Origin of the sequence: Salinibacter sp. 10B, assembly GCF_002954405.1 — a bacterium.
Taxonomy (GTDB): Bacteria; Bacteroidota; Rhodothermia; order Rhodothermales; family Salinibacteraceae; genus Salinibacter.
Window position 1 is genome coordinate 403,701 of record NZ_MQWC01000004.1, and the last position, 57,273, is coordinate 460,973.

The window sequence follows — 57,273 nt, forward strand, 5'->3', positions numbered from 1 at the left end:
TCCTGCTGAAGGTCGCCGAGAATCTCGTCGGTGGCCTCGCCGTCCTTGCTCGAGAGGTCTTCGACGTACGGCACCACGCGTTCAAAGAAGTCGATTCCTGTCCCCAGCGTCTTCAGGAAGCTCTCCTCCTCCGACCGGATGGCCTGCTCAATGAAGTCCTGTTGATCGACGAGATCGTCGAACTGGCCGCCCATCTTGTCCACGAGCGGATCCATGAGTCGGTGCAGGAATGGCTCATCCAGATCGAGGGTCTGGTACCCATAGCGCACGGCCCGGCGCAGGATGCGACGGATGACGTATCCCGCCCCGGTGTTGCTCGGCATCACGCCGTCCGAGATGGCGAAAGCAATCGCCCGAATGTGGTCGGCAACGACGCGGAGGGCAATGCGAGCCTTCTCGCGTTCCTCCTCGTCGTCAATGGCGAGATCGTCGTAGCCGCGCACCTCGTCTCGCGGTGAAAGATCGCAGGTCGCCTGCAGGAGCGGGGCGAAGAGGTCCGTATCGTAGGTCGACTCCTTCCCCTGCAGCACGGCCACGAGGCGTTCGAAGCCCATCCCAGTGTCCACGTGCTGGTCGTCCAGGCGCTCCAGGCTCCCGTCCGGCTGCGCATTGTACTGGATGAAGACGAGATTCCAGATCTCCATCACCTGTGGGTGATCCTCGTTCACCAGCTCCACACCCGGCGTCTCCTTCCGTGCGGCTTCGGGGCGCAGATCCACGTGTACTTCGGAGCACGGACCGCAGGGCCCCGTGTCGCCCATCATCCAGAAATTCTCCTTGGAGGGCTCGTAAAGCACATGATCCTCTGGAATCGGCGTCTCTTCGAGCCAGAGGTCGTAGGCCTCCTCGTCGGCGTCCAGGCCGAAACCCTCGTCGCCCTCGTGGACGGTGGCGTAGAGGCGCTCCGGCGCCAAGCCCCACTGATCGACCAGCAGCTCCCATGCCCAGCGGATGGCCTCGGCCTTAAAGTAGTCGCCGAAGCTCCAGTTGCCCAGCATCTCAAAGAAGGTGTGGTGGTAGGTGTCGTGCCCCACCTCCTCCAGGTCGTTGTGCTTCCCGGACACGCGCAGGCATTTCTGCGTGTCGACGGCACGGGTATACGGACGCTGTCCCGTACCCAGGAAGACATCCTTGAATTGGTTCATCCCCGCGTTGGTGAAGAGCAGGGTGCTGTCGCCCTCCGGAACCAGCGACGCACTAGGAACGATTTCATGATCGCGCTGGGCAAAGAACTCCAGGAATTCCTCCCGGATCTCTTCCGAAGTGCGGGCGGTGTCGACCGAGTCTTGCAGGTGTGGCTCCATGAGGCGTAGGGATGATCGTGCCAGTCAGTGTACCCAGAGAATACAAAGACGCGCCCCCAAACGAGGTCTATCCGTCGTCAAAAATTGCTGAGATCTCGACCTCGATGTCCGTGGCCGGATCCTGGATCGTATCCGTCGACACGGTGTGCGGCTTGTTGCCGGGCGTAAAGATCGTCACCGTTTCCGTCGTCGGCTGGACGAGCCAGCAGGATTGAACGCCCGCGTCCAGCATCGCGGTAATCTTGTCCACCACGTCCTGCGTGCTCTGCGACGGACTCACAATCTCGACGGCGAGGAGGGGCGGCTCTGTTTTTCGGACCGTATCCTCCTGGTAATTCACCTCCAGGGGCGGATATACGCAGAGATCCGGCGTGAACCGGTTCCCATCGAGTTCGAGTGCCAGCTCACTCAAGACCGTGTACTCCGGTTCGTACTCAAAAAGGGCAACGGAGAGACGAATCTGGAGACGACTGTGATTGACACTCGGCAAGGGCTTTCCACGCTCTTGTTCGTAGTCTGTGCGCTCTTGGGTGGTCTCCATGATAGAATCACGGGTGTGAGGCCAGAGGGAGAATGCGTCTTTTCCTGTTGTACGGACGGACGAGCCGAGGATTCCGAACGTCACGTCGTCTGATCACTCGGCGTGGCGGGCGACACGTAAGGATGGCCGTCGATAAAGAAGCGCCACTCCCGCTCCACGGCCTTCGAAATACCGATGCGGGAAGACGTGGCGACCGTTTCGTCCTTTTCGAGCTCTCCGGAGGTAAAGTAGAGCGGCGCCTGCGTGAGGTCGGCCTGATGAAATGCGTCGTCAATGCCAAACGCCTCGCTCAGCTTGCCCGGCCCGTTCGTGAGATCCACGGTCCGATGCTTCTCGCCCCGATTCGCCCGAATCACGTTCTGTCCCTCCACCGGTTCCACCGCCCGGATGAGCACCGCTCCTCCCGTCCCCTCCGGCTCCGTCACGACATTCAGGAGCCAGTGCATCCCGTAGATGAGGTAGACGTATCCGAGGCCGGGGGATGTAAACAAGTCGGCCCCACGCCCTTCGCGCCGGACCGATTCCGTCTCCGGGTCGTACAGGTTCCATCCATGAAAGGCGGGATCATTCTGCGTGTACGCTTCCGTTTCTACGATCCGTCCGACGAGCGGCCCCCGGCCTCGGCCCGGAAATTCGCGAACGAGACGATATCCAAGAAGCTCTCGCGCAACGTCGAGCGTATCTCGACGAAAAAAAGACGACGGACAGGGATCCATTGCCACGTTGACGATTGGTATTGGGAAGCGGTTCCTGCTATATTGCCCGTACGCTCAACCGTTTCTACGCGTCACACTTCAGCATGCCCGACTCGGCCCCACCGCAGGACGCGGTGTCTGTCATCGCTCAGGAATTCCTCGTCGACGAGCCGTGTTCAATCGCCGTGGATGTCCCCGGTGCCCATGTACGTATGCGACCCGGTCCGGCAAAGGATCGGGTAGAAGTCGACATTTCCGTCTCCGGCTGTCCCCCAGACACCGCGGAGGATATCCTCGACCGCATGCAGGTGGGCACCCAACAAATGAAAGACACGGTGCGGGTGTACGGCGACGGGGACCAATCCGACGCCGAGTGGTGGCGCTGGGTCCGTACACTCGATGTTACGGTACATGTGGACCTTCGGCTCCCCTCCCGTGTGGAGGCGGACCTCCGCGTGCCGGGTGGAGAAATCGACATCGCCGACCTCCAAGGCCACCTGGACCTCAAGGTGATGGGAGGTCCCTGCCGTGCAGAAAACCTGGAGGGCACCCTCGACATTCGAGCCGAGAGCAGCGACGTCGCGATCAGTGGCTTCTCGGGCGACCAGGTGATTGCTCGTATCGCGGTGGGCTCCCTCACGATTACGGACGTGCAGGCCGATACGCTTACCCTTCGCTCGGTGGCCGCTCCCGTGTCGCTTACGGACGTGGACGGCGCGACCGATGTCACGGCCAACAGTACGTCGGTCGAAATTCAATCACTGAATGGTCCCCTCACTGCTCGCTCTCAGGGCGGTGATCTCTCCTACACAGGCGCCCCGACACACGAAACCGAACTAACGGTGGTTGGCTCCTCCCTGTCCCTGCGTGTGCCCTCCGACCACCCCGCCGACCTTACCATGGTTGGGGATACCCTCACCCTGGACGAGGCCTTCGCGTTCGGGGGCGACCACACTCCTCATGAAATCAGCGGTCCCCTCAATGACGGTGGGCCCCCGCTCGTCCTGCGGGCCATCGGGGGCTCGGCCCACTGCCATCCCTCCTAATGGAACCAAATGGGCAGACGGCGGCTCCGGTCGGGGGAGGCGGCCGTTCCGGGCATGTGCCAGACCCGAACGTGCTATTGCCACACGGGCCTACGCAGACCGCTCAATGGGAAGCGCAACCCCACCCCCTGTACCATGACAAATGGCCGCGAGGCCACGCGTCCCCTCATGCTCGCGCAGGGCATGGAGGAGCGTCACGACAATGCGTGTGCCAGACGCCCCGATGGGATGCCCCAGTGCAATGGCCCCGCCGTGGACGTTGAGTTTGTCGTACGGCACGCCCAGTTCGCGATGAAATAGGACGTTATTGAGCGCGAACGCTTCGTTGTTCTCGAAGAGGTCGAAGTCCTCAATCGTCGTGTTGGTGTCCTCCAGCACCTGCTGAACGGCCGGAATGGGGGCCTCTGGAAAACGGTAGGGCGCGCCCGCCGACCACTGTCCGGTGCCGACCTTTGCCAGCGGCGTAAGGCCGTGCGTCTCCACCGCCTCAGCACTCGCCAGCAGCATTGCCGCCGCTCCATCGGAAATCTGACTGCTATTGCCGGCCGTAAGCACTCCGTCCTCCTGGAACACGGGACTGAGATTCGCAAGTCCGTCCGCCGTTGTGTCGGGCCGAATGCCTTCGTCTGTAGTGAGGGTTTCGGTCCCGCCGCGGGTCTCGTACTCTACTGGTGTAATCTCGTCGTCGAAGCCCCCGTCCTCGGTCGCCTGGGCCGCCCGTTGCTGCGACATCGCAGCCACCTCATCAAGCGTGTCGCGGGCCACGTCCAGCTCTGCACAGAGCCGTTCCGTCTGCACGCCCATGGCCTCTCCACTCATCGGATCGGTGAGTCCATCGCGGTGCATGATGTCCTGCACAGTCTCGCCTCGCGGAGCCATGGTGTATCCCCATCGCGCCCCCGAATCGAGATAAAACCCGGCATCCGACATTGACTCGGTGCCCCCCGTCAAGATTAGATCTGCTTCTCCGGCCTTGATCTTCGTGGCCGCGTTCATAATCGACATCATGCTGGACGCACACACCATGTCGACGGCGTATCCGTCAATGCTCTCCGGGATGCCGGCCTGCAGTGCCGCCTGCCGGGGCACCAGCTGGCCGTGCCCGGCGCGGAGCACATTGCCAAAGATGTAGAGGTCAAGGGCCTCTCCCTCCACATCGGCGCGGTCGAGCGCGGCCTCCATTACCGGAGCGGCAAGATCGACGGGCGAATGGTCTTTCAGGGCGCCTCCGAAGCGGCCGATGGGAGAACGAACGGCACTGGCGATATAGACATCACGCATGGAAACGGAAAAGGGACTCGTGCAACGAAACGCGAATGGAGACGGATCTCCGGATACATTCAGAATAGTGGGAGCGCTTCCATAACACAAGCGAATTTTGCGTTGGAGGAAGACAACATCCGACTCACAATGCCGGAATCCCGGAGCGGGTCTCGCATCAGACTGACGTGAAATGTCATTTTCGAAGATGTTAGACTGTCATCACCCGTCGGATGTCGCATCACACCGAAAGCACGTCAACGATCGCTCCCCCAGCGTACGTCACGGTCCGCTCAGCTGTCAAATGAGAGAGCTTGGGAGATGCGCCAAAGGAGGAGTCTCCCTTCCATCGGGAGTCCTATTCTACATCGTCCCTCGTAGTGAGATATGGACCCCAATGGGGGCTGCCTGTCCTCTTATGCTGCCCTCTCCCCTTGTACTTCCCTGGTCGAGCCCCTCCACTCCAAGAGAAGCACCGGATGTGCAACATACCGCGCAAATCATCGATGAGCACACTGTCCTCTCGCCCCCTCTCCCCACAGCAGAACGATGAGGCAACGCCCCAGAGTCGAATCTGGAACCCAACCCCTCTCGGTCGACTGTACCTTGGACTCGAGTGTGCGGCGTTATATGTGGGACTCCCGATTTTTCTCTACCTGGAACGCCAACTCCTCGACACCTGGCTGACATTTATCCTCCTCCTGCTCGCTGCTGGCTGCACGGCTCTACTCCTGCGGGACGGCAGCTTCCAGCGCCGTCATCTGTGGAACCGGGCGTCCTTCCGAACCCACCTGCGTCGAACTCTGTGCTGGTTCCTTCCTGGTGCTCTCGTGGTGGGGACAGTCTTTGCTCTCGCGCGCCCCGATCTCTGGTTCACCTTTCCCCGGGTCCACCCCGAAGCGTGGCTCTTAATTGTCGTTACGTACCCCATCTTGTCGGCCTATCCCCAGGAAATTATCTTTCGGGCCTTCTTCTTTCACCGATACCATGCTCTTTTCCCAAGCCGGTGGGGAAAAATCACCGCGAGTGCCCTCACCTTTGGCTTCGCCCACATCGTGTTCGCAAACTGGCTCGCCCCGGCGATGACAGTCATCATGGGACTTCAATTTTCCCTCACCTACGCCCGGACTGAATCGACGCTCCAAGTCGCGGTCGAGCACGGGCTCTGGGGCCTCTACGCCTTTACCGTGGGGCTGGGATGGTTTGTCTACAGCGGCGCACTCTGACATCTCGCTCTATGACCAGCTTGCGCTATCGTGCATAGGATATACATCGCTTCAGACGTAAGCTCCTCCCAAGCCCCCCTTCGTCGCTTCAGGCCATCTAGAGGGCCAGCATCTGGATGGCCTATATGCTAAGTCTGGAGTGACGGTTGAAGGGGATTTTTCGGTGTCATCATCAGAGTGTTCGGTCGGTTCAGTAAGGGCCTCTATTCTAACGACAGTTGCTCACGGAGCTGGCCCGGATCGGTCGTGGGCGCCTCGCACTGAAAATCCCGGCAGACGTACGCTGCCGCCTGCCCGTCTCGGGGCGTTTGGTCTTCCGTAAAAGGAGCGAGGTCCGTGATAGCCGGACGGTCGCCCGGCGGTCGATGTACGATCACGGAAAAGGGATCGTAGGTGGAGCGCAGGACCTCAACCAGCGCCTGCATATCGTCGCCGTCCACCTCGCCTGCAACGACGACTTCGCGGGATGAAGCAAGGGCAAACTGAAGTCCGGCCAGCAGGGCGGTAAAGCCGGTCGGGCGCGATCGGGACTGTCGGCCCGCCCAGCGGGCAAGCGCATCGGCGCGCTCCTCCAGTTGCGTTCGTCCCGTGAGACGCGCCAGCCTTATCAGATTGGAAAAGTGCACTGAGTTGCCGGACGGCTTGGCGCCATCGGACAGCTCTTTGGGGCGCACGATCAGTTCCTCTCCATCCGTGGATGTCAAAAAGAAGCCACCGTCTTCTTCATCCCAGAACTGGGCAATAGATTCGTCCATGAGATCGATTGCCGCCTCCAGCCACTCCACCTCAAAGGTCGTTTCGTAGAGCTCGATGAGGCCCCAGACGAGAAAGGCGTAGTCGTCGAGGTGAGCCTGCACCCCGGCCTCCCCCTCCCGGTAGCGATGCAGTAACGTGCCGTCCTCGTCTCGCAGCGTATCGAGAACGAACGCCGCCGCGTCGGTCGCCGCCTGCTCGTACTCCGGCTCATCGAAGACGCGAGCGGCCGTGGCCAGGGCTGCAATCATAAGGCCGTTCCAGTCTGTGAGAACCTTATCATCTAATCCAGGGCGCGGCCGTTTATCCCTGTGCGCCACAAGAGTAGCACGGGCCTCCTCAAGCGTAGACCGAAGTTCAGGAAGCACCATTTCCCGCTTCTTCGCCTCCTCCTCCAGCGAGCGATTCAGATAAAGAACATTCTTCCCCGTCCGCTTCCCGGTGGCCTCTTCCTGGTAATTGCCCTCGGGCGTCATGTTGTAGAGGTCGATCAGGAGCTCGGACGTCTCTTCGTCGAGCAACTCACGCACCTCTTCAACACTCCAGACGTAGAATGCGCCCTCCTCCATCTCTCCTTCCTCATTCGGACTGTCTGCATCCTCGGCCGAATAGAAGCCGCCCTCCGGTGCCTGTAGATCGCGGAGGACATAGGTGAGCACCTCACGAGCCGTCTGCTCGTAGCGCTTCTCGCCCGTCGCCTGGGCCGCCTCCGTATACGCCAGCACGTGCATCGCCTGGTCGTACAGCATCTTCTCGAAGTGGGGAAGCACCCACCGCTCGTCGGTCGAGTAACGGTGAAAGCCGTACCCCACCTGATCGAAGATCCCGCCCAATCGCATCTGGTCGAGGGTCTCGGTCACCACTTCAAGCGCTCGATCCTCCCCGGTCCGGTGCCACTGACGAAGGAGAAAAAGCAGATTGTGTGGTGCCGGGAATTTCGGGGCCGATCCGAACCCGCCGTGCGTGTCGTCGAACTCGCGGGAAAGCTGTTGAAACGCCTCATCCAACACCTCCTCGTCCGGCGCCTCCGTCCCGCCGCTCTCGTCCACCGACCGCTGAAGGAGCGAAGTGACCTCGTCGGCGTCCTCCAACAATCGGTCGCGTTCATTTTCCCACATCTGCTGAATGCGCGGCACGAGGTCCATCATCCCCATCTGCTGAAAGCGTCCCTCCTTGGGCAGATAGGTTGCCGCATAAAATGGCTTTCGATCCGGCGTGAGGAGCACCGTGAGCGGCCATCCGCCCTGTCCACGCATCATCTGGCAGACGTTCATGTAGATGGTGTCGACGTCGGGCCGCTCCTCCCGGTCCACCTTGATGGACACGAACGTCTCGTTCATCATCTCGGCCACATCCTCGTCCTCGAAGGACTCGTGGGCCATGACGTGGCACCAGTGGCAGGTGGAATAGCCGATCGACAGGAAGATGGGCTTGTCCTCCTCCTCCGCCTTCTGAAAGGCCTCCTCGCCCCACGGGTACCAGTCGACGGGATTGTCCTTGTGCTGGCGGAGGTAGGGACTCTGCTCGTCGGCAAGACGGTTGGGCATGTACGGACTGTACGGACGGTGGATAAAGAGAACGACTTGAGGTGAACGGCAGGCCCGGCGTTCAGTTCAGGCGTTGTCCTTCTCCTCCGATGGTTTCACGAGTCCGACGTGCACGTCCATTACGTTCGTATGCGTCGGGCCGGGTCGCAGCAGCTGGTCGATGCGATTGAAGAGCGTGTACGAGTCATTGTCCCGCAGGTGCGCCTCCGGATCACAGCCATTAGAGCGAGCCCCCTCCACCGTCTCCGGCGTCGCCCAGGCCCCCGCCGCGTCCGTCGGCCCGTCGATGCCGTCCGTGCCCCCACTTAAGAGCACCGCGTCCACGTCCGCGTCGTTCAGAGCAATCGCCCCCGCCAATGCGAGCTCCTGATTGCGCCCGCCTTTCCCGTCGCCCGTCACCGTGACGGTCGTCTCCCCGCCCCAGAGCCAGCACGTCGGCTTTTCTGGGTCTGCCTCCATCATCGTCTCAACGTGCTGGTGCGCCACGTCACGCGCCTCGCCCTCCACGCCCGACTCGACACGCACCTGATACCCTCGCTCCTCGGCGGCCGTACGAGCCGCATCCAGCGCCATCTGATTGGTGCCCAGCAGCGTCGTCTTCGTCGTGTCAAAACAGGGATCATCCTCCGAAGGGGTTTCGGAGCGCTTGCCGCGGGCCCCGGCCGCCAGATGCTCGCGAACCGATGCCGGCACGTCGTGCCAGAGCTGGTGCTGATATAGGACCTGCATCGCCTCGTCGTAGGTGGAGGGATCGGGGACGGTGGGCCCACTTGCAATAACGGAAGGGTCATCGCCCACAACATCCGAAACCACCAATGCTCCTACGTGCGTCGGATGGGCCGCCCGGGCCAATTGCCCGCCCCCCACCTGCGTGAGGTGTTTACGAACGACGTTCGCCGGCTCAATGGATACCCCCGCCGTGAGCAACCGATGATAGGTCGTTTTGAGGTCGGCCAAATCGATGAACTCGACGGGCAGTGACGACAAGGCCGTACCGCCCCCCGACACAAGGACGAGCAGCAGATCGCCTTCGTCCAGCCCTCGGGCGTGCTCCAGCATCCGCCGGGCTGCGCGGACGCTCTTCTCGGTCGGGAGCGGATGTCCGCCCTCCATCACGCGAATCGCGTCGGGCGCCGGGAGCCGATTCGGGTACGTCTCCGGATAGCTCTCAGGCACCACCACGATTCCGTCATCCACCAGCCCCTCATGCCGTTCCTCCAGCACGCCGGCCATCGCCATCGCAGCCTTGCCCATGCCAACCACCTGCACCGTATCGTAGTCGATTGGCTTCCGCGCGGCCCAGGCCTCAAGTGGGGAAGATTCAAATAGACGGTCCGCCTGGACCCGACGGATGGCGGCCCGAAAAATGGCGTGTGCATCCGAAACGAGTGTAGAGGAGATTGATGCGTTCGACATTGGTGTGGGGGTCGATGACCAAAAATACTCACTGCAAGTACATGACGTACAAAAAATGGTTGAGGGGCGCCGGCCGTACGACCTCTAAAGCGTGACCGACCCAATCGACATCGACACCCTTCGTTTGTCGTTTATTTTCCAGAGAGCGCATACGTATCATTAAACATCGCCCCAATCGTCCTGAGCGGCGTTCGACCGCGCGTATATAAATTTTCCCAGGATGCGCTTGCGAAGGTGGTGCCTCAGGTCTACGTTGTGCACGCGTCGATTTGGGCATACCCTCCGGCGCCGTCTCGCTGTCCATCGCGAACGCCTGGCCCGTCTTTCTCTCTATGGTTCCGTCCGCTCCCAACGCTTGGCGCGATGCCCTTCATGACCTGCGTGATGCCCTTCCTGAACGGACGGTTCAGAATTGGCTTGATCCCATTGAGCCACTTTCCCTCGACACTGAGGGAGGCACCCCGACCCTCACGCTTCAGGTGCCGACCCCGTTCGGGATTCAGTACCTGCGCAGTCGATTCAATAAGGAGATCAATCAGGCCGTAACGCAGGCCGTGGGAGAACCAACGGACGTTGAATACGAAGTCACGCCGGAGTCCGAACGGCCGGACGAGATTGTGACGGACGGGGACGAGCCCGACTCCTCTTCGCCTCCATCCCCGGACGCCGCTTCTGAGCAGTCGTCCTCGTCTCCTCCTCCCTCTCGTCCCGAGGGCCCTTCCACTTCTGACGACCGGTCGGCGGCGTCCTCTTCGTCCCCGCGCTCTCCCCAGCGATCTCAAAAAACCGCCTCCCCATCCTCCTCGCCCTCCGGCCCCAGCAACACCGAGCGCTCGTCGGCCGCTCAGCCGTCCTCACCGTCCAGCGCAGACGAAACGCCCGACGTGGCGGGGGAAGCTGCCCCAACGCCGGAAGAGTTGGCAAGCATTGAGCGGGCCGGTGCCGGGTCCGCCGACGAGCGCTCGGCCCTCTACGAGAAAGCCCATGAGCATCTGCGGCCGGAATACACGTTCGACGAGTTTATTGAGGGCGACGGCAACCGACTGGCACGCAGCGCGGCGTTTGCGGTGGCCGAAGAGCCAGGCAGTACAAACTATAATCCGCTCCTCGTGTACGGAGGCGTGGGGCTCGGCAAGACCCACCTCGCACAGGCAGTCGCCAACTACGCCCTCGAACACAACACCGCCGAGCACGTCCTGTACGTCTCTAGCGACCGCTTTACGAGCCAGTTCGTTCAGTCGGTCCGAGAAAACCGAATTGCGGCCTTCTCCAGTTACTACCGGCAGGCCGATCTCCTCATCGTCGACGACGTGCAGTTTTTCGGGGAAAAAGAAAAGACCCAAGAGGAGTTCTTCCACATCTTCAACGACTTGCACCAAAACGGCAAGCAGATCTTTCTCTGCGCCGATCGCCCCCCAGCTAAGATTCCCGGCATTGAGGAACGTCTGCTCTCCCGCTTCCAGTGGGGCCTGAGTGCCGATATCCAGCGCCCCGACCTGGAGACTCGTATTGCCATTCTCCAGCGCAAGGCGGCTCGTCAGGATATCGACGTGGAGCCGAAAGTGCTGGAACTCATTGCCCAGCGCATCGACTCCAACGTCCGGCAGCTCGAAGGGACGCTCACCCGGCTCACGGCACTCGTACAACTGGACAACGGCACTCTTGACCTCGAAACGGCTCGCAAATATCTCCGCGAACATACCGACGAGGAGCCGACCGCTCTCGATGCCGCCGAAATCATTGAGCAGGTCTCCGATTATTTCCGGCTGTCGGAAGACGACATCCTCTCCCGGTCCCGCAAGCAAGCCGTAGCCCGAGCCCGCCAAATCGCGATGTACCTCTGTCGTGAACTGACGGACGAGTCCTACTCCCATATTGGCACCCGCTTCGGTGGGCGCGACCACTCCACCGTGATCCACGCCTACCGGAAGATCGAGGAAAACCTGGAGTCGGACCCCGACCTGCAGGACGACATTTCCTCCCTTGAATCCCGCTTGCGCAATCGGTCGCTCTCATCTCCGATGTAGTCCTCGATCTCTTTTTGGGAAAATACGCCCCCCGATCTACTTGCGTGGGGTGCCAATCCTTTTTCCTTCCCTCAGTTGTGATTGGAAAAACCCGAGAGTCCCAGACTCCTAGTGTCGTCGAATGACACGTTCCGAGTGAAGCGACACGTCAACCGCATCGGTGCGTCTGGAATCGGAGGAACTGTGAGGGCACGGTGGTCTCATAATCGACGCGCAACTTCCTGAAGGCGTTGGGCACAACGTTTCTCCCCACCCTTCCGCTTCAAAGGCGACTTTCGTGATTGCGGTTCCCCTCGCGCACAAGGCTTATCGATTTGCTGTCGAATGGCCTCTCCGCCTCCCCCCAGCAACGGTCCCACCTTTAGAACCTGGTTTGCGAGCGGATTCGTCGCCGAGATACAGTGGGCGAAGAGTCCTGGAGCCCCCAAATAGAGGTCGGCAAGCTAGCTTCCCCGTAGTGGAACCACCATGCGATTGCGCAAGCCTATAGACCCAAAACGGAAGACTCGATGTCGAGGCGCACCACCGCAGACCGGAGCGGGTTCGGTCTGGGAGTCGTCTTTCCTTTTCGTATCAAAGGCCTAGGGATGCTTCTTTGCAATAACGGAAACATCATTCGATCCTGCTCATCTCCGCCATCGCTCATTCCTCCTCGAAGACTCCGCGCGCAATGTCCTCCGGGATCAATGCGTTCAACAACCGTCCGGTGGCATCGCACAAGTCAAACGGGGCCTTGATTTCTCCATCTCTCCTAACTCCCCTCGCAACGATACAATTTGAGATGAGTCATTCAGGATCGAGGAAGGTCTTTTTCAATCCCCCACTCTTCGCAAAGAAGATCAAAGAGCTCATACTCTTCGGCCGCCACGTTTGCATCTGCCACAATGAGCCCCTTTAGAAAGTCCAGATAATGCTGTGCCAGCACTTCCGCACGATCGCCCGCCTGCTCTGCTAGCTCAGCCGCCAACGCCTGCACCCGTTCACGAACGGCCTCAGGTCCCTTCTCCAAAAGAGGAGCCAGCTCGTCCGCCCGTGCCTCCGCATTCACACTTCCCTCCTGCTCCATCCGTCGTTCGAGCTTCTGCACCAGCATCCGTTCGGAGATGTGCTCCGTCCCGTCCGCATTCATGATCAAATAGGACAGATCAAAGAGCGCCCGCTTCAGCACCTGCACCCGATCGGCATCGGCAGGGGACGCTCCATCAGCGGCCATGTCGAAAAGACTTACGTTGGTCTCCTGTTCGTCGGAGGGGGAAGCGGTCATTGGATCGTAGTCGTGATAATGAAAAGACATCTCGATACGAAGTGCAGCGGCCCAATCGCACGAATCGGGACGGCCTGAAGGTGCGTTCCCTGTCCCCGCAAACGCCTCAACGGAGGTAGTCCCGTTGCAGTCCCCGAAGGACAATCGGCACATTAAGCATCGTCGTACACGGCGTCGGGATCAAACACCTTCTCCCCATCCGCCACGAGCTCTTCCCCCTCGACCCGTCGATAGAAGCAAGACTCATATCCCGTGTGACAGGCCCCGCCCTCCTGTTCCACTTTAAACAGAAGCGTGTCGCCGTCACAGTCCAATCGTACCTCCTGTACCATCTGGGTGTGGCCACTCGTCTGCCCCTTCACCCACCGTTCCTGCCGCGACCGACTCCAGTACACCATGCGGCCCGAATCAAGGGTATCGCGGAGTGTCTCGGCAGTCATGTACGCCATCATAAGCACTTGGTCTGTGCTCGCATCCTGAACGATGGCAGGTACGAGACCGGCCTCATCGAAGGACACGGCCTCTAAAAGGGCACTATCGGTCATAAAAACGGGAGCATCGGGGGAAAACCAGAATTCGAGAGTTGAAAGGCCGTCTCCGACAATGGTTCACCAGACGATCGGGAGATTCCCTCCACTCCATGCATCGCCCCAACCCCGGAACTACGCCTCCGCTTCTGTTCACTGTGGTCCGGGCGAACCATCGGACCCACGCCGTCATTCTCTTCCGAAGCACTGAACTGGACGTCACCCTATCGAACTCCGAGATGTGCGCAACGTTCTAGAAATGAGTTTTTAGTCTTAAAGCTAAATGGTGCCATGCGGCGTGTTGGGGCCTTTTTATTGCGACTTCCCCGTCTTCTGCTCATTGGACTCGTGCGGGCCTATCAGCTAATTCTTTCTCCGCACCTGCCCAGGACGTGCCGCTACCAGCCCACCTGCTCCCAGTACTCGATTCAGGCCTTCCGGAAATATGGGGCAATTCGCGGGCTTATCCTCACAGTCTATCGACTGGGACGTTGTCATCCCTGGGGCGGACACGGCTACGATCCGCCCCGCTGGTTCGACGAACCGCCCCCCAAACCTGCATCTGGAAAGGAGTCTAACGTCCCACCACCGTCCGAGCTGCAGCACTAAGAGACTGTTTTCCTTTCATACGCTGTGAGACTCTGCGGACCCGTTTCTTCCAGCCGGGGATGCAGACGTACACGCTCCGACTTGCTAGCTATCTGCAAACCATCGGCCTTGAGGGTAGAGTCGGGCGTACATTAACACAGGCTCCACACACTATCGCATGTGTTTTCGGCGGTTGCGCACGTAGTCCTCAAACAGGAAGGATCCAAGATCGTCGAGCTCCGCGTAGTACGCTCGGCCCCGGTTCACCTCGGTAAGCTTCCGCACGAAGTCCTGAAGCCCCGGATCCCGAGCAATCATGAAGGTGGTGATTGTGATGTTCTGGCGCCGGCAAATGACCCCTTCGTCTAGCACCTTGTTCACAATCTTCGGGTCTAGCCCGTAAGGGTTGCGGTACATCTGCCCATCTTCGATATGACAGCTGGGCTTGCCGTCGGTGATCATGAAGATCTGCTTGTTGCGGTTGTTGCGACGGTGCAGAATCCCACGCGCCCGCCGCAGCCCTGCTCGCGTATTCGTGTGATAGGGTCCAACATCGAGGTACGGTAGGTCCTCCATTTCAATCTCCCAGGCGTCGTTGCCGAAGGCTACGATGTCGAGCGTGTCCTTCGGATACTTGCTGGTGATGAGCTCGGCCAGCCCCATGGCAACCCGGCGAGCAGGCGTGATGCGATCCTCCCCGTACAGCACCATTGAGTGGGAGAGATCGATCATCAGCACCGTGGCCATCGTGGCGTGATGGTCGGTCTGGTGAACCTGAAAGTCGTCCTCGGACAGATTCCAGTCGTCCCCGAGCCCCGACCGGCGGAAGGAGTTGGAGAGCGTGCCCGTCGCGTCGAGGCGAGAAATGTCATCTCCAAACGTCCAATCGCGAGTTTCGGGCAAGCGCTCGTCGCCCTGACCCGTATGCGGCGTCTGATGGTCCCCTTGCCCGTGCTTGCGAAGCTCACTGAAGATTTCCTCGAGCGCCGATCGGCGGAGGGACCGCTCCGCCTTTGCCGTAATCTCGACCGTGCCGTCCTCTTCGTTCTCCGTGAGGTAGCCCCGCTTCTTGAGCTCCTCAATGAAGTCTTCGATCGACTGATCGGAGCCCTCCGTGAGGTCGTACTCCTCGTCGAGCTGTCGGAGCCAGCGCAGCGCTTCCTCTGCATCCCCCGCCGTGTGCTCCAACAGCTCCTCAAAGAGGTCAAAGAGCTCCTCAAAAAGCGGCTTTTGGCTGCCGTGTCGCTCGGGATCCCACTCGGTGTATCGAAGACGCATGGGCCTGTACCAGATCGCTGGGGGTGACATCGCTTTGGGGATACGCCCCCCCAGAGACGTTTGTTTTCGGGTGACGCCCCATACGCTCCCGGAAGCGGATCACGGCAGCCGTCGAGCAGACACGTGTGCAGGACGTTACATTTCCGACTCACGTACTGGATCGGATGCCGAGAAGGACTCCTCCGCTGCATTATGCGAGGGCGCTTCGCCCAACTGGGTCTCCCGTTCCACAAAATAGTAGCCGAGCAGAGCCATGCCGGTGGCGAGAAGCAGAATCGCGTAGGCCAACGGCGATTCAAATCCAATCGTCAACAGATCAACGAGAAGCACGCCGATCCCGAGTGCGACGACGATGAGCCCCCATTTCAAAGCGGATCGCGTACTGGGCTCTTTCCACCTCCGGTTCAGAATCGCCTCCGCTACGTCGGCCGACGCATGAGAGTCGAGGGCCTTTCGTCGGATGCGGGTATCCCCGATTAGTTTGGCGATGTAAGCAATCATGCCGAAAAATCCGAGGGGAACAAGAATATCTTCCATTGCAGTGTAGGGCCTTGTAAACAAATGCCGAATGCAACGATCGTCATTCAACCGTGCACCAAAAGCAGACAGGGCTATCTGAGAATCGGTTGCACCCTTTCTCATCCTCTCCCTACTTTCACAAAACTCTTCAACAGAACCTTCACACGACTCCCTGCAACCGATCTCCGCTCTCTCCTGTCTACTGGCAATAGCGTTGCTCGATCGCCGTTCTCGCTCTCCAAATCCTACCCTCGAATTGAGACGCGTCCTGTTGGTATACGTGGAAATGACCCATTCGAGTAACGGTATATGAGCACCGAAACTGAGACACGTTCTGAGCGCGAACTGGTCGAGCAGGTCCTGCAGGGGGACCGTGACGCCTTTCTCTCGTTTATTGACCGCTACGAGCGGCTCGTAAAGCATGTGGTCTTCCGAATGGTAGATGACGACCGGGACCGCGAGGAGCTCTGTCAGGACGTGTTTATGCGGGCGTATCGTTATCTCGACGACTTTCGGTTTGAATCGAAACTGTCGACGTGGCTGGCGCGCATCGCCCGCAACACGTGCCTCAACCACCTGGAGAAAAAGGAAATGCCGTTGTATGCGGACCATGCTCCTGAGTCTCACGACGACTCTCCGGATGCCCGTGCCGCTCTCAACCGAATCGAGGACCCGGACGAAGACGTGTCCGACGCGGCATCTGACCGGGAGCGCCGCGCCCTGGTGCGAGAGGGTATCAAGACGCTCTCGGAACACTACCGGACGGCCCTCACCTTGTATCATTTGGAGGGCATGAGCGTATCTCAAATTAGTGACATTATGAACAACCCTGAGGGGACGGTGAAAAGTCACCTGTATCGGGGCCGTAAAAAACTCAAAGACTGGCTGCTTGACCGCTACAGTCCGGAGGAATTGACCCTATGACCGATCGTGACCACTCTCTTCAAGACGAGTTTGATCGCCACTTCCGTGGGGACGGTCCGCCGCCCGACACGGACGATCCGGAGGCTGCCGCCTATGAGGCCGTGTTTGCCGCCCTGCACGAGGAGCCCGACGGCGACCTGTCGGACAATTTTGCGGAGCAGGTGGCCGATCGGGTGGGCCTAGCCAGCAACGTGGGTCGCGAGCCCTCCCCTGCTCTCGTGTGGAGTGATGTGCTCCTCGTCTTTCTGGCGGTTGCGGCCCTGGGCGCAACCCTCGTGCTCATGCCGTCCGTGCCGACACTCCTGCAGGAAACGCTGTGGGTCGTCGTCCGCTCGCTCAACGACATCTCCGCGTACGTCCGCCTTGACGTTGTGGGCTCCATCGGACTCGCCCTCCTCCTCACTCTCGGCCTCGATCGCTTCCTGCGCCGCTGGCATCCCCTTCGACGCGCCCCGAGCCCGTCTTGATTTCGGGGATTGCGGATTTTGGATTGGGGAATTCGGGCAATGTCATCTTCCTTCACTGGAACGTTCCCCTTCGCCTCCCTCCTAAAAACGACATTTGCGCAGCGTCTCTATGACATTTATCCTTTCGGGGTGACTTCGACTCCTCGAATTATTGCCTTTGAGACGTCATGGAACGGCGCGATTTTGCGAAGAAAGCCCTGCTCGGCGCGGCAGGCGCGAGTGTGCTTGGTGGTTGTGCGGACGACAATTCCTCCGCGAGTGGTAGTGGGGCAGCCAACGTGCAGCCGAACAAGCAAGTGCGTTGGAAGCTTGCCTCCAGCTTCAGCCGCTCCCTCGATACCATCTACGGCGCGGCCGAGGTGCTGTCGGACCGCCTCGCCAGCCTTACCGACGGTAATTTTCAGATTCGCACCTATCCTGGGGGCGAACTCGTCCCGCCCCTCGAAGTGCTGGGCAGCGTCCAGAACGGAACCGTGGAGATGGGCCACTCGGCCAGCTACTACTTCATCGGGAAAAATCCGGCGCTGGCGTTCGACTGCACCGTCCCGTTCGGGCTCACGGCGCGCCAGTATCGCGCCTGGATGTATTACGGCGGCGGGTTGGAGCTGATGCGCGACCTCTTCTCCGACTTCAACATTCTCAACTTGCCCGGTGGCAATACGGGGGCCCAGATGGGCGGCTGGTTCAACGTCGAGGTGAACTCGCTCGCCGATATGAATGGCCTCAAGATGCGGATTCCCGGCCTTGGGGGCCAGGTGATGACGGAAATGGGGGTCAACACGCAGGTGCTGCCCAGCGGCGAGATCTATCCCTCTCTGGAGCGCGGCGCGATCGATGCCGCCGAGTGGGTGGGTCCCTACGACGACGAGAAGCTCGGCTTCCACGAGGTGGCGCAGTACTACTACTATCCCGGCTGGTGGGAGCCCGGCCCCGCTCTTACCTTCTACGTCAACCGGGACGCTTACGACCGGCTTCCGACACAGTATCAGGAGGCGCTCAAAACCGCCGCCGCCGAAGCCGACATGCGAATGCTCGCGCAGTACGACCACAAGAATCCCGCGGCTCTCGACCGCCTGCTCGACAAGGGCACCACCCTCCGCCGCTTCCCGGACGAGGTGATGACGGAGGCCCAAACGGTGACGCAACAGCTGCTCGAAGACAACGCGGCGAACAACAAGCAGTACCGGAAGATCTACGAGGCCTACAAATCGGCCCGCGAAGACGCCTATCGCTGGTTTGGAACCGCCGAGATGGGCTACGCTGACTTCGCCTTCCCCCGCATGGGCGAGAATGCTCCCGATTCGGCTTGATCTCCCAATGCCGAAGAGCTATTCTTTTCTTGACATTAACTTATACAAAATATTTTTTATGGCTGAAGCCTTCCTAAACATTTGATATAGTCCCATGTCCCTTCGCTTTCTTCGCCTAGCCGTCCTTCTGCCGTTCCTCATTCTCGGCCTCTCGCCCGGCTCCGTCTCGGCCCAAGCCGTCAAGGCTGACTCCCCCACCCAATTACGGGGAGCGCCCGTTTCGGTCATTGGGGAGGTGGGAGGCCCCGCGGGCGGATATACCCTCGGCGTGGAGCATCTCTTCGTTCGCACGTCTGCGTTCCAGCTTGGCATGTACGCGGGCGGCTCGTACGGACGACGGCTCATCTGGGACGGAACGGCTCGGGCCGTCACGGCGGGAATCGTTAGCATTCACCAGATTGGGACGATTGGCGCGCAGCCCCTCGCCCTGGAAGGCGGACTGGGGGCCACTCGCGTTCACTCTGAGTTCGACTCCGGAAACACCGACTGGACCACCAGCTACCGCCCCTACCTCTCAGGTGCGCTCCGTGTGGAATCAGAGGAGGGACGCTTCGCGTATCGGGTCGGAGTGGTGGCATTTGGCGGAGAGCACGACCCCGTCTTCCTTCTTCCCGTCCTCGGACTTCGAGTCGGCCTCTAATCGACGATCACTGTTGAGCCTCGCATGCATCAAAACGTTTGGTCCCTCTTTCAGAAACACGTCTTCTCCACTCCGTCCACCGACGAGGCCTTCAATCCGTACCGCGACCGGCGGGACGACCTCGACGTGGCGGACGCCCCCGACATCCGACGGGAGAACCTGCGCGCCTACCTCGCCGCGTACGATGCCGCTCCGCCTCTTTTCCTCCTGCTCGAAGCCCCCGGCCCGTGGGGCTGCCGCTTCTCCGGGGTGCCCATTACGAGCGAGGCGCAACTGACCGACCCGTCATTCCCGGTTGATGGACAACAGACCAGCCGTGAGGACGAGCCCCACACCGAATACAGCGCCTCCATCTTCTGGCGCGTGCTGCAGCCCTACTTTCCGCACTTCTTCGTCTGGAACAGTCTGCCCCTTCACCCACACGACCCGGGTGAGCCGCTCACGATCCGAACCCCACGTCGGACGGAGGTCCGGGAGTGGCAGCCGCTCCTAACCGGCCTGCTCGACGCACTGAATCCGGAACGCATCGTCGGAGTGGGCCGCAAGGCTGAACGGGCCCTCACCGAAGTGGACGCCGACCCGACCTACGTGCGCCACCCGTCGCAGGGCGGGGCGAAGAAGTTTGAGGCGGGCATCAACGAGATCGTCGAAGAGATGGGACTGTAGATTTCTCCACAGTCAAACAGGGGTTGAACAGCGGAGATCGAGCCGAGGTTGCTCCCCATCGTGCCGAGCCAGCCCCCCTTAAATGCCCCTCCCCTGACGTCAGGCGCACCTGAGTTGAGACGCCCCCACTAGAAGAAAGGAGACAACTCTCCTCAGTGCGACGCCACCCGGTCCATCTCCGTCCAGAAGCCCGGAAAGGAGACCTTCGCGCACTCTGCGTCGTTGATGGTGGTGGAACCATGTGCCACGAGCCCCGCCACTCCCATCGCCATCGCAATCCGATGATCGTCGAAACTGCGAACGGTGGTGCCTAGCAGATTGGGCCCGTTGCCCTCAATGATAAGACCGTCTTCGCGCTCCTGTACCTCCGCCCCAAGCGCGTTCAGATTCTCCGCCATCGCGTGGAGGCGATCCGTTTCCTTCACCCGCAGTTCCTCAGCGTCGCGGATCTCCGTAGTCCCTTCGGCACAGGCCGCCGCCACGGCCAGCACCGGAATCTCGTCGATGAGATTCGGCACGAGCCGTCCGCCCACGTCCACCCCCGAAAGGACTGCGCTCCGGACCGTGATGTCGCCGACCGGCTCGGCCCCCTTCACGCGCTCATTTTCGACCGTAATGTTGGCCCCCATGCCGTCGAGCACCTCCAACAGCGCCGTACGGGAGGGATTAAGGCCCACTCCCTTTAGACGGAGTTCACTGTCTGGCACCAGAGAGCCGGCCACCAAAAAGAAGGCCGCCCCAGAAAAATCCCCCGGTACGGTCCACTCGGTCGACGGGATGGTATGTCCCTGCTCCACAATGAGGTGCCGCACTCCTCCGACCTCCTCAACCGGAAGGCCCAGCATCCGCTCCGTATGATCGCGCGACGGCGTCGGCTCAATGACGACGGTTTTCCCTTCCGCAAAGAGCCCTGCCAGCAGTACACAGGATTTCACCTGTGCTGAAGCGACTGGCAGCCGATATTCGATCGGATCGAGACCAGACTGAGTGGCACGAATGCGAATCGGGGCATGCCCGTCCTGCAGCGAGATGCGGGCCCCCATGGCCGTCAACGGGTCGGCAATACGCTCCATGGGCCGCTGCTGAAGCGAGTCGTCTCCCGAAAGAACGGAACCGAACCGCTGGCCCGCTAGGATGCCGGAAAGCAGGCGCATCGTGGTGCCGGAGTTGCCACAGTCGAGCGGCGCGGACGGCGGACGGAGACCGTTGAGTCCGCGGCCCTCTACTTCGAGCACCCCCTCCTCGTCCCGCTCGGCCGCGATGCCCAATCCTCGCACACAGTCGAGTGTCGACTGCGGATCAGCAGAATCTGGAAAATTCTGGATACGTGAGGTTCCCTCCCCAAGGGCCGAGAGAAGCGCGGATCGATGCGAGATGGATTTGTCGGCGGGAAGTGAAACCGTGCCGCGGAGGGAAGAGGCCTGTCGGACAGTCTGAATCATGAGATCGGGCTGAGGGCAGAAACTCGAAAAAGCACAGAGACATCATCCATGATAGCAAATAGCCCGCTCATGATCCATCCCGCATAGAATATGAAGTGCCCCGAACGGCATCGTTTATTACTCAACGGATTCTGCCGGGCTTGAGGTTGAGGATTTTTCAACGGAGCGACCGTCGACTGCTGCCTTGTTCGCCTTGCTCACAAGGCCGTTGTAAATGGATCCGTATCGAGTCAGACGATCTTCCACCTCCTCGATGAGCTGGCCGTACTGCTCGGCCGCCGTGGACTGCGGCGCGTATTGAAAGATGTCTTGATTTCGACTTGGGGCCTCTTCCAGCGCCGGATCGGGCTCAATTTCGGTGTCGAACACTTTTCCTCCGTAGTGCCCCCGGAGGTGATCGATGGCCTGCAGGGTACCATCCTGGCTCCGATCAACCATTGTGAGAAGCACGCCAAGAATGGGAGCCGCCTCGCCAATCCCCTCCCGCACGCGGCGCACGGTTTCCCCAAGACTCACGACTCCTTCCAAGGAGAGGTACGACGGCGTGACCGGCACGAGAAAGGCATCGGCTGCCACAAGTGCATTTACCGAGAGGATGGACGTGGAAGGCGCGCAGTCCACGATAATCTGATCGTAACGATGCGCAACTGGGCTCAACACATCTTCGAGTCGACGATGTCCCTCCTCCTGTTGCTTCAAACGCACGTCTGCATTCGCCAAATCGAGCGCGCCAGTAAGAAGGTCCAAGTCGTCTCGCTCGGTCGCCCGGATCGCCTCCGCCATCGACGCGTCTCCGAATAGGACGTCGGCCGAGGACGGGGCCAGCTCCCGTTGATTCACGCCCAGCGAGATTGAGGCGGACCCTTGACTATCGAGGTCGACCAGAAGAACCGATCGGCCCTTCCGGGCCAATCCCGCCGCTACATTGACGGCCGTCGTCGTTTTACCGACGCCGCCCTTACTATTGATAATTGGGATCGTCTTAAGCATCGAAACGAAGAGTAATTCGGAATTAAAAACAGACCTCAGTAACCCACCTCTCTAAGCCTCCCATCCAACCTGTTCAGGCCGTCAGAGATCACCGTGAGGTCGCTCCTTCACAACAAGATTGCCAAGAAGATAGGGAAATGTAACGCTCCTTCCGGTTGTACGAATTTTCCGTAACGGGAAGCACGGATGCTATGCTCGTCCATCCCGAAGAGTGTGTCTATGGCGTCGGATTCCTCATTCGTCACGTCGCACTGGACATCTGCGTGGCATTAAGAGATTGTTCGCAGGACAAGGCTCTCCTGAAACGACGCACAAGTCGCCGAACGTGAACTCGTTCCGGTCATGAAGAGTCAGACGAGCGTGATTGATTGTAGCGTAGCCGGAGCCGGAGTCAGGCCGGGGCCTCGCAGCATCTTTTTGTACATTTTTGGACCCAGCCAACAATGCCCCCATTCTGGAACGGAGCAGGCACTCACAAGCGAGCACAAGCGGGCTTCGATTCACTTCATAACTCTTCAAGGAGCCAAAGGCCGTTGAGCGCGCAATCTACAGAGAGATCGTGATACCATTCTTTCTCGCTGCTGCAGCTACACAGCGGAACTGCCTTTGGCTTCAGATGTGAAGAGGAACGCGTCATTATCGTCCACGAATTTGACTTCTCATGGAGGAGCCTGTCCCGAACGGCGACCCCACGGTCTCGCCCCCCGACATTGGCCGCCTGCACGTTCTCACCGACTTTCACCTTCAGCAGCAACACGCTCACGCCGAGCTAGCCCGAATGGCCGTGCGCGGCGGCGCCGACACGATCCAGTTCCGCCAGAAGCACGGCGGCATCCAGAACATCTTAGTTGAGGCCCAAAAGGTGGCACAGGTCTGCCAAGATGCGTCCATCCCTCTCCTCGTGGACGACCGAGTCGACGTCGCCCAGGCCGTCGGGGCAAACGGCGTGCACCTTGGGCAGAACGACTTTCCGATCGACGCGGCCCGCTCGATCTTGGGCCCCGACGCCACCATCGGAGCCACCGCAACGAAAACGGAACAGGTCGTGGCGGCCTATGAGATGGGGGCCGATTACATCGGATTCGGTCCCGTCTTTCCCACGACCTCCAAGCGAAACCCAAAATCGGTGAAGGGACCGGAAGGCGTCCGCGACGCAAGTGAGGCCGTGCCCATTCCGATCATAGCCATCGGTGGCATTACACACGATCGGGTCCGGCCCACCCTCGAAGCCGGAGCTCACGGAGTAGCGGTCCTCTCCGCCATCTGCACAGCCAAGAACCCCGAGCGCGCCACCGCCCGCTTCCGAGCCGCCATCGACGGCGCAAAACCAGAATCGTGACGACTATTCCTCCGCGGCCCGAATCGCATTCAACAGTCCCTTCGGCGAGGGGGTGCTCGCCACGGCATCGACCGTGAGCCCCTCCGTCCGAAGAGCGCCGGCCGTCGTCGGCCCAATCGCAGCGCACCGGTAAGTGTCGAGGTTGACATCAGCAGCTCGAACGGCCTCGAGCCCCGAGGGACTGAAAAAGACGAGCCAGGTCCCGGTCGTGGCCCCGGACAGCGATAAATCGTTTCGAGTATGGGTTTCGTACACGACCTGCTCCTCGAAGGCAATGTCCTCCGCCCGGAGCCCGTCCGGCAAAACGTCACGACGCCGATTCCCAGACAGAAAGAGAAGCGGGGTTTCCGGGGGATGTACAGCCATCCAGTCCACCAGGGCACGGGCACTGCCCGTCTCCTCTCCTCGAACATCAAAGCCCAGCGCCCGAAGCCGCTCGGCCGTCTTGGGTCCCACCACGTAGGCCGGTGCCGTCTTCCAGGCGGCGTGAATGGTCCCGTGTGCGTCGAAGACCCGGCGCAGAGCACGTCCTACTCGGGGCGACGTGGCCACAATGCCGTCGTAGCGTTCACGTTGACGAAGGTGGGCTCGAAGCTGATCGTCGTTCGGAAACGCAAACGCAAGTACCGGACGGCACACCGCCTGCGCCCCCGCGTCCTGAAAAACGCGAACATACGGGTCCGGATCATCGGCGGCGCGGAGAAGGATGACATCCGGAGAGACGGTTTCAGTCATACCAGTCGTGATACGGTCGGGGGCGAGATCAAACGAACGGAGACCCCAGTCGTCCCTCAGCGATCTATGCCCGGAGCACGGAAGAGCGTCGTTTCACACGTACCGACCAACTAGGGACGAAAGTGAGCGCCTTGCTCGGCCTCCTCCGTTAAGATGCGCTCGACGATGGCCGCTCCGCCGGCCTCGAGCAAGTCGGTTGCCAGTTGCCGCCCAACGTCTTCCCCATCCTCCGGGGCACAGAGGCGTCGGTCCCGATACTGCTCTTCTCCGTCCAGAGCGGCGATGCAGGCCTCAACTACGAGCATTCCCTCATCGTTGAGGTGCGCCCAGGCGCCCAGTGGGACCTGACACCCCCCTCCCACCGTGCGCAGGAAGGCTCGCTCGGCAGCGGTGGCCACCTCAACGGCCTCATCGTTCAAAACGTCGCGGAGACGGTCGGCAAGCGCTTGGTCGTCGGCAGTGCAGGCAACCCCAAGCGCCCCCTGCCCCACAGCCGGCACCATGATTTCGGGATCGATTCGGTCCCGGATGTGGGCCGAAAGTCCCATTCGCAAGAGTCCCGCCACAGCCAGAACCATTCCGTCCCAGTCGCTGGCCACCAGCTTTTCGATCCGGGAGTCCACGTTGCCCCGGACGGGTACGACCTGAAGATCCGAGCGCCAGGTCTGGAGTTGCGCCGTACGACGAAGGGACGCCGTCGCCACCGTGGCCTTCATGGGGAGGTCTGCGAGGTGCCCCTCAAAAGAGGGATGAGCCACGAAAGCATCGAACGGATCCTCCCGCTGTCCGACGGCCGCCAACACGATGCCCTCTGGCAGGGTCGAAGGAATGTCTTTCAGGGAGTGGACGGCAAAATGAATGTCCCCCGCTAGAAGTGCTCGATCCAACTCTTTGGTAAAGACCGCTTCGTCTCCAATTTCGGAAATGGGGACATCCTGCGACTCGTCGCCTCGGGTGGTCACTGTACGAAGCGTTACCCGGTGCCCTACGGCTTCGAGGCGGGACTTCACGGCATTGGCCTGCCGAAGCGCGAGTTCGCTACTCCGCGTACCAAGAACAAGCGGGTCGGGAATGTCCATAGATGCACGTCTCGGTTCTAAAAAACCGCCCCGACGAACCCCATCGGAGGCGTCCCTCGCCGACCGGAATCCCCGGTCCTCAAATTACTCATCAGAGGACGCCTTCGAAGCCTCGGCCAGCCGGAGCGCCTGGTGAACGGACTTGGCCTCGGCACTCCCCTCCTCGGAATTGTGGGTCAGATACGGACACCGGGAGGGCGCATCGGAAAGCGTTGGCTTCTCATCCTCAGAGGCCCTCGGCAGCGACCGGCCGCCCGAATCGTCGGAAGGAGCAAAAAGGGCGTGGAGAAGCTCGATGCCCTGCACAAAGTCAATGCTGTCCGGATCGACGTTCTTCAACCGAACGATGGGCACGGCGAGCAGCTTTTGCATGATGGACTGGGTCAACCGGTCGACCTCCTCCCGGTCCATGTCGGTACGATGTGCATGTCGGTCGACCTCCTGCTCCCGAATGGAGTCGAAGGTGTCCCGAATGGCCTGAATGGCAGGCTGTAGGGCCTGCTGGTGAAACACCCAAGTGACGAAGTCACTGAGGAGATCTTCACAAATGGCTTCCGCATCGGGCACCGCAGAGCTACGGCGATCCTGCACCTTTTCGGTCCAGGCCTTCAGGTCGTCAAGATCGAAAACCGTATACCCCGACCGAGCATCCATCGCCGGATCCACATTGCGGGGCCGGGCAATGTCGACAAGAAGAGGAGAGGCCGTCGGTGCATCCGGTTCCGGAACGTGTGGCGCCTGGAGAATCGGTTCCGGTGCCCCCGTGGCCACAATCACGAGATCAACCTCGGCAACCGCCTGATGGCGTTCAGCCCATCCCACAACCGTGCCGTTGTGTGTCTCCGCCACCTCACGGGCCCGGTCGATTGACCGGTTCGTTATCTGCACAGAGACAGGCGCGTCCTCCCGGAGGGACTTGAGGGCGAGACGTCCCATCTTTCCCGCCCCCACGAGCAAGACCCGAATCTCGGACAGCGACCGGTCCGCCTGATCCGCAAAGTGCTGCCGCGCCATTTCGACGGAGGCCGTCGACACCGATGCCGCCCCGCGAGAGAGAGTCGTTTCATTTGAGACACGTTTGGCCGCCCGGAACGCGGTGTGAAAAAGCCGGTGCATCACCGAATGCACGTGCCCGGCGTCCACGGCGCGTTGATACGCGTCCTTCATCTGCGCCAGAATCTGCTGGTCGCCCAGCACCATAGAGTTCAGGCCCGACGTTACGTGAAGGAGGTGCCGAACTGCGGCCTCATTCGTTCGTCGAAAGGCGGCCTCCTCCGGCCAGGGCGTCTCCGCTATCCGTGCAAGAGCAGCTTCTACCCGCTGCACGTCCGGGTCCCGCCCATACAGATAGGCCTCCGTCCGATTGCAGGTGGAAAGCAACACGACCTCGGCGTCCTCACTGAGAATGAGGGCGTCGTACAGCGCCTGCTGCTCGTCAACACTTAGGGCAAAGGCATCCGTCTGGGCCACGGACGCATGCTCATGATTAAGTCCGAAGGCGTAAAACGTCATGAAGGGCTGTCGGCCTACGAAAACTGCGTCTGACTTCCTACAATCGAAAAAAGGCCCTGTTCATTGTTCGACGTTGAATAAGAAATGAGTTCCGCCCCCTCCCTTCGTGACCGATCCACAGGGACCAGCAGCGGAAGCCTCATTTCGTCAATACGCCTCCCGAAGCAGAGCCCCACAACATGAAGATACGTAGAACTGATTGATTTGGATAGGAGTGGAATCTACGTTTCCAGATAGTTTTTCCGGGGCAATTCTATTCTCGGGGTCCCATATACGATACTGGATTGGTCCCTCGCCTGCGCCGGATCGAAATGTCGGTGGCTTCCTTACCCTCCACTGTAGCCGTCATGAAACGATTGTTCAACTCGCTAGCAGTCCTCGTCGGACTCTGGCTTCTCGCCAGCTTTCTCGGCGTGATGTTCGATGCAACCCACAAAGATCTTTGGACGCAAAGTTTAATGTGGGCCCTTCTGTCGAGCGTCGTGTTGGCTCCGGTCTTTATGTTCGTCACTACTGCCAGCTCCGACTCCTCCGAGCCCCCCGCTGCTGAGACGAAGACCTTTGAGGTTGATCAGTCGATGGAGATGAACAACCAAGAATCGACACCGCAACCGAAAGACGAGTGGCCCCACACCTCCGAACAACATGGGGACCCGGGCTCCAGTGATCCGGGTCCCATTCCATCGAGCAACTAACAGTCTGGCTTATGGAATGTGGGGTGGAATCATCCCTTACGCGTCCTGCTGCTCCTCATCCGGATCCGTTGGAATCGTGAGGACGGGACAGGGCGCCACCCGTACGATGCGCTCGGTATTGCTGCCGAGAAGAAACCGGCTCACGCCCGTCAGCCCTCGGGTGGCCATGACAATCAGATCGACCCCGCGCGTCTCTGAAAAGTCTACCACGTCCCGAGAGACGTTTCCCTCACGAACGTGATAGGCGCTTTCCACCTCTGGGCCTCCGACATTTTTGTCGAGCTGTTCGAGTGCCCGTTCGGCATTCTTTACAATCTCCGGATCCATCTCAACGACCCCAACTCCGGGAATTCCAGTATCGCTGAAGGTAGGTACGGTGCGCTGCTCCGCCACGAAAAGGAGATGTAGACGCGCCTGATACGCACTGGCAAACGTCTTCGCCGCCTGGAGGGCATCCTTAGAGTGATCGGAGAAATCGGTTGGGGCCAGAATGTCCTGGTACGTCACCTCCTCCTCTTCGTCCGTCCAGGGCACCTCTTCACGCACCGTCATGACCGGGCAGGGCGCGTGACGGACGATCTTGTTGGCGACATTGCCCAACATTAGCCGATCAAGCCCCTTCCGGCCATGGGTGCCCATCACCACGAGGTCGATGTTTCGCTCCTCCACGTACTCGTGAATCGAGTCCGCTACGTCGAAACTAAGCTGAAGCGAGACCGTCGTGTCGAAGTCGTGGTCCTTCTCCGGTGCCAATTTCTGCAACCGCTCTTCAGCCTCGGCCCGAATCTGTTCACGCAACTTTACGGCCCGATCCTGGGCATCGGTGATGCCGTACCAGTCCGGATCCAATTCATTCACGACATGGAGAAGATGCAACCGTGCCCCAAACCGATCGGCCGCTTCCACAGCGTGGGTGAGGGCGTGATCGGCACAGGCCGAAAAGTCGGTCGGGAGAAGAATGTTGTCGAGAGTCATAGACAAGTGCGTCAGCGTGGTCAGAATCGAATGGGAATCCAATTGTTAAGCGTTGGCCTCTGACGAGGCGGCTGGCAAAAGGGATTTTCCAAAGGATTTGACGATGAACACGGGCACGGAGGAACGTCGGACAATGCGTTCGGTCACGCTTCCGAGCAGGAGCCGTTCGAGCCCGCTGCGCCCATGGGTAGCAATAACGATGAGATCTACGTCGTTCTCTTTTTCGTAGTCGAGGATGACGGAGGGAGCATAGCCAATGGTCGTTTCCGCAACCACGTGCTCATACCCAATTTCCTCTCGGGCCATGTTGGCGAGAGAGCGCTCCACCCGCTCCACAACCTCCGGGCCGGGGACATCGGCCATCTCCATACCGTAGGCCGACGGATACATTACCTCTTCTACTGCGTGAAGGAGCGTGATCTGGGCCCCGTACGTCAGAGCCAGTTCCTTGGCGTGCCGCACCGCCGTGGTCGACTCGTCAGAAAAGTCGACCGGGGCCAGAATATTCCGGACGTTCCAGGCCGATGCCGGCTCTTCACCGGCCCGAACCGTAAGGACTGGGCACGAGGCCGTACGGAGCACCTCCTCCGCCACGCTGCCAATCAGCATGCGCTGGAGTCCCCGCCGCCCGTGCGTGCCGGTCACCACGAGATCCACGTTGTGCTCATCCGCATACGACACGATGGCCTCCGCTGGAGATGGTGCATCCACCTGCTCCTGCTGAAGAGACAGGGCCTCAAGATCGATGGGCTGTGAGGGCGGATCGCCGCTATGCAGGAGGTTGCCGAGCGTTCCACTGGAAAGCGGAAACTGCTCTGCCATATCCTGTCGAACCTCCGTCTCTCCCTCCCGCACGTTCAATATGTGGAGTTCCGCGTCATGCCAGTGGGCAAGAGCAGCAGCGTGGGGAAAAGCATGCTCGGCTCCCTGTGAGAAGTCCGTCGGCCAAAGAATGCGCTGGATTGAAAGCATAGTGCGGTCAGGGTTGATGTAGAATGCCCCTTCGGTTTTGCCGGGGATGGAAAAGCCTGGGATGACCGGGGCCGCCCCAATCATTTTTGGATGTTCACAACTGTGAATTCGCCCATCCTTAGAGTGGCAAATTTGACGCGGATCTGCAACCCGTGCCCTTGTGTTTCGGGGACGGGCCCTGCCCCCCAACGTTGTGGGGACTCTCCCCACCCCACAACGAGACTGACCGTAGAAATGCTGAGGATAGAGTGCCAGGCTTCTGGATGAAGCGACCGGGGCGCGCCTTGCGACAGTTCCCCCCGCTCTGCCCCCACGGGCATCCCCATTCTCAATCACCGGTATTAGGTCATCTCCCGTACCCCGCGACGCAATTCATAGGCCCCGAATGCCAGTACGGCAAGAAGAAGGGGAAGCAGATGAAAGATGCCCCGATAGGCCAACAGGGTGCCCAACACGATCGGCGCCGGCACTTCAGGCGTCAACAACAACAGCATAATGCCCTCGAACACGCCAAGCCCTCCGGGAACGTGACTCACCAAGCCTGCGATCAAAGCAATTAGGTAGACCACAACGAGATATGGCAGGGAGAGCCCAATCTCCGGAGGCAGCAACACATACACGACCGACGACGCCAGGGTTAGGTCTCCCGCCGCAAGCCCCACCTGCACCGGGAGCATCCACTGCGGCGGAATGTCAAAGGACCAGCCCCAAAAGATGAATGCGTCGGTCCGGAGCACGGTCATCGTCGCATACCCTCCGACTGGCACAAGGCACAGAATCCCTAATATCGCGGGGGAAAAGGGAAGATTGAACGCCGCGGCCAGTTCGAGAGGCACCACGAGCAACACGACTCCCCCAAGCGTGAAGAATCCGAGCCAAAACGAGACCCCAGCGAAAAGGATCGCTTTGGCCACCTGGGCAGGCGATAGCCCCCACGAGGAGTACAGCCGATAGCGTACCGACCCGCCCGTCAGAATGGGGTTCCCGATTGCTTGGCTCACGGCGTATCCAATGAACGCCGAAAATATAACCCGACGCGTGGAAAGGTGCCCATCTACATAGCGCAGAGCTAGGGCATCGTACCCCGTAAGGACAACGAAGGTGAGAGCCGTCAGCCCAAGGGCCGTGACCACATACGAAAGCGGAAGATCGCGCAAGTACCCCCACACTTCAGCGTACTCGAACCCCTGCAACTCTCGCCCAATGACCCATAGGGACCCGACAAACACGAGACATGCGAGGGCCATTGCCACCACGTGCCCGTTTGTCCACCAGCGGAGCCGCATTCGAAGCAGGCGCCCCCAGGCACGCCAGGTCTGCGTCGAAGACCATCGAGACCTTGCCGAATCGATCTCCCCCGAATGCCCCCACGATTCTGCAGCTCCCCAATCGGTCTGTCGCGCGTCAGGATTCGACATTCAGAATACGGTATACGATCTGATGGTGGTGGACTCCCCTCAAACCGGTGGACGGCGCCAGCGATTCATGCCTACAGAGCTCCTTAATGCCTCCCGGTTCGGCCTAACCTGTACGGAGATGCTCTGAACGACCCTCCTTTCCACCCGTATTGGGAAACTTTGCAGAGCCGCATCGATTGAGTAGTATGGAGTAGCGGTTCCGCCTATGTTCTGCCAGACGAACCCAACCCAACCCATATGCGAGGAGTTAGCTTCAAGCCCCAGGACGCCGAAGATTTTTCCACTGGTGAAATCAAATCGTACGGTGGCATTTATGCCGCCACAGCCGAGGACTTTGCTGGTGCGTTCGAGATGGAGCCGGACCGGTTCATCGAGATCGTGCAATCGTCGGATGTCGAGCCGCTCACGGAAGTGGGTGACGACGAGGAGCCCGGCAAGTACAGCCTCTCCTTCGAGCGTGAGGAATTTGAGAAGCTGAAGGACATCCTGCTGGACGAGAACGACGCATAGCCTCGTTTCCCCCCTCTTTCCCGCCCCAACCTCCGCTCCCCCGCAGAGGTTGGGGTTTTTTCTTGGCTGTCCCTTCCTTCGTGTCCGTGTTCACCCGGCACTGGTCTCCGCCGAGGGCTCTCCGTGTCGATCGTGCACCTGCGTGAGCACCAGGACCACGGCCCCCGCAGCACAGCCGGCCCCTACCGCAAAGGGAACCGCAAATCCATACTGCACGAAAAAGCCTGCCAAGAGCTGTCCGGCTGCAATGCCCAACCCGAAGGCCACCGTGAGCACGGAAAGCTGCGCCCCCGACTGGCCCTTCGTGGTATAGTCTCCCGCCAGCGCAAGGGCCGGTGCAAACACCATTGCCCCAGCCCCTCCCTGCAACACGCGAAGAACGATCATCTCCCAGGGGGCGGTTACAAACCCCTGGAGCACGGTCGTGGGCACAAGACCGATGAGTCCCATAATGATGAACGGACGGCGGCCCACACTGTCACTGGCTCGCCCCACAAAGGGCTGAAGGGCCGCGAGGGCTGCAATCAGCGCCACAAACTCCACGGAAAACAAGATCGGCCCTTGATCCAAGCGGTGATTCACTTCCGGCTCAATGGCTGAGAGCATTGCAATGCAGGCCGCCATGACCAGCGTCGCGAGCCCGAGTGCAAAAATCGGGTCGAGCCCCCGTCCGTGGCGCGCCCAGACGCGAACGGCAAGACTGCGGGGCGCGGGCGACGTCTCGTCCGGATCTTCCACGAGAAGCATAACCAGCCCCACACTCACGATGGCCGTGAGCGCCGCAAGTCCGAAAGTCGCCTCGAAGCCGGTGACCGAAAGGCCAAAAAGCTGAAACGGCCCCATCTCCAACAACACACTCGCCAGTAGCGGCCCACTGCCAAAGCCGACGAGCCGAAACGAGTTGTAAATGCCCATGTGACCGCCGCGGTTGTCGGCCCGGCTGCCTTCATTCACGAGGGCTATACTGGCCGTGATGGTGAACGCCGCTGCCATCCCCTGCACAATGCGGAGCAGAAAAAGCTCCCAGTAGTGCGTCCCCCCCACAAACGACAGATTCACGACGGCAAAGACCAGTAATCCGCCGAGCACGAACGACTTTCGTTGCCCCATTCGATCCGAGAGGCGACCGGCGAGAGGCTGGGTAATACTGCTGGCAATACCAAACAGAGCGAGTACGACTCCTGCTATGAGGGAAGTCGGCACGCCGAAGGTCCCCCCACCCACAAGATCACTGGCCACGTAGAGCGGCAGCACAATCACGAGAAAGGAGTTGCCCATTGCATCGGCCATCCGAGCAATGGCCAAGGCAAGAATTCGGCGGTCAACGCCCAACCACGCAGAGAGGCCACTCGACATCAGGGTCCAGGGTGCAGTTAAGAACGGAAGACAATCCGCCCCCTGCAACTGGTTATGCGACGAAAAGGTCGTCCGGAACGAGAAACACGGCCCTCAACCACCGACGTTCAGGGACTCTTCGTCGTATTCATCGAACGAGCAACCTGAAGAGACGCGTTCCCCCCCTCCGCCTCCCCCGGCGGGGTCTCCAAAAGCGGGGTCAGATGCGGACCGATGAGTTGAAGAATGGAGGTGGTAAGGGAGCTGGTAAACTGGTAATTGTCCGCTTCGGGCCCTTCGACATACGCCACGACCGTCCCGAAAAAGCGCTCTCCGGCATTAAAGACAAAGGTGGAGGTTCGACTCATCGCCACCGACGTACGCGTCCCGTCCGCCCCGGTCGAGTACACCCGATTGTCGCCCGTGCCCGTTTTCCCCCCGATCGCCATTTCGGTCCCGTCCGGCATCGTGATAGCCCCACGAGCCCGTACGGCCGTCCCGCGTTCTACAACGTCCTGGAGCACGTCCAAGACCACCTGGGAAAGTTCTGGAGACAACACCTGCGTCGGCGCAGGGACCTCATGCTCCAATTTGGTTTCAAAGGGTGTATTGGCGGCAAAATGGAGGGAATCGATCCGAACTGTCGGATAACGCTTCCCTTCTCGTACAAGAATGCCCATCAACTCGGCAAGGGCAGCCGGGCGATCGGCCGAACTGCCAAGCGCGGTGGCGAGAGTGGGAATGAGCCGCTCAAACGGATAGCCCAAGCGGGTCCACATCTTGTGAATCTCTCCAAAGGCTTCCTGTTCGAGGATCGTGCGTATTCGGGGATCTTGCGTGCGCTTTCGGTTCTCGTAGAGCCACTGGTATACGCTCTGCCGAACGTCCACGCTGGCCGACATAACCTCACTGTAGCCAGCAGCGGGATGCGTGTAGAGGTATCCCACCAACCAAAGTTCCAGCGGGTGAATCCCAGAGAGGTATCCTCGATCTTGCCACGAGATGCCATCTGGATTGGAATCGTGGTACCACTGCTCAACCTGTTCGGAGGTAATGGATTCGGCATCCGCCGCGTAGGTGCGGAGAAACTGGCCGAAGGCCTCGCGCCCTCCTTCCGGAAAGACCGACCGAAAGGCCCAGGCCAACCGGCGAGCGGACGTGGTATGACGTTGACCGAGCGCCGCCAGCACTTCTCCGCGCGGCGCCTTCGACTTGTACGCTCGAAGATACCGACTCAAGAACAAACTGCCTTCGTGTACGGCAAAGCGCTCCAAGTACTCCGTCCGTCGCTGATCGCTCGGGTCCTCTAGCATGGAATATGCCTGTCCCGGCAACCGAGCGATGTGGTAATTCACCACGTCCTCCATCATGCGGACGAATACGAGATTGGCCGACTGCTGCACCGCCGTCCGGATGGTCATCGTCCGGTCCGACTCGTGACTGTAGTTCTGAAAAACATGGATGCCTCCCCCGGTAAAGAACCGTTCGGCCGGATCACCCGAGATCGGCCGTTCGACGGCCGCTGCAAGCACCTGCGCCCGGTCGGCCGTAGGCGTCTCAATGAGGTAGTCGAGGGTCCACCGCGTAATACTGTCCTCCTCGGCGACCGGCACGGCCCGTAGCATCTCGGGGGACTTCCCTGCATGCGCCTGATAGACCTGCTCTACGAGTTCGAGGTAGGTCACGAGCACGCGCACCTTGGCCGTGGACCCCAACTCCAGCATCGATCCCTGGTTGACGTCGAACGGACCGTCGACATTATCCGCCTGCATCCGAAGCACGTTGGCGTGAGGGCGGCGCTCAAAAAGCACGACGGAGTAGTTGATGTTCTCCGGCGCCCCGTCACCAATCATGGAGTGAAGCCCCTTCTCCCGAAGATAAACCGAATCTTCCAGCTGGCTCAGCACGTCTGCTACCGCCTGTTGGACGTTGCGGTCAAACGTTGTATGGACGGTAAGATCCAGCCGATTCAGGGCCGGCAGGTTCGTGATGCGAAGCTTGCGCAGCAGTTCCATCCGGACGCTATTGGCCGCCTTCTGGGTCACGTACGAGGCCTCAGGACGACTGGGGGCACGCGACAGCACCGTCACGTCCGTTTTCAGGGCCTTCTGGCAGAGTCGGTCCGTAATGATGCCGGCCCTCGCCATCAACGGCAGGTAGCGATCCGTCAGACGAGCCAAGTCGTCGGGCCCCTCCGGGCGAACGAGATACCACGAGGGGCTTCGCGTCGAGAGAATGAGGCTAAGGACCTGCCGGTAGGCAATGGCACGCCGTTCCAGCTTCTCGGCCGTAATTGCCGAGTCGCTGGGCACCTGCGTCAGCACGTCGTTCACCGCATCAAAGTCGCTCCCGTACCAGGCCCGGAGGCCATCGCCCAGGCCGTTTACCTCCCCGTGATTTGCGGTGGCCGCCAGCGGAAGCTGGTTGATGTACTCCTTCACAATGTGCTTCCGCTCGTTCAGCGTCTCCATCCCATTGCGGTACGCCATCAAGGAGGCCGACGCCATCTGCTGAAGCTTCTCCGGGACCGAGTTCGTGCGGCCACCGACCGAGTGCCGAACTTTTGTGAGCTGGGTCGCGAGCGTGCTCCCACCCGGCCCCTCACCGCCCGACACTACACGCTGGAAGGCCGCCAGCGCAAACCGATCCCATTCCACTGCCGGATTCTTGTATTCCTGAGACCGATCGAGCAACTCCCGATTTTCGATGTAGAGAAGCGACCGCCACACCATGTCAGGAATGGAGTCCGGGTCCGTATACGCCTTGCCGGGATACGGGCTCTCGAACAATTTCCGAGTCCGGTGATCCTGAATTTCCAGCCCCGCCTGGTCCTTGTGACGATAGATGGGATACAACCCGAGGTCCATCGTCCACGCCATCGGCAAAGACATCTTCGACTGTTCCGTAACCTCGTACTGACGTTCGGTCAGTCCCTCAATCATGGCGGGCAGGCTGCTGTAGCCCATCCGCTCATTGTACGGCCCGTGCTCTGGATAGCGGATGCGGGAGCTGGGACCGGCCTGCACCTCGTACGTCATCGCTCCGGCCCAATTGGACAAAATCACGGCCTGGCCCACCGACGTCCGCATCTCAATGGCCGCCAGCGCAATAATTACGATTGGAAGCACGACGTACTTCAGTACCGCCGCGTGGTGGTAAACCCACTGTCGGAGACGACTCCAAACAGAAATGGGAGGAGTAGCAACTTCTTTTTCGGGGGCAATGTACCACCCGGCCGTCGCTTCGTATTCAGTATCGTCCGCCATCGACGAGAGGAAGTAAGAGCTCATTCGTTGCGTAGGTATAATGAGAGAGATTCTCCCGACGTGGCCCAATCGATTTGGAAGGGGCAAATCGACCGATGGGGCAACGATACCACAAAGTCGGAAACTCTCTCATTCTACGGTCATCCTCTACGTCTCGTGCAGAGGGGAGTTCAGGAGCATGCCGGTCAAGCGTCGTGGATTCCCTTCTACCCTCGATTCGGCACAGGTCACCGCCTCATACTCTCTCCGAACGATCAATGTGCACTGAAAGCCATTGTCGGAACGGACGGTCCGTCGCGAAGCACGCCTCGGGACGCGTCGTTCCGAAGCCCCTCGTAGCGAAGTGCACAGTCCTCCCTATCCATTGGTATAACGCCCCGAACCCGCCCCTCGTGGTCGCCGTTGCAGTTTCGCTTTTGCTCTATTGCCGAAGTTCTTATGCCCCACCCTGCCCCTTGGATTGGCTTCGAAAGCCTGACCCGTCTTTTTCGGAATCGATCCGTGGCCGTACTGAGCGGAGCGGGCGTCAGCACCGAATCCGGCATTCCTGATTATCGCGGGCCCGAAACGAAGAACACCGACCATACGCCCATCCAGTACCGCGAATTTCTAGAGGAGCCGGAGACACGGCGTCACTACTGGGCGCGCAGTGCCGTGGGCTGGCCCACCTTCGACGCCGCTTCTCCAAATGAGGGTCACCGAGCCCTTGCCGCCCTTGAGGCAGCCGGGCTCGTCACCGGCATCATCACCCAAAACGTCGACCGTCTGCATCAAGCCGCCGGCAGTGAACGGGTCGTGGAATTGCACGGCGCCTTGGCGGAGGTCCGGTGTCTCAACTGCGGGGCCCTCAGCTCTCGACGCACGCTCCAAGAGCGGTTAACCCAACTCAACCCCGGCTGGTCGGCACGGGCTGCTGACCTTGCTCCCGACGGTGATGCGAACCTTCCCCGATCGGCGACCCGCTCGTTCCGCGTGCCCGACTGTCGCTCCTGTGGCGGAATTCTCAAACCCCACGTCGTGTTTTTTGGAGAAAATGCCGCTTCCGATCGCGTGGAGGAGGCCTGGTCCCTCCTGGCAGCGTCGGACGCCTTGTTGGTCGCAGGCTCCTCCCTCACGGTCTACTCGGGCTTTCGCTTCGTCCGGCAAGCGGCGCAGACCGACCGGCCTGTGGGCATCGTCAATCTGGGTGAAACTCGAGGTACGCCTCTTGCATCAGTACACGTGGACGGCAAGACGGGCGAGGTGCTGCCGCAACTTGTAAATGCCCTCGGGCTTTCTCCGGAGTCCTCTCCTTCGTCGTCCTCAGCGTAGTTCCCCCTCGACAATAAAATGGTCACTCCGGACACCTTGACGGCCGAACAACGGACCGTCGTCCGGCATGGCACGGGACCAGCGGTCGTCCTTGCCGTCCCGGGTGCCGGCAAGACGACAGCCCTCGTTCACCGTCTCCGACACCTTGTGCGAGAGCGCGACGTAGCCCCGAATCGTCTTCTGGCCTGTTCCTTCAATCGAGACACAACCCGAGACCTCTCCGCCGCCCTTGAGGCGCACGGACTCCGTGGGATCGATGTGCGCACGCTCCATAGCCTCGGCTATGCCATCCTTCGGCAGGCGAACAGCGCCTCCGCTACTTCAGTCGATCGTCCAGACGCAACGGCGTACGACCTTGCCCGTCAGGCCCTTCGAGATCTTGCAGTCAAGCGAAACCAGAACAGGGACGATCTGGGCATCTCGCCCCCCGACCTCGTGGATCAAATCGCTGCCTGGAAACAACAGCTCGCCTATCCGGATCTCGACGCTGCCGATCTTCCCCCTGACGGACGCGACTGTGCACAGCAGGCTGCACACGACAACGAGGACTATCTCATGCTCTATCGTCGCTTCGAACACCATCGGCGAGCGGCGGGCACCTTAACGTACCCCGACATGGTTCGGGACGGATGGGCAACAGTATTACGTGAGGATGCCCTCCGGGCGGGTCTTCAGCAGGCCTACGACTACGTGCTGGTGGACGAGTTTCAAGACGTGAGCCGTGCCCAGTTTCAGCTGCTGGACCTCCTCACGGCCCGGCACCGAAACCTCATGGTGATTGGGGATGACGATCAGTGCATCTATGGGTGGCGAGGGGCCTCCCCCTCTTATCTCCGCCGCTTCGCCGACCAGTACGATGCCACCACGTACCGGATGCAGGCCTCCTTTCGACTGCCCGGCGCTCCCCTTGTACTGGCTAATGCAGTCATCGGTCACAATGAGACCCGCTCCTCAAAGCGGATCCGTCTCGTACGCGGCTTTGAAGGCGATGCGCGACTCATCGAGGCAAATTCCCCTGCCACCGAAGCCGCCCGCATCGCCGATCGAATCCATCGGCTGTGGGCCGAGGAGGAGGTTTCGTTCGATGAAATGGCGATTTTGGTGCGCACGTACGGGCAAACCCCCCCTCTCGAACAGGCCCTTCTCGACCGTGAACTGCCGTACACCATCCAGGGACACGCCCCGTTTTACCGTCGGCGTCCGGTGCAGACGCTACTCCGCTACCTCTACTGGGCCGTGCTGGAGCGCCGCCGCCGGACAAACGATGGGTTTCCCTCCCCACAGCAGGTCGAGCAATACACCGATCGATTCAGGCAGATTGTGAATGCCCCAAACCGGTACGTGGCCCGCGGACGTCTCGACCACATTGTACAAGAGGTGCATGCACAGCACACATCAGTACTGGACGTGACGGCGCGTCACCTGCCGGACATGCATGAGCGGACGGCCGAGCGCGTAGACGCCTTCCTTGACGTCGCCGAAGGACTGGTGCATCGTCTCGACGCTCCGGCAGACACCACACTGGAATGGCTCGTGGAGGCCATCGGCTATGAAACGGCGCTTCGCGAACGAAGTGCGTCCTCCGAGCGGGGAATGGCCCGCGTTCAAACAGTACAATCCCTTATTCGGTACGCCCACGCCCACGATACAGCTCTCGCCCTCTTGAACGACGTGCGGTCCCTTGCAACCGAGCAGGCGGACACGACGAAAGCCAACGCCGCAATCGACATTCGATCAATCCACCGGGCAAAGGGACTGGAGTGGCCGGTCGTCATCCTTCCCGGGTGTACGGAGGGGACCTTCCCGCTGAAGCAGGACGGCGCATCGGCGCCGGATGTGGCGGAGGAGCGTCGCCTCTTCTACGTCGGAGTGACGAGGACGCAGCAGCAGCTATACCTGTCTACGCCCTCGTCCCGCTCCCGATTTCTCGACGAAGCCGAAGTCGACACGCGACTTCCCCTCTCCCGAGCGATCCAAACGGCGCTCACCACAGATCCGTCCGCTCTCTCCGACGAACAACTCGCCCATCTCTGCCGGGGCCTTGTTGACCTGAAACTCGAGACGTACATCCAACAAGAATGGTCGCCGAGCGCACCATATAAAGACGCGCTGCGAACCCGGCTCCGCGACTTTTCGTCGCTTCTCACGGACGCCCAGGACCGATGGAAAGCATATCAGCAGGCGCTCGATGAATACGAGCAGGCACAAGACGAGGCTCGTACCAAGGTTCAGAATCGAGTGCAGACGCTCCAAGAATCGCTCGGAGATGTGCAATTCACGGCGCGTCACGATGCATCCGAAGCCTTCTATCCGGACGACGCCATCTTTCGTTTTGAGTGGGCGTCGGACGAAACAGAGATTGAGGTGCACTGGAACGATACACAGATCGGCCTTCTCAATCCCCTCCGATCCGGTGCCCTCGATGCCCAGGCGGTCATGGCACTTCCCTGGACGCAGTTGGTCGGTCGCTTTGCGAGCATGGGGCGCGGACGCGACCGGCTGCGGTTCACCATTGATTGGACCGAAACGAAAGCCGCCTGGAGTGCCGCGGCGATGCAAGCCCAAACGGCCCCTACTCCTCCCGATGAACGGTCTTCCCTCCTGGCCCGTGCGGACGTCTCGGACGGCTGTCATCTCCTCCTTGACCGACTGGCTCCTTCAACAGATGAGTAGCTCTCGTTCCTTGCCCCGTGGCCCCAAAGGGCCGAAGGGCGTTCTACGGGATGTGAGTCCTGTTTTCCGAAAGGTCGTTGCAGGCCCTGTGAACATTTGCTGACGCCGGAACCTAGAGCGGCGCCTCGTCTATATTCCCGTGCTCAAATAGAGAAGACGGGCCGGTAGTTCAGTGGTCTAGAATGCTGCCCTGTCACGGCAGAGGTCGCGGGTTCAAATCCCGTCCGGCCCGCTTCGCCGCCTATTCCGAACCTGTTCGGGATAGGCGGCTTTTTTATTTCTCCAACGTTCTCCGATTTCTGCACACCCCTCCCCCTTCCATGGAATATCGTCGCCTGGGTCGCTCCGGCCTCAAAGTCTCTGCCCTCTCCTACGGCTCCTGGGTCACGTTCGGAGACCAAATCGATACCGACCGCGCGGCCGAGTGCATGCAGATCGCGTATGACCACGGCGTTAATTTCTTTGACAATGCAGAAGCATATGCGGGCGGTCAGTCCGAAACCATGATGGGCGAAATCATTCAGGAGAACGGCTGGGACCGCACCGACCTCGTCCTTTCCACTAAGATCTTCTGGGGCGGCGACGGCCCAAACGACCAAGGCCTCTCTCGAAAGCACATCCTTGAAGGCACGAGAGCCGCTCTGGACCGGCTGCAGACCGACTATGTGGACCTTGTCTATTGCCACCGGCCCGACGTGGAAACGCCGATTGAGGAAACGGTGCGGGCAATGAACTACCTTGTGAACCAGGGCTATGCCCACTACTGGGGCACGAGTGAATGGAGTGCCCAACAGATCCGCCATGCCTACGAGCTGGCGCGGCGCGAGCATCTGGTGCCTCCCACCATGGAGCAGCCGCAATACAACATGTTTCACCGCGAACGCGTGGAGCGGGAGTACTCACTTCTCTACGATGACATCGGCCTTGGCACCACGGTGTGGAGCCCCCTCGCGAGTGGCTTGCTCACTGGCAAGTACAACGACGGCATTCCCGACGACAGCCGTCTCGCCACCGAGGGTTATGAATGGCTGCAAGACCACGTCCTTCTGGAGGAGCGGATCGAAAAAGTACAAAAGCTATCCGACGTTGCTGACGACCTTGGATGCGCGACTGCACAACTGGCCCTCGCCTGGTGTCTTCAGACCCCGAATGTGAGCACCGTCATCACGGGCGCCTCCAAGCCCTCCCAGGTTGAGGAAAATATGCAGGCCCTCGACGTAGCCGATCACCTCGATGCAGAGACGATGGGGCGGATCGAATCTATCCTCGACAACGAGCCTGCCGCGAGACCAAATCATCGCGAATAGCACACGAGATCGGTTACGTGCGTCCTACCGACGGACTCGCCTCCCCAGTGGATTCGTTTTCCGGTAGGAGGGCCTCTCCCACCACGTAGGAGTCCGGGTCCTCCATTCGGGGCTGGATTACCATTTCTCCAAGAAGACCCGTCGTAAACATTTGGGCCCCGAAGAGAATGAGAAGCAGGCCCAGCAGGAGTAGAGGCCGATCCCCCAGCGGATTGCCAAACACGAGCTTCTCGATCGAGAGCCAGAGATTGATGACAAACCCGGCCAGAAAGGTGATCGTACCCAGCCCCCCAAAGAAGTGCATGGGGCGAACCGCAAATCGAGTGAGAAACGTTACGGTCACAAGGTCGAGAAAGCCCTGAATAAAGCGCTCGACCCCAAACTTCGTCTCGCCGTATTTCCGAGCATGATGCCTCACCGGCTTTTCGGTGATGCGTGTGTAGCCGGCCCACTTGGCCAGCAGCGGAATGTAGCGGTGAAGCTCCCCATACACATTCACGCTCTTCACCACCTCGCGCCGGTAGGCCTTCAGCCCACAGTTGAAGTCGTGAAGCGGAAGCCCGGAGATTAGACGAGTGACCCAATTGAAGAAGCGACTGGGGATGGTTTTGCGGGGCGGGTCCTTGCGGTTTTTCTTCCACCCACTCACAAGATCGTAGCCTTCCTTCAATCGATCGATGAGCGCCGGAATTTCCGCAGGATCGTCCTGCAGATCCGCATCCATCGTCACCACATACTCGCCCTGCACCCGTTCGAAGCCAACCGCCAGCGCCGCCGATTTGCCGTAGTTGCGCTGAAAGCGAAGGCCTGCGAACCGGGGATCCTCTTCATGGAGCGCCTGCACAGCGTCCCAGGTTCCGTCCCGGGAGCCATCATCGACAATCCAAACCTGATACGAGAGACCTTCTCCGTCGCACGCCGCCCGAATCCGCTCGGCCAGCTCTGGCAGCGACGCCGCCTCCTCGTACGCAGGAATCACGATCGAGAGGTCTGGGGGAGACTCGGCGTCAGGGTCTGAAGACTGAGGGGACACGTGCTCCACGATCAAAGAAACAAAACCTTGCCGTTAAGGATGCCGGCTCCGCAAAGCGGTACAGAATGACCGACGGTTCGCACTCTTCCCGCCGCCCTCGCTACGCATCGATCGTCGCGTACTTGGCATTGCGCTCAATAAACTTGCGGCGGGGCTCTACGGAGTCACCCATGAGAGTGGAAAAGAGCCGATCCGCAGCGGCGGCGTCTTCGATGGTCACCTGTTGAATCTTCCGCGTCTCCGGATTCATGGTCGTGGTCCAGAGCTGCTCCGGATTCATTTCGCCGAGCCCCTTATAGCGCTGGAGACTCGGGCTTTTGCCGTCGGCCCGAAGCTCCTTCATGCGCGCTCGCATCTCGTCGTCAGTCCAACAGTAGATCTCATTCCCCCCGCTCTGGATGCGGTAGAGGGGCGGCAGGGCGATATAAATGTTGCCCTTTTCGATGAGGGGCCGCAGCTGTCGGTAGAAAAAGGTAAGGAGAAGCGATCGGATGTGGGCCCCGTCCACGTCCGCATCCGTCATCATCACAATCTTGTGGTAGCGCATCTCGCTAAGATCAAACTCCTCCTCGGTCGAGGTCAATCCGGTCCCCAGGGCCGTAACGATATTTTGGATTTGATCATGCTCCAGAATGCGGTCGAGGCGGGCCTTCTCTACATTCAATATTTTCCCTCGGAGCGGCAGGATGGCCTGAAAGTGGCGATCGCGCGCCTGCTTGGCCGACCCCCCGGCCGAATCCCCCTCAACAAGGTAGAGCTCCCCCTCTTCCGGATTGCGCGTGGAACAGTCGGCGAGCTTTCCGGGCAGCCCCCCACCCGAGAACGCATTCTTGCGTTGCACCAGCTCGCGGGCCTTCCGGGCCGCCGCACGCGCCTCTGCCGCCGTGATGACCTTCTGGATAATTTGATCGGCCTGGTCGGGATGATCTTCCAACCACCGCCCCAGCTTCGTGTTGATGAGCGACTCGACAATGCCCTGCACCTCTGAATTGCCGAGCTTGGTCTTCGTTTGTCCCTCAAACTGCGGTTCCGACACCTTCACCGACAGCACGGCCGTGAGTCCCTCTCGAAAATCGTCGCCGGAGAGATCAAATTTTAGCCCACTCAGCATGTCGTTTTTCTGTGCGTAGCCCTTCAACGTGCGCGTGAGGGCCCGCCGGAAGCCGGTAATGTGCGTCCCGCCTTCGTGTGTGTTAATGTTGTTGACGAAGGAGAGCACGTTTTCGTTGTAGCCATCGTTGTAGTTCATGGCCAACTCAACGGGGACCTCCCCATCCTCGTCGGCAATGTAGATCGTCTCGTCCAGAATCGGCGTGCGCGCCTCGTCGAGGTAATTGACGAAGCCGATAATTCCTTCCTCCGAATAGTACTCCTCTCGGGCCAGCTCCTCGTCCTCCTCGCGATGATCTTCAATGCGGATCCGAACACCCGCATTCAGGTAGGCCAACTCGCGGAGGCGATCCGACAGAGTTTCGAACCGAAACTCCGTCGTCTTAAAAATGTCCTCGTCGGGCCAAAAGCGGATGTGTGTCCCCGTGTCCTCGTCGGCACGCATCGGACGCACTTCCTGCACTGACTCTTTCGGCACGCCGCAGCGATAGGTCTGCTTCCAGACCGACCCATCCCGCCGGACAGTGACCTCGAAGCGGGACGCCAACGCATTGACGCACGAAACCCCGACGCCGTGCAGTCCACCAGACACCTGGTAGCTGTCCTTGTCGAACTTGCCGCCGGCGTGAAGGACGGTCATCACCACCTCTAGGGCCGAGCGGTCCTCCGCCGGGTGCATATCGACGGGAATGCCTCGTCCATTGTCCTCAATCGACACCGATCCATCTTCGTGGATCTCCACTTCGATGTGATCGCAGTGCCCCGCCATCGCCTCGTCGATCGAGTTGTCGAGCACCTCATACACGAGATGATGCAATCCGCGCAATCCCACGTCGCCAATGTACATGGACGGGCGCTTGCGCACCGCCTCCAGGCCTTCAAGCACCTGAATGTTGGATGCAGCGTAGGCGCTGATAGCCCCCTCAGGAAGGTCCGTCGTTTCGCTCATAAAGGAAGACAAAACCAGTGGAATTGTGTGCGACTATGGGATGCCCGAAGGCAAGCTCCGAGATTCGTATCAACATCTATATTGCAACGATAGCCCCTGCCGATGGTTCGGGCGCTACGGGGTCTTCGTTCTTCTGCCCGTAGGACGAAACGCCGGGGGTGGCTTTCCCCGAGAAGAGTGCACACGCTCCCGTCAATGCAGGGGAAAAGCCGTTGCCGTGGAGGAGAGCTCCCCCTCACCCCGATGCGAGTGCAACGTCAGACCTGTTCGGCAGACGGACCCAGACGACTTGGGAGCCGAGCACAACGAGAGATGCTAAAAAGAGGGGATCTGCTACTCAAACCGGTGGGCAATCCTCGTGCAGAACTGTGCCATCTCTTTCAGCTCCGCATCGGAGAAGGTCTCATCGAACGGACCGCGGACTGCACTGAGGTCGTCCGTCACTTCGTGAAGCCGCTCCTGCCCCTTTTCGGTAATTCGGTGCATCATCATCCGACGATCTTCTTCCGATCGGCGCCGCTCAACGAGTCCCTGCTCCTCCAACTCATCGACAAGACGCGTTACATCGGGACCGCGATCAATCATACGATCGATGATCTCACACCGTGGATATCCCTCCGGTGGCCCCCCATTCAAAATTCGCAGAATGTTGTACTGCGACGAAAGGATGCCGTGTTCTGAGCAGATGTCATTCAGCCGACCCCGAACTGCCGCGGAGGCAACCAGAAGGCCCAAGATGGCTTCCTGGTCGGGACCGTCGAAGGGCTCAGTCTGCTGAAGTCGATCTTTGAGGGTTTGAGTCATAGCAAACAGAAGTATCACCAAAACCGGTTGCTTGTTTCAACGAAGCACGCTGGTGCATGCCCCCATCCGTCGTGCATTCACGCGATCTCTGAACTGGAGGCACCAGCAGCAGATGCTTCGATAACGAGCCGAGCGGGGAACTCGAGAGTAAAGGTACTGCCGTCTCCTTTCCTGCTCTCCACCTCAATCGCTCCCCCAATCAATTCGATTCTTCGCTTCGTGAGTGCTAACCCGAGCCCGGTCCCCTGATGGGTACGGGTGCGTCCTTCCGATTCCTGCTTGAACGGCTCAAAGAGATCCGTCCGAAAGTCTGCGGCAATGCCGATGCCGGTATCAGCAACGGCAATGCGGACCCCCGAGGCGGCCGGCTCTACCGTCACGTCCACTCGTCCCTCATCGGTAAACTTGATTGCATTGTGAACGAGCGTGCTTACACTGCGGCGCAGGAGCACTCGGTCGGTGCGCAGCGCGATCGCTCCCTGCGTGTCCATGCGGATCGGGAGCCCTTTCTCCGATGCGAAGGGGCGATGCTCGTTCACAACCTCACGGAGAAGCGATGCAATGTGCACCCGTTCTTCGCTCACCCGAATCGTCCCGGAGTCAAGTTTCGCCATGTCGAGTACGGCCTGGAGGGTTCGGGACAGCCGCTTTCCACTCTGCTGAATGTGGGTGGCAAACTCCGTATGGTCGATGTCTGGCTCCTCCACGATGAGCTCCGCATACCCGATGATGCTGGTAACCGGCGTGCGAAGCTCGTGACTCATGTTGTTGAGGAGACTCGACTTAAGGCGGGCCATGTTCTCGGCTTCCTCCTTCGCCTGGAGGAGCTCTTTTTCCCGTTTCTTCCGCTCGGTGATGTTACGAAGAGCCACGACTTCAACGTCGCGGTCGGCGAGATCCACTTCCTTTTCCTCAATCTCTACCGGAAAGCGGTCCCCTCGTTTTGGTACCATCACGGATTCGTAGGGAGATGTCGTCCGCTCCATAGTCCCTTCGGGGCTGGAATTGTGGGTTGCATCTGAAAAGATCGTTCCCACGTCGCATCCGAGAAGCTCTTGACGACTATAGCCACTCATGTCCGTGAGAGCCCGATTGACGTCGAGAATCTTCCCATTCTCATGCAGAAGAATGCCCTCGAACGTGGCTTCAGCCAGTCGCCGAAATCGCGCTCGACTTTCTGTGAGTTGCTGAGTGCGACGTCGCACTGCGACCCGAAGGGTAAAGACCACCGTTGCGGCTAGTATTGCCCCGGCAATGATAAGGATGATAATGCTCTGATAGTAGCCCGACATGAAACTCGTTTCCTCCAAGTCGACCTGGTCACGGGGCAGAACCTGATAGGCGTCGTCGTAGGGAGCCGACCGGTCGTGCTGACTAAGCACACCCGTCACGGCGATCTCCGCTCCAGGCCCGAAGGAGCTAAGGTCAATCTCATCGAGCCGTCGGTTGGGAACAAAGACCGCGAGTCGGGCCTCTGCATTCTCGGCCTCGTCTTCAAGGAGGACGTACTGCCCCCCATCATTGGTACGGTTTACGATCACTTTTCCTCGCACGCGAACCAGACGCCCCTCGTACGACTCACCGGCGGCAGCCGTCACGGGTAACGGTACCGGCGAGGGATAGTCGGTCATGGTCGCCACGCGTCGATAATCAAGGCCCCGAATCCGCGTAAGACCGTACTGGTGTTCTACGACGCCTCGTACCAGCAGACTGTCGCCTCGTCGCACATTCGGTCCCTCGGGCAACTGCACGGCAAGCCCTGCCGTCGCGTCCTGCATAAAAATCAGGGAGGAATCTGGAAGTGCCCCGGGGCGCACCAGCGCACGCCCTTGAACGAGCACCGTATCCCCAATCCGATCAGGAACCGAATTCTCGTCAGCATCGGTTCGCACCTGTTCGATTGGAGAGGCGTGCACCGTTGCCAGGGAATCAAGATTCCGCGCTCCGTCCCTCTGGCCCGCCTCGGACAAAGACACGACTCCTCCCATCGTGAACACGCATAGGACCCCTGCGAACACTGTACGCACCCCGGTCTGCCATTCGTGTCGGTGCAATTCCCGCAAAAGGGACAAGGGATCCATGGGGTCGAAACAGATGCCGGAAAAGAACGAGCAGCGGGAAACCGATGGGACAAAGACTGCGGGCTAAGAAACCGACTCTACCTATTACCGGCGATCCCAAACCGGAGTTCGGTATCACCAAAATCTACAATCGGCGCTCCTACAGCCCCAAATCTCTCCTCTCAAGAGGGAAAATAGCGTTGGACTTTTCCCCTTTCTCCCTCCTCTCCGGTTTTCCTGTAGGTCGCAGACGCTTTTTCATGGCCTGCCGTTGGTGCCCAAGACTCGTCCTGTACCGAACCCAATGAGACTTATGAGACAACGACGGATGCATACGCTCACTCAACGAGTTCCCGCGTCCCCTGGCCTTCGTCCTTTTATACACAAGCTCAGAACTCGACACGGAAACCAATCTTCGGAATCCTGATCCATCTCAACGCACTGCTACACGACGGCATCCGCCAAGAGTACTGCAGTGCATCAATTCTTCACGAAGTCGCTATAGACGCACAATCGACCGGATCCTTGAGGATTGAACTCAACAAATGAGGGGGACGAAGGACTGCATCTTGGTTTTCTCCGATCAGCCTCCTATCATTGGAAGTGCGACATTGTTCTGACACACGCCGCGGGTTCTTGCACCGGCCGTGCCGGTCAAGATGAAAAGGGAACACCAGTGACGTCGGAGGTGGGTTTCGATCGTCGAAGAACGAATTGGACACAGATTCGTCATTCGCTTTCGGAATGTGCCAACGACCAGTCTGGGGCTGTACCCGCAACTGTAAGCTGAACTGGGCCGATGCGCTCTGCAGCGCGGCTCCACTGTTCCGGCGGAGTCTCTTCACCCGAAGACGCTCCCCGGCTTGGGAAGGAGACGCGCTCGTAGAATTGGCTTCACTCTCAAATGAGAGTCGTTCAGCAAGCCAGGAGACCTGCCTGCGCGCGTGACGAGGGTGTCGATCGGTCATCACTCTGTCCCGGTCGATACGCCTCTCACCGCCAACCACCTCCGGGAGCTGAGGTATGGGGCGTGCTGCATCTTGTGATCCGTCCTCGCTCTGGATTCGCCCTGTCCGTGGCAATCCAAGCCGCGTGCGGTCCCCGTACAGCCGCCCGAACCTCACAACTGAGGTGAGGGCTTTTTCTTATGGCTGCCGTGCTGTACCGCACCGTTTTACTTCTGGGAATTCTTCTGGCGTTCTGCACTTCGTTGACCTCCGCCCAGTCTATAGCGGTGGACACCGTGCAGGTCGACACGGGACGGGTGGAGTGGGAGCGTGCGCTTCCGCCCCTCACGGTTACGGCCAGCCGAATTCCAACTTCGCCCGCCAAGGCCCCGGCCCGTGTCACGGTACTAGACTCTACCGCTCTCGCTCGGACCGGTGCTGCGTCCGTCGCAGATGCTCTTGAAGCCCGCGCGGCCCTTTACGTCCGACGATACGGAGCCCACGGCCTCGCCACTCCTGCCCTCCGCGGAACCGGTGCGTCCCAGACGGCCCTTCTTCTAAACGGGCAGAGCATGTCCAATCCCCAACTGGGACACTTGGACCTTTCCCTTCTGCCCACGGTTCTCCTCCGCTCCGTAGAGGTGATGCACGGCCCGGCGTCCCCTCTTCATGGCTCCGATGGCCTGGGAGGCGCCATTCACCTCCATACCCTGCGCCCCCAGTCCTCCGTCCAGGTGCGAGGTACGCTGCATGCCGGCGCGTTCGGCGCCCGGGGCGGCAGTTTGCTCGTGGGAGGCCCCCTTTCGAAAAGCACGTCCGTGCTGCTAGCTGCCGACTACCAGTCGACAGACGGTGACTTTCCGTATCTCGACGAGGGTCACTTCCCCCCTCAAACAGTGCGACGGAAAAATGCCGATCGGGTCCAGCACTCCGTGTTTGGCAGCGTAGAATCGCAGGGCGACACCCATCGCTTCCGAGTGTCCGGATGGGCGGGCTGGTCGGAGCGCGGCCTCCCTCCGGCCTCTTCCACTGCGCCTACGCACGAGCGACAATGGGATACGCAGCTTCGGCTCTGGGCGGAAGACCGCATTCCGATGGGGGACGGAACCCTCACGCTCCAGGGCATGACTCAACATACCCGCATCCGGTACACCAATCCAGCGCAAGAACTCGACCAGACCGGACGCACCTGGACCCACTCGCTCGACGCAACTGGGCGTACGCCGGTTACAGACCACTGGACGACCGTTGGTGGAGTCTCCGGAAGCATCGCACAGGCCTTCCATCCTCGACTCGATGCTCCTGCCCACCAAGAACGTCTGTCCGCTTTTGCCGAGGGCACCGGGCGCTACAGCCGGCTCCGTCTCTACCCGGCCCTTCGTGCCGACACGTACTGGATGCCTGGAGGGCAAACCCGTATGGCTTTCAATCCGCGTCTGGGACTTAACTGGCCGCCCGTGCCGAGTTGGCCTACGCTCCGCCTGAAAGCCCAGATCGGACGCGCGTTCCGGGTGCCCACCTTCAACGACCGATACTGGGAACCCGGCGGCAATCCCGACCTGCGACCGGAACGGAGCTGGGGGGGCGACCTCGGACTGTGGATTGATCATTCTCGGGGCCACGTCGAGCTGACGACCTTCGGGCACCGGCGTCAGGACCAGATTGTCTGGCGGCCAACGGGCAACGGCTACTGGGCTCCTGTAAATGTGGGCCGTGTTCGGGCTCTCGGCAGTGAGCTTTCCGGCGCTTGGGGCTGGATGCCCACTCCGAATACGACCCTCGACGTGGGATTCAAATACACGTTTACCGATGCCCGTAACCGGTCGACTCCCCGTTCCAGCTCGTACAACGAACGGGTCCGATACGTCCCTCGCGACCAAATGAAGGTCTACTCAACCGTTTCCTGGGGTCCTGCCGCCCTAACGATCAATGCTCGCTACACGGGCCGTCGTCCCCTCACCAGCGACGGCCGCCAGTTCCTGAATGCGCACGTACTGACCCGGACCCGACTCCAACTTGAACACTCTCTGTCCGACGTCCGCTTCGCGCTGTCCGTGGACATCGAGAATGTCTTTGACACCGACTATCGGAGTATTGGGAACCACCCGATGCCCCCCCGACACGCCCAATTTCGACTTCTCATTGCGCCCTAACGGCGCTCTTCCGTTGTTCTCTTCCTTCACACCCCTTGCTTTTTCAATGCCCCTTCGACGTCTTCTCGTTCTTGTTGTCTGCACCTTCTCCCTCCTCCTCTCCGGCTGTGACTTGTTGGGGGCCGACGACTCCGGCGCCCCACCCCCGGTCACGTCTGGCGTATACATTGCCAATGCTGGTGGCTTCGGCAACCAAAACAGTAGCTATACAGTCTATGACCCCTCTACCGACGATCGACTTCGAATTCCCCCCGACCGGACGGGCTTCGCCTCCTACATCCAAAGTCTGACGGTCCACGATGACCGTGTCTACCTCCTCTTCGGAGAAACAAATAGCGTCGGGGTGTTCGACGTGGAGTCCAACGAGCAGATCGCTCAAATTTCCGGCCTCCGCAATCCGCGCTACCTGGACGTACACGAAAATACCGCTTACGTCTCCGGCCAAGACTATCGCTCTCCCATCGCCCCAAAGCTGTACCAGATCAACCTCTCGACCAATACGCTCGTCGACTCGGTCGACGTGGGCGGCTCCCCCGAGGACGTGCTTGCCACCAGTGAGCGTGTATACGTCGCCCTTGGCGGACAGGACGGGTCGGTGGCTGCCGTAAATCGATCGGACCTGACAGTCGAGCAGAAACTTCCCATGAACTGTGACGCGCCCCGTTCGCTGGCAATGGACCAGCAAGATGAACTTCTGGTCTTCTGTACGGGATCAACGATTTACGACGAAAACTTCAACGTAGAGGACCGCACAGATGGAGCCATTCGGGTCGTGGACCCATCGAATGGCAACATTACCACTCAGATCCCACTCGACACGATGCTGACCTCCGTTTCGCAGGGACAGCGCGTCTTTTACGCTTCGCGGTCGGACGAAGCGTACGCTGTACTGGCCGACCAGTCCATCCTTCGCTTCGATGCAGCCGAAAACTCGATAACGGATCAGTTCGACGCTTCGGGCATGCCCATTGGAACGCTCGGATATGATGCCGTCGAGGAGCGTCTCTACGTCGGCCGTGCCGCCTCCGATGTTTTCGGGGCCAGTGGCACAATTACGGTGCATCGCCGGAATGGGGAACAAGTTGGCGCCTTCGACGCTGGCGGCACTCAGCGACCGGGGATTGCCCCCACTGACATTTCGTTCCGCCGAACCGGCCCGTGATGCCCCTCGGTGCCGACTCCCTGTCATCGTCCGTTCTATTCACGACCCCCGCATCGATGATGACAATCGACCGCTGCTACTGCTATCAGCAGACGTTTGCTGACCTAAAAACGGTGGCGGAGGAAACGGGAGCGGACTCAGTGCACGCCCTGCAGTCCCACGTAACCTTTGGCGAAAATTGCCAGCTCTGTCATCCGTACGTCCGCCGAATGATGGAAACGGGGGAAACCGTATTCCATGAGGTACTGGAAGACGGAGAAGCGTGATGGCCTCCGCTCCCTTCGTGGTCCCTTGCCCCTCGGCTTCCGAACCTCCAATGCCCTGTATGATCAGGTAAGAAGTCGAGGGGCGCCCCCGGGCCGGTACCTGTAGTCGCGTCGTGCCTGTTTGACGACCCTCTTATCGCTTCACCCGTAGAATTAGGGATTCGCCCCCTCGACAACCTCGATGTTTTATGGCCTCTCTCCTTTACATCTTCCCTCATCCCGACGACGAATGCTTTGGCCCCGCCCCTGCAATCGCCCGTCAGCGCCGCCACGGGCATGACGTACACCTTCTCACCCTGACGCGGGGAGAAGCAACCTCACAACGCGAGCGGCTTGGCTATTCGAAAGAGGAAATGGCCGAGACCCGACATCAAGAAATGCAAGACGTTGCAGACGCTCTCGATCTGTCGTCGCTTACGGTGTGGGAATACCCCGACGGACAACTCGCTGAGCTGGATCCGCTGGTCCTCGAGGACGAGATCGCGCGCCAGATTCATGAGACGGAGCCCGACGTGGTGGTGACGTATCCCGTGCACGGAGTGAGCGGACACCCCGATCATCTCGTGACACATGCGGTCGTCAAACGTGTGGTCTGCGCCCTGCGCCGAGATGGAGTGACATACCCAAAGCGGCTTGCGTTCTTCACGCTCCCCCCTGCTCCAGACGATGCCTCTCGCCCCCCGCACCTCCAGCACTCGCCTCTGCCTCTCGTCGACTGCGTCGTGTCGGCAGACGACGTGGACTTTTCCACCGCTCGGGCCGCGCTTGAGTGCTACGCAACGTACCTCCCAGTGATCGAAAAGCAGAAGCCCCTGCAGACCGTGGCGGACGGCGTCAATTTCGAGTTGTTCGGTGAGTCTTACGAGCCGCCTCTGTCGGAGTTGGTAGAGAAATTGGAGACCTCAAATCCATCGCCCCTGTCCTCCTCCATATAGCCGACCATCGTTTTCACAATCATAATCCAAACCGGCCCGGAACCGGGAACGACGCACGGGCCTTCCTCAATATGAGCTAAAACCCGGCCCTTTTTCCCGAGTTGTCGACTCACGTCCGCTGATGAGTCCCTCTGCAAAGGTGAACCAATGGCTCCCGTCACCAGTGAATCGTCTCGCGCTGAAAATCGCCGGGGCCATGACACTGGCTGTTACCGGGATCGCCGCCGCAGTATCGTCGTGGCCGTCGTGGGGAATGATCGGAGCCGGATCCGGCTTCATTGCCTACGTAGTCGCCCATTACACTTTGGCCCGTCGACTCGATCAGGCCCATCGGATGCTCCATCACATCCGTCAGCACGCCTTTGAGGACCTCACCGCTCCGACCAATCCCCACAGCGACGAGCTTCGCTCGCTGATATGGGAAATCTATCGCACGGGCCAGACGCTGGAGAATGAGATCCAAGAGCTGAAGGAGCGAGAAAGCTACCGGCGTGAATTCATCGGCAACGTCTCTCATGAACTCAAAACCCCCATCTTTTCCGTTCAGGGATTCGCGGAGACGCTTCTCGATGGAGCACTCGACGATGAAGACGTCAACCGCACCTTTCTCGAAAAAATTCTGCACAACGTCTCCCGCTTAGAAAACCTGGCGCGGGACCTGTCGGCCATCACGAAAATTGAAACGGGCGAAATGGAGATGTCGACCGGACAGTTCGCCCCATCCGCTATATTTGAGGAGGTTCGAGAGTCTCTGGAGATAAAGGCCAAAGAAAAAGACATCACCCTTCGGTGTGAGGTGGAGGCCAATCTTCCCTCAGTCTACGGCGACCGCGACCGCCTCCGCCGCGTGTTAGTGAACCTCGCGGACAACGCAATCAAGTACAACGAAGCAGGCGGCACCGTCCTCCTTCGCGCCGTCCACGCCGCCCCCGAAGCAGTGGAAATTAGTGTGTCCGACGATGGCATTGGAATCCCGTCGGAGCACTTGCCGCGTCTCACGGAGCGGTTTTACCGCGTGGACAAAAGCCGCTCTCGAAATCAGGGCGGCACTGGACTAGGACTCGCAATCGTGAAACACATCCTCGGGGCTCATAACCGCGAGCTTCACCTCGACAGTACACCGGGCGAGGGATCAACCTTCAGTTTTACTCTCCCCACAACTCCCTTTGACTCTCTGAACCCGGCATGATCTCAATCCCCGTGGAGTATTCGGGCCCCGAATCGTTTTTCCCCCCATGTGAGCCGGTTGAGATCCCGCATCGGAATGCGGGGGGCGCGGTCCGTAAAGACGGCAAATTTTTTACGGGATGGAGCTCGGAAATGGACAATCACGTTCGGTCAACGGTATAAGAAGCCACTTTCATTTCAAGCGCCATACCTCCGCTGGGATACCTGCGGAATCGTCCAGGACGCCAACTGGACGAGGATTCCTTCTCACTTGCCTTCTCTCCCCGATGCCCAACTCGTTCCCCCCCGCCGTCGACGTAGACGTGAGTTCCGACCTCGAAGCCCTGAGCCAAAACGCTGCCCATCGGGTGCGGTCGATCATTGAGAGGACTTTAGTCGACCAAGACCTCTTTGCTCTTGCTCTGGCTGGCGGACGTACGCCGCGCCGACTGTACGAATTACTGGCCGAGGACGCGCTTCCCTGGAACCAGATTCATCTCTTCTGGGGCGACGAACGACTGGTCCCGCACAATCACCCAAAAAGCAACGTCCGATTGGTGCGAGACACTCTCCTCAACGCAACTGACGTGCCGGAGGAGAACGTTCACCCTATGCCCGTCTCCGACCCGCCCGAGACCGCAGCCACCGCCTACGCGAACACCCTGCACCATGCGTTTGCCGATCGACCTCACACCTTTGACCTCGCTCTGTTCGGCATGGGAACGGATGGACACACTGCGTCCCTCTTCCCGGAGCACGACCCGTCGCCCACCGATTCGAAATGGGTTCGTGCCGTCTCAGCTCCTCCCCGACACGACATTGCCCAGCGACTAACCTGTACGCTTCCTGTCTTCAACGCCGCTCGGCACGGGCTGGTGCTCGTGTCGGGAGCAGAGAAACGCAAAACGGTCGAGGCTGCTCTCGGCAATCGGGACGACTCGTTGCCCATTACCCGCCTTCGTCCCCGCAATCAGCTCGTCTGGCTTCTGGATGAAGAGGCGTCCCCTTCTCGCAACAGGTCCTCTCCATAATCCCATCGAGAATAAGTATCTTCAACCGGCAGACAATTTCTCAGCGAATGGCAGCAGCAAGAACGTTGCAGTTGCACTACGGAGGAATACGTATTTTAGGCCTCTGAGGCTCATCTTGGTCGATAGATAATGAACAAGCGATTCAGAAATTTTGAATCGAGGACGATAGTACATATACTATTATCCACTTTAAGTCCACCCCCCCTCATCCATTGGCTTCCCACCGCCATGGAGAATCAAATTGACCGTACCATCCGGCTTATGGCCTTCGCCGCAGGCCTCGTCGGCCTCCTCGTGATTGTGGTCTTTCAGTTTTTATAAGATCGGATCCTGCTTCCCGGTCGAGCGTCCTACGGGACAAGAAGACGGGAGAAGTGTACGTTCTGTGGAAACTTTCGCCCCGAATGAACCCTCTGTCCACGGGCCTCGTTAGGTGCGTCTGTTAATGTTCAATCTGAATACTTCCTCCAAGAGTCGTCTATTCCATGGCGGACCTTATCGTCGTTGGTGATCGCGTGCTTATCCAGCCCGAGACCGGAGAGGAAAAAACGGACACCGGACTTGTGGTCCCTGCTTCAGTTTCCGACCAGGACAATGTTCAGAACGGCCGGGTTGTAAAAACGGGTCCTGGCTATCTCACGCAGAATCCCGAGTATACCGAAACGGAATCGTGGAAGGAGTCCACTACGCCGGTACGCTACCTCCCTCTTCAGGCCAACCCCGGCGATCACGCTTTCTTTCTTCGCAACGAAGCGATCGACCTCCGCTACGATGGCACCCATTATCTGATCGTTCCCCACAAGGCCATCCTCGCCCTCATTCGAGATGATGGGCCGCGCGAGGAACCCTCGGATACGACCGTCGATGATCTGGAGGACCTTTGGGACGAGGACGAATGACGCACGCTGGACGCCCTCGACCACAAGTGCTGCAGGTCTGCAGTTTGGCCCCCAGTAAAAAAGCGGGGATCGGCCTCACGAGGGGAAACCAGGGGCAGGTACTGAATTGAATACGCTGCGTCCCATACCATCCTCGGCAGATTGAGTCGCCGTATGAACAGCGCCCCGAGATGAGAAACGGAACGTACCGGACGGCTCAATTACGGGCTCCGGTCCTCGCCCCCAATCTCAGGGCCCCGTCATCTCACCTCTCCTTGAGCATCCTCTGACCGCTGGCGCCAGTACCAGCGCACCAGCAGCGCCAGGGCCGTTAGTGACAGCAGCGTGAGAATGATTCGCCCGTAGGCCCGAAGATAGTCCACCACGAGCGTCCAGTTATCGCCCACCGCGTATCCGGCGTAGCTGATGAGTCCAGTCCAAACGAGTGCGCTCACGGTGCACCACCAGAACGTGCGGCCCGGCGCCAATCGTCCAATGCCAGCCGTCAACGAGATCACCGACCGAGCCCCGCTCAGAAACCGATTGGCCGCAATCACGCCGTAGCCGTACTGGTGAATCCAACGTCGAGCTCGTTCTACACCGCTTCGGGGCAGCCACCGATAGCGCTCGGCATCCAGCACCGTGGCCCCTAGCCGATAGCCCAGGGCGAAGACCGTCATAAAGCCCAAGGCCCCTCCGATCGTGGACAGCAGAATGACAATGCCGAGGTGCAACTGTCCGATCCCCGCGAGGTACCCTCCAAATACAACCACCATGTCTCCGGGAATCGGCGGAGCTACGTTTTCGCCGTAGGCGATCACGAAGATCGTGAGATAGGCCCAGACCGGCGACAGGGTCTGCATCCACGTGAAGAAGTTGGAGAACCACTCAAGCATGGAGGAACCGTGGGAAAATCATACTGGCCGAATCATGCACACTGCGTGGGCCTGAGCGCCTTCTTCTCGTCCCACCGCCCCTAGTCCTTCATTCGTGGTTGCCTTCACCGACACCCGGTCGCGCGGGACATCGAGACCAGACGCCACGTTGCCGCGCATCGATTCGATATAGGGGCGTAGCTTCGGTTGCTCAAGAACGACAGTAGCGTCCACGTTGTGTGGCCGGTAGCCCTCCTCATGCACCGCCTGCACGGTGTGCTCCAACAAGACGTGGCTGTCAGCCCCCTTCCAGGCCGGATCGGTATCCGGAAAATGGGTGCCAATG

Annotated in this window: 48 protein-coding genes, 1 tRNA gene and 1 riboswitch (2 of these 50 running past the window's edge); of the genes, 23 read left to right on the forward strand and 26 right to left on the reverse strand. The window is 60.0% G+C overall.

The window, feature by feature from the left end:
* The 3 genes from alaS to BSZ35_RS01980 all read right to left on the reverse strand — a co-directional run.
* Positions 1-1,304 carry the 5' portion of an alanine--tRNA ligase gene (gene alaS, locus BSZ35_RS01970; RefSeq protein ID WP_105010883.1) on the reverse strand. It extends 1,585 nt beyond the left edge of the window, so 1,304 of the gene's 2,889 nt are visible here — the first part of the coding sequence; the start codon lies at positions 1,302-1,304; its stop codon lies beyond the left edge, outside the window.
* Between the two features lie 67 nt (positions 1,305-1,371).
* A complete protein-coding gene (locus BSZ35_RS01975; RefSeq protein ID WP_105010884.1) occupies positions 1,372-1,845 on the reverse strand; it encodes a Uma2 family endonuclease in 474 nt (157 codons plus the stop codon).
* Between the two features lie 80 nt (positions 1,846-1,925).
* Entirely contained in the window at positions 1,926-2,561 is a 636-nt protein-coding gene (locus BSZ35_RS01980; protein ID WP_105010885.1) for a DNA-3-methyladenine glycosylase, read from the reverse strand.
* A gap of 83 nt (positions 2,562-2,644) precedes the next feature.
* On the opposite strand from BSZ35_RS01980, the gene BSZ35_RS01985 reads away from it, so the two are divergent.
* The gene (locus tag BSZ35_RS01985) at positions 2,645-3,586 is read left to right on the forward strand and encodes a DUF4097 family beta strand repeat-containing protein (protein WP_105010886.1); all 942 of its coding nucleotides are present in this window, start codon (positions 2,645-2,647) and stop codon (positions 3,584-3,586) included.
* Positions 3,587-3,676: 90 nt separating this feature from the next.
* On the opposite strand, the gene BSZ35_RS01990 is transcribed toward BSZ35_RS01985, so the two are convergent.
* Positions 3,677-4,867: a thiolase family protein gene (locus BSZ35_RS01990; protein ID WP_105010887.1), complete on the reverse strand. Its 1,191-nt coding sequence runs from the start codon at positions 4,865-4,867 to the stop codon at positions 3,677-3,679.
* Between the two features lie 485 nt (positions 4,868-5,352).
* Between BSZ35_RS01990 and BSZ35_RS01995 the strand changes: the two genes are divergently transcribed.
* On the forward strand, positions 5,353-6,072 hold the full coding sequence (locus BSZ35_RS01995) for a CPBP family intramembrane glutamic endopeptidase (protein WP_181149139.1): 720 nt from the start codon (positions 5,353-5,355) through the stop codon (positions 6,070-6,072).
* A 203-nt stretch (positions 6,073-6,275) separates the two neighbouring features.
* On the opposite strand, the gene BSZ35_RS02000 is transcribed toward BSZ35_RS01995, so the two are convergent.
* Positions 6,276-8,372: a thioredoxin domain-containing protein gene (locus BSZ35_RS02000; RefSeq protein ID WP_105010889.1), complete on the reverse strand. Its 2,097-nt coding sequence runs from the start codon at positions 8,370-8,372 to the stop codon at positions 6,276-6,278.
* 66 nt (positions 8,373-8,438) lie between these two features.
* Complete coding sequence (locus BSZ35_RS02005) at positions 8,439-9,788, reverse strand: DUF4147 domain-containing protein (RefSeq protein ID WP_105010890.1); 1,350 nt, start codon at positions 9,786-9,788, stop codon at positions 8,439-8,441.
* Between the two features lie 332 nt (positions 9,789-10,120).
* Here BSZ35_RS02005 and dnaA point away from each other — a divergent pair, with 332 nt between their 5' ends.
* Positions 10,121-11,815 (forward strand): chromosomal replication initiator protein DnaA, encoded by a 1,695-nt coding sequence (gene dnaA / locus BSZ35_RS02010; RefSeq protein ID WP_105010891.1) that lies wholly within the window; start codon positions 10,121-10,123, stop codon positions 11,813-11,815.
* 790 nt (positions 11,816-12,605) lie between these two features.
* Here dnaA and BSZ35_RS02015 read toward each other — a convergent pair.
* Together BSZ35_RS02015 and hisI are read right to left on the reverse strand one after the other, a co-directional pair.
* Entirely contained in the window at positions 12,606-13,109 is a 504-nt protein-coding gene (locus BSZ35_RS02015) for a hypothetical protein (RefSeq protein WP_105010892.1), read from the reverse strand.
* A gap of 122 nt (positions 13,110-13,231) precedes the next feature.
* On the reverse strand, positions 13,232-13,624 hold the full coding sequence (gene hisI, locus BSZ35_RS02020; protein WP_105010893.1) for a phosphoribosyl-AMP cyclohydrolase: 393 nt from the start codon (positions 13,622-13,624) through the stop codon (positions 13,232-13,234).
* A gap of 273 nt (positions 13,625-13,897) precedes the next feature.
* Here hisI and yidD point away from each other — a divergent pair, with 273 nt between their 5' ends.
* Positions 13,898-14,215 carry a membrane protein insertion efficiency factor YidD gene (yidD, locus tag BSZ35_RS02025; RefSeq protein WP_105010894.1) on the forward strand — a complete coding sequence of 106 codons (318 nt, stop codon included), beginning with the start codon at positions 13,898-13,900 and terminating at the stop codon, positions 14,213-14,215.
* 150 nt (positions 14,216-14,365) lie between these two features.
* Here yidD and BSZ35_RS02030 read toward each other — a convergent pair whose 3' ends face one another.
* Together BSZ35_RS02030 and BSZ35_RS02035 are read right to left on the reverse strand one after the other, a co-directional pair.
* Positions 14,366-15,472: a VWA domain-containing protein gene (locus BSZ35_RS02030; protein WP_105010895.1), complete on the reverse strand. Its 1,107-nt coding sequence runs from the start codon at positions 15,470-15,472 to the stop codon at positions 14,366-14,368.
* Between the two features lie 135 nt (positions 15,473-15,607).
* Positions 15,608-16,009, reverse strand: coding sequence for a hypothetical protein (locus tag BSZ35_RS02035; RefSeq protein ID WP_105010896.1), 402 nt, complete (start codon positions 16,007-16,009; stop codon positions 15,608-15,610).
* A 291-nt stretch (positions 16,010-16,300) separates the two neighbouring features.
* Here BSZ35_RS02035 and BSZ35_RS02040 point away from each other — a divergent pair, with 291 nt between their 5' ends.
* From BSZ35_RS02040 to BSZ35_RS02060, 5 genes are all read left to right on the forward strand, one after another.
* Positions 16,301-16,915 (forward strand): sigma-70 family RNA polymerase sigma factor, encoded by a 615-nt coding sequence (locus BSZ35_RS02040; protein ID WP_105010897.1) that lies wholly within the window; start codon positions 16,301-16,303, stop codon positions 16,913-16,915.
* On the forward strand, positions 16,912-17,382 hold the full coding sequence (locus tag BSZ35_RS02045) for a hypothetical protein (RefSeq protein ID WP_105010898.1): 471 nt from the start codon (positions 16,912-16,914) through the stop codon (positions 17,380-17,382). Before BSZ35_RS02040 ends, BSZ35_RS02045 begins: the two co-directional genes overlap by 4 nt.
* 167 nt (positions 17,383-17,549) lie before the next feature.
* Positions 17,550-18,692 carry a TRAP transporter substrate-binding protein gene (locus BSZ35_RS02050; RefSeq protein WP_105010899.1) on the forward strand — a complete coding sequence of 381 codons (1,143 nt, stop codon included), beginning with the start codon at positions 17,550-17,552 and terminating at the stop codon, positions 18,690-18,692.
* Between the two features lie 94 nt (positions 18,693-18,786).
* Positions 18,787-19,332 carry a hypothetical protein gene (locus BSZ35_RS02055; RefSeq protein ID WP_105010900.1) on the forward strand — a complete coding sequence of 182 codons (546 nt, stop codon included), beginning with the start codon at positions 18,787-18,789 and terminating at the stop codon, positions 19,330-19,332.
* 24 nt (positions 19,333-19,356) lie between these two features.
* Positions 19,357-19,998, forward strand: coding sequence for a uracil-DNA glycosylase (locus BSZ35_RS02060; RefSeq protein ID WP_105010901.1), 642 nt, complete (start codon positions 19,357-19,359; stop codon positions 19,996-19,998).
* 152 nt (positions 19,999-20,150) lie between these two features.
* On the opposite strand, the gene aroA is transcribed toward BSZ35_RS02060, so the two are convergent.
* Positions 20,151-21,440, reverse strand: coding sequence for a 3-phosphoshikimate 1-carboxyvinyltransferase (aroA, locus tag BSZ35_RS02065; RefSeq protein ID WP_105010902.1), 1,290 nt, complete (start codon positions 21,438-21,440; stop codon positions 20,151-20,153).
* A gap of 117 nt (positions 21,441-21,557) precedes the next feature.
* Positions 21,558-22,430, reverse strand: coding sequence for a ParA family protein (locus BSZ35_RS02070; protein ID WP_105010903.1), 873 nt, complete (start codon positions 22,428-22,430; stop codon positions 21,558-21,560).
* A 661-nt stretch (positions 22,431-23,091) separates the two neighbouring features.
* On the opposite strand from BSZ35_RS02070, the gene thiE reads away from it, so the two are divergent.
* Positions 23,092-23,769 carry a thiamine phosphate synthase gene (gene thiE, locus BSZ35_RS02075; RefSeq protein ID WP_105010904.1) on the forward strand — a complete coding sequence of 226 codons (678 nt, stop codon included), beginning with the start codon at positions 23,092-23,094 and terminating at the stop codon, positions 23,767-23,769.
* A 3-nt stretch (positions 23,770-23,772) separates the two neighbouring features.
* Here thiE and BSZ35_RS02080 read toward each other — a convergent pair whose 3' ends face one another.
* From BSZ35_RS02080 to hemA, 3 genes are all read right to left on the reverse strand, one after another.
* Positions 23,773-24,504 carry a uroporphyrinogen-III synthase gene (locus BSZ35_RS02080; RefSeq protein WP_105010905.1) on the reverse strand — a complete coding sequence of 244 codons (732 nt, stop codon included), beginning with the start codon at positions 24,502-24,504 and terminating at the stop codon, positions 23,773-23,775.
* A 110-nt stretch (positions 24,505-24,614) separates the two neighbouring features.
* Complete coding sequence (gene hemC / locus BSZ35_RS02085; RefSeq protein ID WP_105010906.1) at positions 24,615-25,583, reverse strand: hydroxymethylbilane synthase; 969 nt, start codon at positions 25,581-25,583, stop codon at positions 24,615-24,617.
* 84 nt (positions 25,584-25,667) lie between these two features.
* Positions 25,668-27,095 carry a glutamyl-tRNA reductase gene (gene hemA, locus BSZ35_RS02090; protein WP_105010907.1) on the reverse strand — a complete coding sequence of 476 codons (1,428 nt, stop codon included), beginning with the start codon at positions 27,093-27,095 and terminating at the stop codon, positions 25,668-25,670.
* Between the two features lie 347 nt (positions 27,096-27,442).
* Between hemA and BSZ35_RS02095 the strand changes: the two genes are divergently transcribed.
* Positions 27,443-27,790: a hypothetical protein gene (locus tag BSZ35_RS02095; RefSeq protein ID WP_146109974.1), complete on the forward strand. Its 348-nt coding sequence runs from the start codon at positions 27,443-27,445 to the stop codon at positions 27,788-27,790.
* Positions 27,791-27,826: 36 nt separating this feature from the next.
* On the opposite strand, the gene BSZ35_RS02100 is transcribed toward BSZ35_RS02095, so the two are convergent.
* From BSZ35_RS02100 to BSZ35_RS02110, 3 genes are all read right to left on the reverse strand, one after another.
* Positions 27,827-28,765, reverse strand: coding sequence for a universal stress protein (locus tag BSZ35_RS02100; RefSeq protein WP_105010909.1), 939 nt, complete (start codon positions 28,763-28,765; stop codon positions 27,827-27,829).
* A 45-nt stretch (positions 28,766-28,810) separates the two neighbouring features.
* Positions 28,811-29,737, reverse strand: coding sequence for a universal stress protein (locus BSZ35_RS02105; RefSeq protein ID WP_105013681.1), 927 nt, complete (start codon positions 29,735-29,737; stop codon positions 28,811-28,813).
* A 341-nt stretch (positions 29,738-30,078) separates the two neighbouring features.
* A complete protein-coding gene (locus tag BSZ35_RS02110; RefSeq protein WP_105010910.1) occupies positions 30,079-31,155 on the reverse strand; it encodes a lysylphosphatidylglycerol synthase domain-containing protein in 1,077 nt (358 codons plus the stop codon).
* A gap of 237 nt (positions 31,156-31,392) precedes the next feature.
* Between BSZ35_RS02110 and BSZ35_RS02115 the strand changes: the two genes are divergently transcribed.
* On the forward strand, positions 31,393-31,665 hold the full coding sequence (locus tag BSZ35_RS02115; RefSeq protein ID WP_105010911.1) for a hypothetical protein: 273 nt from the start codon (positions 31,393-31,395) through the stop codon (positions 31,663-31,665).
* Positions 31,666-31,755: 90 nt separating this feature from the next.
* Here BSZ35_RS02115 and BSZ35_RS02120 read toward each other — a convergent pair whose 3' ends face one another.
* The gene (locus BSZ35_RS02120; RefSeq protein WP_105010912.1) at positions 31,756-33,021 is read right to left on the reverse strand and encodes an MFS transporter; all 1,266 of its coding nucleotides are present in this window, start codon (positions 33,019-33,021) and stop codon (positions 31,756-31,758) included.
* A gap of 107 nt (positions 33,022-33,128) precedes the next feature.
* The gene (locus BSZ35_RS02125) at positions 33,129-36,290 is read right to left on the reverse strand and encodes a transglycosylase domain-containing protein (RefSeq protein WP_105010913.1); all 3,162 of its coding nucleotides are present in this window, start codon (positions 36,288-36,290) and stop codon (positions 33,129-33,131) included.
* Positions 36,291-36,704: 414 nt separating this feature from the next.
* Here BSZ35_RS02125 and BSZ35_RS02130 point away from each other — a divergent pair, with 414 nt between their 5' ends.
* The 4 genes from BSZ35_RS02130 (at position 36,705) to BSZ35_RS02145 (ending at position 41,557) form a co-directional block, all read left to right on the forward strand.
* Positions 36,705-37,577 (forward strand): NAD-dependent protein deacetylase, encoded by an 873-nt coding sequence (locus BSZ35_RS02130; protein ID WP_105010914.1) that lies wholly within the window; start codon positions 36,705-36,707, stop codon positions 37,575-37,577.
* An 18-nt stretch (positions 37,578-37,595) separates the two neighbouring features.
* On the forward strand, positions 37,596-40,250 hold the full coding sequence (locus BSZ35_RS02135) for an ATP-dependent helicase (RefSeq protein ID WP_105010915.1): 2,655 nt from the start codon (positions 37,596-37,598) through the stop codon (positions 40,248-40,250).
* Between the two features lie 158 nt (positions 40,251-40,408).
* Positions 40,409-40,482: transfer RNA gene (locus BSZ35_RS02140), tRNA-Asp, on the forward strand.
* 88 nt (positions 40,483-40,570) lie between these two features.
* The gene (locus BSZ35_RS02145) at positions 40,571-41,557 is read left to right on the forward strand and encodes an aldo/keto reductase (protein ID WP_105010916.1); all 987 of its coding nucleotides are present in this window, start codon (positions 40,571-40,573) and stop codon (positions 41,555-41,557) included.
* Between the two features lie 13 nt (positions 41,558-41,570).
* Here BSZ35_RS02145 and BSZ35_RS02150 read toward each other — a convergent pair whose 3' ends face one another.
* From BSZ35_RS02150 to BSZ35_RS02165, 4 genes are all read right to left on the reverse strand, one after another.
* Complete coding sequence (locus tag BSZ35_RS02150; protein WP_105013682.1) at positions 41,571-42,599, reverse strand: glycosyltransferase family 2 protein; 1,029 nt, start codon at positions 42,597-42,599, stop codon at positions 41,571-41,573.
* A 91-nt stretch (positions 42,600-42,690) separates the two neighbouring features.
* On the reverse strand, positions 42,691-44,649 hold the full coding sequence (gyrB, locus tag BSZ35_RS02155; RefSeq protein ID WP_105010917.1) for a DNA topoisomerase (ATP-hydrolyzing) subunit B: 1,959 nt from the start codon (positions 44,647-44,649) through the stop codon (positions 42,691-42,693).
* A gap of 333 nt (positions 44,650-44,982) precedes the next feature.
* Positions 44,983-45,453: a MarR family transcriptional regulator gene (locus BSZ35_RS02160; protein WP_105010918.1), complete on the reverse strand. Its 471-nt coding sequence runs from the start codon at positions 45,451-45,453 to the stop codon at positions 44,983-44,985.
* 77 nt (positions 45,454-45,530) lie between these two features.
* Positions 45,531-47,369: a PAS domain-containing sensor histidine kinase gene (locus tag BSZ35_RS02165; RefSeq protein WP_219846566.1), complete on the reverse strand. Its 1,839-nt coding sequence runs from the start codon at positions 47,367-47,369 to the stop codon at positions 45,531-45,533.
* Positions 47,370-48,126: 757 nt separating this feature from the next.
* Positions 48,127-48,468: riboswitch (cobalamin riboswitch) on the forward strand.
* Positions 48,469-48,660: 192 nt separating this feature from the next.
* On the opposite strand from BSZ35_RS02165, the gene BSZ35_RS02170 reads away from it, so the two are divergent.
* The 7 genes from BSZ35_RS02170 (at position 48,661) to BSZ35_RS02200 (ending at position 56,073) form a co-directional block, all read left to right on the forward strand.
* Complete coding sequence (locus tag BSZ35_RS02170; protein WP_105010920.1) at positions 48,661-50,613, forward strand: TonB-dependent receptor; 1,953 nt, start codon at positions 48,661-48,663, stop codon at positions 50,611-50,613.
* A gap of 46 nt (positions 50,614-50,659) precedes the next feature.
* Positions 50,660-51,775 (forward strand): hypothetical protein, encoded by a 1,116-nt coding sequence (locus tag BSZ35_RS02175; protein ID WP_105010921.1) that lies wholly within the window; start codon positions 50,660-50,662, stop codon positions 51,773-51,775.
* Positions 51,776-51,831: 56 nt separating this feature from the next.
* Complete coding sequence (locus BSZ35_RS02180) at positions 51,832-52,041, forward strand: (2Fe-2S)-binding protein (protein WP_258096034.1); 210 nt, start codon at positions 51,832-51,834, stop codon at positions 52,039-52,041.
* Positions 52,042-52,229: 188 nt separating this feature from the next.
* Positions 52,230-52,976, forward strand: coding sequence for a PIG-L family deacetylase (locus BSZ35_RS02185; protein WP_105010922.1), 747 nt, complete (start codon positions 52,230-52,232; stop codon positions 52,974-52,976).
* 196 nt (positions 52,977-53,172) lie between these two features.
* A complete protein-coding gene (locus BSZ35_RS02190) occupies positions 53,173-54,165 on the forward strand; it encodes an ATP-binding protein (RefSeq protein WP_258096035.1) in 993 nt (330 codons plus the stop codon).
* A 265-nt stretch (positions 54,166-54,430) separates the two neighbouring features.
* Positions 54,431-55,174, forward strand: coding sequence for a 6-phosphogluconolactonase (gene pgl / locus BSZ35_RS02195; RefSeq protein WP_181149142.1), 744 nt, complete (start codon positions 54,431-54,433; stop codon positions 55,172-55,174).
* A gap of 485 nt (positions 55,175-55,659) precedes the next feature.
* On the forward strand, positions 55,660-56,073 hold the full coding sequence (locus BSZ35_RS02200) for a co-chaperone GroES family protein (RefSeq protein WP_105010924.1): 414 nt from the start codon (positions 55,660-55,662) through the stop codon (positions 56,071-56,073).
* Positions 56,074-56,312: 239 nt separating this feature from the next.
* Here the strand turns inward: BSZ35_RS02200 and BSZ35_RS02205 are convergent, their stop codons facing one another.
* Entirely contained in the window at positions 56,313-56,948 is a 636-nt protein-coding gene (locus BSZ35_RS02205; RefSeq protein WP_181149143.1) for a DedA family protein, read from the reverse strand.
* Between the two features lie 18 nt (positions 56,949-56,966).
* Positions 56,967-57,273 carry the 3' portion of a 2-C-methyl-D-erythritol 2,4-cyclodiphosphate synthase gene (gene ispF, locus BSZ35_RS02210; RefSeq protein ID WP_105010925.1) on the reverse strand. 167 nt of this gene lie beyond the right edge of the window, so only the last 307 of its 474 coding nucleotides appear in the window; the start codon falls outside the window, past its right edge — the gene reads right to left on this strand; the stop codon is at positions 56,967-56,969.

What these genes read in the sequence shown, in the direction of transcription:
- BSZ35_RS01975 (WP_105010884.1), bottom strand. Translation starts at nt 1,845, where the DNA reads ATGGAGACCACCCAAGAGCGCACAGACTACGAACAAGAGCGTGGAAAG.
- BSZ35_RS01980 (WP_105010885.1), bottom strand. Translation starts at nt 2,561, where the DNA reads ATGGATCCCTGTCCGTCGTCTTTTTTTCGTCGAGATACGCTCGACGTT.
- BSZ35_RS01985 (WP_105010886.1), top strand. Translation starts at nt 2,645, where the DNA reads ATGCCCGACTCGGCCCCACCGCAGGACGCGGTGTCTGTCATCGCTCAG.
- BSZ35_RS01990 (WP_105010887.1), bottom strand. Translation starts at nt 4,867, where the DNA reads ATGCGTGATGTCTATATCGCCAGTGCCGTTCGTTCTCCCATCGGCCGC.
- BSZ35_RS01995 (WP_181149139.1), top strand. Translation starts at nt 5,353, where the DNA reads ATGAGCACACTGTCCTCTCGCCCCCTCTCCCCACAGCAGAACGATGAG.
- BSZ35_RS02000 (WP_105010889.1), bottom strand. Translation starts at nt 8,372, where the DNA reads ATGCCCAACCGTCTTGCCGACGAGCAGAGTCCCTACCTCCGCCAGCAC.
- BSZ35_RS02005 (WP_105010890.1), bottom strand. Translation starts at nt 9,788, where the DNA reads ATGTCGAACGCATCAATCTCCTCTACACTCGTTTCGGATGCACACGCC.
- dnaA (WP_105010891.1), top strand. Translation starts at nt 10,121, where the DNA reads ATGGTTCCGTCCGCTCCCAACGCTTGGCGCGATGCCCTTCATGACCTG.
- BSZ35_RS02015 (WP_105010892.1), bottom strand. Translation starts at nt 13,109, where the DNA reads ATGTCTTTTCATTATCACGACTACGATCCAATGACCGCTTCCCCCTCC.
- hisI (WP_105010893.1), bottom strand. Translation starts at nt 13,624, where the DNA reads ATGACCGATAGTGCCCTTTTAGAGGCCGTGTCCTTCGATGAGGCCGGT.
- yidD (WP_105010894.1), top strand. Translation starts at nt 13,898, where the DNA reads ATGCGGCGTGTTGGGGCCTTTTTATTGCGACTTCCCCGTCTTCTGCTC.
- BSZ35_RS02030 (WP_105010895.1), bottom strand. Translation starts at nt 15,472, where the DNA reads ATGCGTCTTCGATACACCGAGTGGGATCCCGAGCGACACGGCAGCCAA.
- BSZ35_RS02035 (WP_105010896.1), bottom strand. Translation starts at nt 16,009, where the DNA reads ATGGAAGATATTCTTGTTCCCCTCGGATTTTTCGGCATGATTGCTTAC.
- BSZ35_RS02040 (WP_105010897.1), top strand. Translation starts at nt 16,301, where the DNA reads ATGAGCACCGAAACTGAGACACGTTCTGAGCGCGAACTGGTCGAGCAG.
- BSZ35_RS02045 (WP_105010898.1), top strand. Translation starts at nt 16,912, where the DNA reads ATGACCGATCGTGACCACTCTCTTCAAGACGAGTTTGATCGCCACTTC.
- BSZ35_RS02050 (WP_105010899.1), top strand. Translation starts at nt 17,550, where the DNA reads ATGGAACGGCGCGATTTTGCGAAGAAAGCCCTGCTCGGCGCGGCAGGC.
- BSZ35_RS02055 (WP_105010900.1), top strand. Translation starts at nt 18,787, where the DNA reads ATGTCCCTTCGCTTTCTTCGCCTAGCCGTCCTTCTGCCGTTCCTCATT.
- BSZ35_RS02060 (WP_105010901.1), top strand. Translation starts at nt 19,357, where the DNA reads ATGCATCAAAACGTTTGGTCCCTCTTTCAGAAACACGTCTTCTCCACT.
- aroA (WP_105010902.1), bottom strand. Translation starts at nt 21,440, where the DNA reads ATGATTCAGACTGTCCGACAGGCCTCTTCCCTCCGCGGCACGGTTTCA.
- BSZ35_RS02070 (WP_105010903.1), bottom strand. Translation starts at nt 22,430, where the DNA reads ATGCTTAAGACGATCCCAATTATCAATAGTAAGGGCGGCGTCGGTAAA.
- thiE (WP_105010904.1), top strand. Translation starts at nt 23,092, where the DNA reads ATGGAGGAGCCTGTCCCGAACGGCGACCCCACGGTCTCGCCCCCCGAC.
- BSZ35_RS02080 (WP_105010905.1), bottom strand. Translation starts at nt 24,504, where the DNA reads ATGACTGAAACCGTCTCTCCGGATGTCATCCTTCTCCGCGCCGCCGAT.
- hemC (WP_105010906.1), bottom strand. Translation starts at nt 25,583, where the DNA reads ATGGACATTCCCGACCCGCTTGTTCTTGGTACGCGGAGTAGCGAACTC.
- hemA (WP_105010907.1), bottom strand. Translation starts at nt 27,095, where the DNA reads ATGACGTTTTACGCCTTCGGACTTAATCATGAGCATGCGTCCGTGGCC.
- BSZ35_RS02095 (WP_146109974.1), top strand. Translation starts at nt 27,443, where the DNA reads ATGAAACGATTGTTCAACTCGCTAGCAGTCCTCGTCGGACTCTGGCTT.
- BSZ35_RS02100 (WP_105010909.1), bottom strand. Translation starts at nt 28,765, where the DNA reads ATGACTCTCGACAACATTCTTCTCCCGACCGACTTTTCGGCCTGTGCC.
- BSZ35_RS02105 (WP_105013681.1), bottom strand. Translation starts at nt 29,737, where the DNA reads ATGCTTTCAATCCAGCGCATTCTTTGGCCGACGGACTTCTCACAGGGA.
- BSZ35_RS02110 (WP_105010910.1), bottom strand. Translation starts at nt 31,155, where the DNA reads ATGTCGAATCCTGACGCGCGACAGACCGATTGGGGAGCTGCAGAATCG.
- BSZ35_RS02115 (WP_105010911.1), top strand. Translation starts at nt 31,393, where the DNA reads ATGCGAGGAGTTAGCTTCAAGCCCCAGGACGCCGAAGATTTTTCCACT.
- BSZ35_RS02120 (WP_105010912.1), bottom strand. Translation starts at nt 33,021, where the DNA reads ATGTCGAGTGGCCTCTCTGCGTGGTTGGGCGTTGACCGCCGAATTCTT.
- BSZ35_RS02125 (WP_105010913.1), bottom strand. Translation starts at nt 36,290, where the DNA reads ATGAGCTCTTACTTCCTCTCGTCGATGGCGGACGATACTGAATACGAA.
- BSZ35_RS02130 (WP_105010914.1), top strand. Translation starts at nt 36,705, where the DNA reads ATGCCCCACCCTGCCCCTTGGATTGGCTTCGAAAGCCTGACCCGTCTT.
- BSZ35_RS02135 (WP_105010915.1), top strand. Translation starts at nt 37,596, where the DNA reads ATGGTCACTCCGGACACCTTGACGGCCGAACAACGGACCGTCGTCCGG.
- BSZ35_RS02145 (WP_105010916.1), top strand. Translation starts at nt 40,571, where the DNA reads ATGGAATATCGTCGCCTGGGTCGCTCCGGCCTCAAAGTCTCTGCCCTC.
- gyrB (WP_105010917.1), bottom strand. Translation starts at nt 44,649, where the DNA reads ATGAGCGAAACGACGGACCTTCCTGAGGGGGCTATCAGCGCCTACGCT.
- BSZ35_RS02160 (WP_105010918.1), bottom strand. Translation starts at nt 45,453, where the DNA reads ATGACTCAAACCCTCAAAGATCGACTTCAGCAGACTGAGCCCTTCGAC.
- BSZ35_RS02170 (WP_105010920.1), top strand. Translation starts at nt 48,661, where the DNA reads ATGGCTGCCGTGCTGTACCGCACCGTTTTACTTCTGGGAATTCTTCTG.
- BSZ35_RS02175 (WP_105010921.1), top strand. Translation starts at nt 50,660, where the DNA reads ATGCCCCTTCGACGTCTTCTCGTTCTTGTTGTCTGCACCTTCTCCCTC.
- BSZ35_RS02180 (WP_258096034.1), top strand. Translation starts at nt 51,832, where the DNA reads ATGATGACAATCGACCGCTGCTACTGCTATCAGCAGACGTTTGCTGAC.
- BSZ35_RS02185 (WP_105010922.1), top strand. Translation starts at nt 52,230, where the DNA reads ATGGCCTCTCTCCTTTACATCTTCCCTCATCCCGACGACGAATGCTTT.
- BSZ35_RS02190 (WP_258096035.1), top strand. Translation starts at nt 53,173, where the DNA reads ATGACACTGGCTGTTACCGGGATCGCCGCCGCAGTATCGTCGTGGCCG.
- pgl (WP_181149142.1), top strand. Translation starts at nt 54,431, where the DNA reads ATGCCCAACTCGTTCCCCCCCGCCGTCGACGTAGACGTGAGTTCCGAC.
- BSZ35_RS02200 (WP_105010924.1), top strand. Translation starts at nt 55,660, where the DNA reads ATGGCGGACCTTATCGTCGTTGGTGATCGCGTGCTTATCCAGCCCGAG.
- BSZ35_RS02205 (WP_181149143.1), bottom strand. Translation starts at nt 56,948, where the DNA reads ATGCTTGAGTGGTTCTCCAACTTCTTCACGTGGATGCAGACCCTGTCG.